61 protein-coding genes and 1 riboswitch (2 of these 62 running past the window's edge) are annotated in these 54,113 nt (G+C 72.8%); of the genes, 25 read left to right on the top strand and 36 right to left on the bottom strand.

The window, feature by feature from the left end; all coding sequences use genetic code 11:
- Positions 1-1,160, bottom strand: the 5' portion of a protein-coding gene (locus KBY47_RS06220) for an NAD(P)/FAD-dependent oxidoreductase (protein WP_210919903.1). It extends 604 nt beyond the left edge of the window; the window shows 1,160 of its 1,764 coding nt (coding positions 1-1,160); it begins with the start codon at positions 1,158-1,160; the stop codon falls past the left edge of the window.
- 47 nt (positions 1,161-1,207) lie between these two features.
- A complete protein-coding gene (locus KBY47_RS06215) occupies positions 1,208-1,834 on the bottom strand; it encodes a hypothetical protein (protein WP_210919902.1) in 627 nt (208 codons plus the stop codon).
- Positions 1,835-2,235: 401 nt separating this feature from the next.
- Here KBY47_RS06215 and KBY47_RS06210 point away from each other — a divergent pair, with 401 nt between their 5' ends.
- The gene (locus tag KBY47_RS06210) at positions 2,236-2,760 is read left to right on the top strand and encodes an SRPBCC family protein (RefSeq protein ID WP_308405061.1); all 525 of its coding nucleotides are present in this window, start codon (positions 2,236-2,238) and stop codon (positions 2,758-2,760) included.
- A gap of 115 nt (positions 2,761-2,875) precedes the next feature.
- Positions 2,876-3,748, top strand: coding sequence for an alpha/beta fold hydrolase (locus tag KBY47_RS06205; protein WP_308405060.1), 873 nt, complete (start codon positions 2,876-2,878; stop codon positions 3,746-3,748).
- Positions 3,749-3,763: 15 nt separating this feature from the next.
- On the opposite strand, the gene KBY47_RS06200 is transcribed toward KBY47_RS06205, so the two are convergent.
- A complete protein-coding gene (locus KBY47_RS06200) occupies positions 3,764-4,594 on the bottom strand; it encodes an alpha/beta fold hydrolase (protein ID WP_210919901.1) in 831 nt (276 codons plus the stop codon).
- A 273-nt stretch (positions 4,595-4,867) separates the two neighbouring features.
- Here KBY47_RS06200 and KBY47_RS06195 point away from each other — a divergent pair, with 273 nt between their 5' ends.
- Positions 4,868-5,629, top strand: coding sequence for a GntR family transcriptional regulator (locus tag KBY47_RS06195; protein ID WP_210919900.1), 762 nt, complete (start codon positions 4,868-4,870; stop codon positions 5,627-5,629).
- A 364-nt stretch (positions 5,630-5,993) separates the two neighbouring features.
- Here the strand turns inward: KBY47_RS06195 and KBY47_RS06190 are convergent, their stop codons facing one another.
- The 3 genes from KBY47_RS06190 to KBY47_RS06180 form a co-directional block, all read right to left on the bottom strand.
- The gene (locus KBY47_RS06190; protein ID WP_210919962.1) at positions 5,994-7,151 is read right to left on the bottom strand and encodes an ROK family transcriptional regulator; all 1,158 of its coding nucleotides are present in this window, start codon (positions 7,149-7,151) and stop codon (positions 5,994-5,996) included.
- An 89-nt stretch (positions 7,152-7,240) separates the two neighbouring features.
- Positions 7,241-7,903 (bottom strand): response regulator transcription factor, encoded by a 663-nt coding sequence (locus KBY47_RS06185; RefSeq protein ID WP_210919899.1) that lies wholly within the window; start codon positions 7,901-7,903, stop codon positions 7,241-7,243.
- Between the two features lie 14 nt (positions 7,904-7,917).
- Positions 7,918-9,048, bottom strand: coding sequence for a histidine kinase (locus tag KBY47_RS06180; RefSeq protein ID WP_210919898.1), 1,131 nt, complete (start codon positions 9,046-9,048; stop codon positions 7,918-7,920).
- A gap of 108 nt (positions 9,049-9,156) precedes the next feature.
- On the opposite strand from KBY47_RS06180, the gene KBY47_RS06175 reads away from it, so the two are divergent.
- The 3 genes from KBY47_RS06175 to KBY47_RS06165 are packed head-to-tail and all read left to right on the top strand — an operon-like array spanning position 9,157 to position 11,289.
- Complete coding sequence (locus KBY47_RS06175) at positions 9,157-10,077, top strand: ABC transporter ATP-binding protein (RefSeq protein WP_210919897.1); 921 nt, start codon at positions 9,157-9,159, stop codon at positions 10,075-10,077.
- Positions 10,078-10,079: 2 nt separating this feature from the next.
- Positions 10,080-10,805 carry an ABC transporter permease gene (locus tag KBY47_RS06170; protein WP_210919896.1) on the top strand — a complete coding sequence of 242 codons (726 nt, stop codon included), beginning with the start codon at positions 10,080-10,082 and terminating at the stop codon, positions 10,803-10,805.
- Between the two features lie 58 nt (positions 10,806-10,863).
- Positions 10,864-11,289 (top strand): hypothetical protein, encoded by a 426-nt coding sequence (locus tag KBY47_RS06165; RefSeq protein WP_210919895.1) that lies wholly within the window; start codon positions 10,864-10,866, stop codon positions 11,287-11,289.
- Between the two features lie 3 nt (positions 11,290-11,292).
- Here KBY47_RS06165 and mug read toward each other — a convergent pair whose 3' ends face one another.
- The 8 genes from mug to KBY47_RS06125 all read right to left on the bottom strand — a co-directional run bounded on the left by mug (position 11,293) and on the right by KBY47_RS06125 (position 20,600).
- Entirely contained in the window at positions 11,293-11,838 is a 546-nt protein-coding gene (gene mug / locus KBY47_RS06160) for a G/U mismatch-specific DNA glycosylase (RefSeq protein WP_210919894.1), read from the bottom strand.
- Between the two features lie 13 nt (positions 11,839-11,851).
- A complete protein-coding gene (purB, locus tag KBY47_RS06155) occupies positions 11,852-13,294 on the bottom strand; it encodes an adenylosuccinate lyase (protein ID WP_210919893.1) in 1,443 nt (480 codons plus the stop codon).
- An 80-nt stretch (positions 13,295-13,374) separates the two neighbouring features.
- Positions 13,375-14,160, bottom strand: coding sequence for an SGNH/GDSL hydrolase family protein (locus KBY47_RS06150; protein WP_210919892.1), 786 nt, complete (start codon positions 14,158-14,160; stop codon positions 13,375-13,377).
- Positions 14,161-14,220: 60 nt separating this feature from the next.
- The gene (locus tag KBY47_RS06145; RefSeq protein ID WP_210919891.1) at positions 14,221-15,234 is read right to left on the bottom strand and encodes a hemolysin family protein; all 1,014 of its coding nucleotides are present in this window, start codon (positions 15,232-15,234) and stop codon (positions 14,221-14,223) included.
- The gene (locus KBY47_RS06140) at positions 15,231-16,583 is read right to left on the bottom strand and encodes a hemolysin family protein (protein WP_210919890.1); all 1,353 of its coding nucleotides are present in this window, start codon (positions 16,581-16,583) and stop codon (positions 15,231-15,233) included. The genes KBY47_RS06145 and KBY47_RS06140 overlap by 4 nt, the downstream gene beginning before the upstream one ends.
- A 143-nt stretch (positions 16,584-16,726) precedes the next feature.
- Complete coding sequence (locus KBY47_RS06135; protein WP_210919889.1) at positions 16,727-17,155, bottom strand: GNAT family N-acetyltransferase; 429 nt, start codon at positions 17,153-17,155, stop codon at positions 16,727-16,729.
- Positions 17,156-17,224: 69 nt separating this feature from the next.
- A complete protein-coding gene (locus tag KBY47_RS06130) occupies positions 17,225-19,792 on the bottom strand; it encodes an ABC transporter permease (protein WP_210919888.1) in 2,568 nt (855 codons plus the stop codon).
- 4 nt (positions 19,793-19,796) lie between these two features.
- On the bottom strand, positions 19,797-20,600 hold the full coding sequence (locus KBY47_RS06125) for an ABC transporter ATP-binding protein (RefSeq protein ID WP_210919887.1): 804 nt from the start codon (positions 20,598-20,600) through the stop codon (positions 19,797-19,799).
- Positions 20,601-20,859: 259 nt separating this feature from the next.
- Between KBY47_RS06125 and KBY47_RS06120 the strand changes: the two genes are divergently transcribed.
- Both KBY47_RS06120 and KBY47_RS06115 read left to right on the top strand, forming a co-directional pair.
- Positions 20,860-21,099 (top strand): toxin-antitoxin system HicB family antitoxin, encoded by a 240-nt coding sequence (locus KBY47_RS06120; RefSeq protein WP_210919886.1) that lies wholly within the window; start codon positions 20,860-20,862, stop codon positions 21,097-21,099.
- A gap of 3 nt (positions 21,100-21,102) precedes the next feature.
- Positions 21,103-21,480 carry a fic family toxin-antitoxin system, toxin component gene (locus KBY47_RS06115; RefSeq protein ID WP_210919885.1) on the top strand — a complete coding sequence of 126 codons (378 nt, stop codon included), beginning with the start codon at positions 21,103-21,105 and terminating at the stop codon, positions 21,478-21,480.
- Between the two features lie 3 nt (positions 21,481-21,483).
- On the opposite strand, the gene KBY47_RS06110 is transcribed toward KBY47_RS06115, so the two are convergent.
- From KBY47_RS06110 to bioB, 4 genes are read right to left on the bottom strand one after another with little or no spacing between them, the layout of a single operon-like run.
- A complete protein-coding gene (locus KBY47_RS06110; protein ID WP_210919884.1) occupies positions 21,484-22,164 on the bottom strand; it encodes a class I SAM-dependent methyltransferase in 681 nt (226 codons plus the stop codon).
- A gap of 28 nt (positions 22,165-22,192) precedes the next feature.
- Positions 22,193-22,951: a dethiobiotin synthase gene (gene bioD, locus KBY47_RS06105; protein ID WP_210919883.1), complete on the bottom strand. Its 759-nt coding sequence runs from the start codon at positions 22,949-22,951 to the stop codon at positions 22,193-22,195.
- Position 22,952: 1 nt separating this feature from the next.
- Entirely contained in the window at positions 22,953-24,233 is a 1,281-nt protein-coding gene (locus KBY47_RS06100; protein ID WP_210919882.1) for an adenosylmethionine--8-amino-7-oxononanoate transaminase, read from the bottom strand.
- Positions 24,226-25,374, bottom strand: coding sequence for a biotin synthase BioB (gene bioB / locus KBY47_RS06095; RefSeq protein WP_210919881.1), 1,149 nt, complete (start codon positions 25,372-25,374; stop codon positions 24,226-24,228). The genes KBY47_RS06100 and bioB overlap by 8 nt, the downstream gene beginning before the upstream one ends.
- A gap of 147 nt (positions 25,375-25,521) precedes the next feature.
- Between bioB and KBY47_RS06090 the strand changes: the two genes are divergently transcribed.
- Positions 25,522-26,652 (top strand): 8-amino-7-oxononanoate synthase, encoded by a 1,131-nt coding sequence (locus tag KBY47_RS06090; protein WP_210919961.1) that lies wholly within the window; start codon positions 25,522-25,524, stop codon positions 26,650-26,652.
- A 36-nt stretch (positions 26,653-26,688) separates the two neighbouring features.
- On the opposite strand, the gene KBY47_RS06085 is transcribed toward KBY47_RS06090, so the two are convergent.
- Both KBY47_RS06085 and KBY47_RS06080 read right to left on the bottom strand, forming a co-directional pair.
- Entirely contained in the window at positions 26,689-26,913 is a 225-nt protein-coding gene (locus KBY47_RS06085; RefSeq protein WP_210919880.1) for a DUF397 domain-containing protein, read from the bottom strand.
- A 9-nt stretch (positions 26,914-26,922) separates the two neighbouring features.
- Entirely contained in the window at positions 26,923-27,783 is an 861-nt protein-coding gene (locus KBY47_RS06080; protein WP_210919879.1) for a helix-turn-helix transcriptional regulator, read from the bottom strand.
- A 240-nt stretch (positions 27,784-28,023) separates the two neighbouring features.
- On the opposite strand from KBY47_RS06080, the gene KBY47_RS06075 reads away from it, so the two are divergent.
- Positions 28,024-28,485: an ATP-binding protein gene (locus tag KBY47_RS06075; RefSeq protein WP_210919878.1), complete on the top strand. Its 462-nt coding sequence runs from the start codon at positions 28,024-28,026 to the stop codon at positions 28,483-28,485.
- 59 nt (positions 28,486-28,544) lie between these two features.
- Here the strand turns inward: KBY47_RS06075 and KBY47_RS06070 are convergent, their stop codons facing one another.
- The 3 genes from KBY47_RS06070 to KBY47_RS06060 form a co-directional block, all read right to left on the bottom strand.
- The gene (locus tag KBY47_RS06070) at positions 28,545-29,018 is read right to left on the bottom strand and encodes a C40 family peptidase (RefSeq protein WP_210919877.1); all 474 of its coding nucleotides are present in this window, start codon (positions 29,016-29,018) and stop codon (positions 28,545-28,547) included.
- Between the two features lie 3 nt (positions 29,019-29,021).
- A riboswitch (cyclic di-AMP (ydaO/yuaA leader) is annotated at positions 29,022-29,195 on the bottom strand.
- Between the two features lie 332 nt (positions 29,196-29,527).
- Complete coding sequence (locus KBY47_RS06065) at positions 29,528-29,836, bottom strand: hypothetical protein (protein WP_210919876.1); 309 nt, start codon at positions 29,834-29,836, stop codon at positions 29,528-29,530.
- A 7-nt stretch (positions 29,837-29,843) separates the two neighbouring features.
- Positions 29,844-30,431 (bottom strand): ATP-dependent Clp protease proteolytic subunit, encoded by a 588-nt coding sequence (locus KBY47_RS06060; protein WP_308405059.1) that lies wholly within the window; start codon positions 30,429-30,431, stop codon positions 29,844-29,846.
- Positions 30,432-30,532: 101 nt separating this feature from the next.
- Here KBY47_RS06060 and KBY47_RS06055 point away from each other — a divergent pair, with 101 nt between their 5' ends.
- A complete protein-coding gene (locus tag KBY47_RS06055; protein ID WP_210919875.1) occupies positions 30,533-30,811 on the top strand; it encodes a type II toxin-antitoxin system Phd/YefM family antitoxin in 279 nt (92 codons plus the stop codon).
- 22 nt (positions 30,812-30,833) lie between these two features.
- On the opposite strand, the gene KBY47_RS06050 is transcribed toward KBY47_RS06055, so the two are convergent.
- Positions 30,834-31,841 (bottom strand): ABC transporter permease, encoded by a 1,008-nt coding sequence (locus KBY47_RS06050; protein ID WP_210919874.1) that lies wholly within the window; start codon positions 31,839-31,841, stop codon positions 30,834-30,836.
- A 164-nt stretch (positions 31,842-32,005) separates the two neighbouring features.
- Here KBY47_RS06050 and KBY47_RS06045 point away from each other — a divergent pair, with 164 nt between their 5' ends.
- The 7 genes from KBY47_RS06045 to KBY47_RS06015 all read left to right on the top strand — a co-directional run bounded on the left by KBY47_RS06045 (position 32,006) and on the right by KBY47_RS06015 (position 37,393).
- A complete protein-coding gene (locus KBY47_RS06045) occupies positions 32,006-32,635 on the top strand; it encodes a TetR/AcrR family transcriptional regulator (RefSeq protein WP_210919873.1) in 630 nt (209 codons plus the stop codon).
- Positions 32,636-32,769: 134 nt separating this feature from the next.
- Complete coding sequence (locus KBY47_RS06040; protein WP_210919872.1) at positions 32,770-33,072, top strand: urease subunit gamma; 303 nt, start codon at positions 32,770-32,772, stop codon at positions 33,070-33,072.
- Positions 33,073-33,083: 11 nt separating this feature from the next.
- Positions 33,084-33,395 carry an urease subunit beta gene (locus tag KBY47_RS06035; RefSeq protein WP_210919871.1) on the top strand — a complete coding sequence of 104 codons (312 nt, stop codon included), beginning with the start codon at positions 33,084-33,086 and terminating at the stop codon, positions 33,393-33,395.
- The gene (locus KBY47_RS06030) at positions 33,388-35,109 is read left to right on the top strand and encodes an urease subunit alpha (RefSeq protein ID WP_210919870.1); all 1,722 of its coding nucleotides are present in this window, start codon (positions 33,388-33,390) and stop codon (positions 35,107-35,109) included. The genes KBY47_RS06035 and KBY47_RS06030 overlap by 8 nt, the downstream gene beginning before the upstream one ends.
- On the top strand, positions 35,109-35,783 hold the full coding sequence (locus tag KBY47_RS06025) for an urease accessory protein UreF (protein WP_210919869.1): 675 nt from the start codon (positions 35,109-35,111) through the stop codon (positions 35,781-35,783). Before KBY47_RS06030 ends, KBY47_RS06025 begins: the two co-directional genes overlap by 1 nt.
- Before the next feature lie 177 nt (positions 35,784-35,960).
- On the top strand, positions 35,961-36,638 hold the full coding sequence (ureG, locus tag KBY47_RS06020; RefSeq protein WP_210919868.1) for an urease accessory protein UreG: 678 nt from the start codon (positions 35,961-35,963) through the stop codon (positions 36,636-36,638).
- Positions 36,626-37,393, top strand: a complete 768-nt coding sequence (locus KBY47_RS06015) for an urease accessory protein UreD (RefSeq protein ID WP_210919867.1) — start codon at positions 36,626-36,628, stop codon at positions 37,391-37,393. The genes ureG and KBY47_RS06015 overlap by 13 nt, the downstream gene beginning before the upstream one ends.
- 1 nt (position 37,394) lies before the next feature.
- On the opposite strand, the gene KBY47_RS06010 is transcribed toward KBY47_RS06015, so the two are convergent.
- From KBY47_RS06010 to KBY47_RS05990, 5 genes are all read right to left on the bottom strand, one after another.
- The gene (locus KBY47_RS06010) at positions 37,395-38,414 is read right to left on the bottom strand and encodes an NAD(P)-dependent oxidoreductase (protein ID WP_210919959.1); all 1,020 of its coding nucleotides are present in this window, start codon (positions 38,412-38,414) and stop codon (positions 37,395-37,397) included.
- Between the two features lie 74 nt (positions 38,415-38,488).
- Positions 38,489-39,220, bottom strand: a complete 732-nt coding sequence (locus KBY47_RS06005; protein ID WP_210919866.1) for a 1-acyl-sn-glycerol-3-phosphate acyltransferase — start codon at positions 39,218-39,220, stop codon at positions 38,489-38,491.
- Positions 39,221-39,372: 152 nt separating this feature from the next.
- Entirely contained in the window at positions 39,373-40,593 is a 1,221-nt protein-coding gene (gene rocD / locus KBY47_RS06000; RefSeq protein WP_210919865.1) for an ornithine--oxo-acid transaminase, read from the bottom strand.
- Positions 40,593-41,402 carry a dimethylargininase gene (gene ddaH, locus KBY47_RS05995; protein WP_210919864.1) on the bottom strand — a complete coding sequence of 270 codons (810 nt, stop codon included), beginning with the start codon at positions 41,400-41,402 and terminating at the stop codon, positions 40,593-40,595. The genes rocD and ddaH overlap by 1 nt, the downstream gene beginning before the upstream one ends.
- Before the next feature lie 151 nt (positions 41,403-41,553).
- Positions 41,554-42,057 (bottom strand): Lrp/AsnC family transcriptional regulator, encoded by a 504-nt coding sequence (locus KBY47_RS05990; RefSeq protein ID WP_210919863.1) that lies wholly within the window; start codon positions 42,055-42,057, stop codon positions 41,554-41,556.
- Between the two features lie 78 nt (positions 42,058-42,135).
- On the opposite strand from KBY47_RS05990, the gene KBY47_RS05985 reads away from it, so the two are divergent.
- The 4 genes from KBY47_RS05985 to KBY47_RS05970 are packed head-to-tail and all read left to right on the top strand — an operon-like array spanning position 42,136 to position 46,212.
- On the top strand, positions 42,136-42,894 hold the full coding sequence (locus tag KBY47_RS05985; protein ID WP_210919862.1) for a LytTR family DNA-binding domain-containing protein: 759 nt from the start codon (positions 42,136-42,138) through the stop codon (positions 42,892-42,894).
- A gap of 16 nt (positions 42,895-42,910) precedes the next feature.
- A complete protein-coding gene (locus KBY47_RS05980) occupies positions 42,911-43,309 on the top strand; it encodes a hypothetical protein (RefSeq protein ID WP_210919861.1) in 399 nt (132 codons plus the stop codon).
- A gap of 6 nt (positions 43,310-43,315) precedes the next feature.
- A complete protein-coding gene (locus KBY47_RS05975) occupies positions 43,316-45,028 on the top strand; it encodes a cation acetate symporter (protein WP_210919860.1) in 1,713 nt (570 codons plus the stop codon).
- Positions 45,025-46,212 carry a sensor histidine kinase gene (locus tag KBY47_RS05970; protein WP_210919859.1) on the top strand — a complete coding sequence of 396 codons (1,188 nt, stop codon included), beginning with the start codon at positions 45,025-45,027 and terminating at the stop codon, positions 46,210-46,212. Before KBY47_RS05975 ends, KBY47_RS05970 begins: the two co-directional genes overlap by 4 nt.
- A gap of 11 nt (positions 46,213-46,223) precedes the next feature.
- Here KBY47_RS05970 and KBY47_RS05965 read toward each other — a convergent pair whose 3' ends face one another.
- The 5 genes from KBY47_RS05965 to KBY47_RS05945 form a co-directional block, all read right to left on the bottom strand.
- Positions 46,224-46,394 (bottom strand): hypothetical protein, encoded by a 171-nt coding sequence (locus KBY47_RS05965; protein ID WP_210919858.1) that lies wholly within the window; start codon positions 46,392-46,394, stop codon positions 46,224-46,226.
- A 58-nt stretch (positions 46,395-46,452) separates the two neighbouring features.
- The gene (locus tag KBY47_RS05960) at positions 46,453-47,403 is read right to left on the bottom strand and encodes a cytochrome c oxidase assembly protein (protein WP_210919857.1); all 951 of its coding nucleotides are present in this window, start codon (positions 47,401-47,403) and stop codon (positions 46,453-46,455) included.
- Between the two features lie 157 nt (positions 47,404-47,560).
- A complete protein-coding gene (locus tag KBY47_RS05955; RefSeq protein WP_210919856.1) occupies positions 47,561-48,586 on the bottom strand; it encodes a 6-phosphofructokinase in 1,026 nt (341 codons plus the stop codon).
- Between the two features lie 151 nt (positions 48,587-48,737).
- Entirely contained in the window at positions 48,738-49,469 is a 732-nt protein-coding gene (locus KBY47_RS05950) for a type 1 glutamine amidotransferase (RefSeq protein WP_210919855.1), read from the bottom strand.
- A 23-nt stretch (positions 49,470-49,492) separates the two neighbouring features.
- Entirely contained in the window at positions 49,493-50,731 is a 1,239-nt protein-coding gene (locus tag KBY47_RS05945) for a MurT ligase domain-containing protein (protein WP_210919854.1), read from the bottom strand.
- A 156-nt stretch (positions 50,732-50,887) separates the two neighbouring features.
- On the opposite strand from KBY47_RS05945, the gene def reads away from it, so the two are divergent.
- Positions 50,888-51,433 carry a peptide deformylase gene (gene def, locus KBY47_RS05940; RefSeq protein WP_210919853.1) on the top strand — a complete coding sequence of 182 codons (546 nt, stop codon included), beginning with the start codon at positions 50,888-50,890 and terminating at the stop codon, positions 51,431-51,433.
- 64 nt (positions 51,434-51,497) lie between these two features.
- On the opposite strand, the gene KBY47_RS05935 is transcribed toward def, so the two are convergent.
- A complete protein-coding gene (locus KBY47_RS05935; protein ID WP_210919852.1) occupies positions 51,498-52,139 on the bottom strand; it encodes a TetR family transcriptional regulator in 642 nt (213 codons plus the stop codon).
- A gap of 167 nt (positions 52,140-52,306) precedes the next feature.
- Here KBY47_RS05935 and KBY47_RS05930 point away from each other — a divergent pair, with 167 nt between their 5' ends.
- Complete coding sequence (locus KBY47_RS05930) at positions 52,307-53,533, top strand: acyl-CoA dehydrogenase family protein (RefSeq protein WP_210919851.1); 1,227 nt, start codon at positions 52,307-52,309, stop codon at positions 53,531-53,533.
- Between the two features lie 49 nt (positions 53,534-53,582).
- Here KBY47_RS05930 and KBY47_RS05925 read toward each other — a convergent pair whose 3' ends face one another.
- The gene (locus tag KBY47_RS05925) at positions 53,583-53,828 is read right to left on the bottom strand and encodes a hypothetical protein (RefSeq protein ID WP_210919850.1); all 246 of its coding nucleotides are present in this window, start codon (positions 53,826-53,828) and stop codon (positions 53,583-53,585) included.
- A gap of 139 nt (positions 53,829-53,967) precedes the next feature.
- Here KBY47_RS05925 and KBY47_RS05920 point away from each other — a divergent pair, with 139 nt between their 5' ends.
- A protein-coding gene (locus KBY47_RS05920; protein ID WP_210919849.1) for a hypothetical protein crosses the window boundary here: on the top strand, positions 53,968-54,113 show its beginning. It continues 181 nt past the right edge of the window; the window shows 146 of its 327 coding nt (coding positions 1-146); the start codon lies at positions 53,968-53,970; the stop codon falls past the right edge of the window.

Raw genomic sequence — 54,113 nt, 5'->3', positions numbered from 1 at the left:
TCGTAGAACCGGAACATCCGCTTGGTCCACTGCTCCAGGTACTCGAACCGGGCGGTGTCGAAGTCGTCCTCGCGGACCGCGTCGATGAGCCGGTGGCTCAGGGCGTTGAGTGACATCACCGTGACCGCGAGCCCGCTGGAGAAGAGCGGGTCGATGAAGTCGCTGGCGTGCGGCAGCAGACACCACCGGTCGCCGACCACCGACCGGGAGGAGAACTGCGTGCGCTCGGTGGCGACGAAGGGCCGCACCGCGCGCGCCCGCTCGAACTGCCGGGCCACGCTGGGGAACCGGTTGACGTGCTGCCAGAACTCGTCCTCGGCCGAGAGCCCATCGGGGCGCGGGTAGCGGTCGATGTCGAGGTTGACGCCGACGCTGCACAGCTCGCTGGTGCTGTCCGGGTGGTTGTCGAAGGGGATCACCCAGAACCAGCCGCCCGGGAACAGGTGGTGGAGCGTGCCCTGGCTGAACGGGCTCGGCATCCCGTGCTGCCGGCGCGGGGGTGCCACGGTGTCGAAGGGCCGCACGTTCACCATGTGCGTGAAGACGGTGCGCGACCGGGTCCGGTACGGCGGCTCCTGGCGCAGCCCGAGCCGTTCGGGCAGGACGGCCCGCATCCCGCCCGCGTCGACCAGGTACGACGCCTGGAAGGTGCCCTTCTCGCGGGTGACCAGGGTGACGCCGTCGTCATCGAACTTCACGTCGTCGACGAGGGTGTGGGTGTGCGCGGTCGCGCCGTAGGAGACGGCGACGTGGTACATGTACGCGTCCACGTCCTGGCGGAGGTAGTGCGAGTCCGGGCCGAGCGGCGGACCCCAGGTCGGGTACTGGGTGCACTCCGTGGGCCGGGTGGACTCGCCCTCCCGGTGGTAGATGAAGCTGAAGTTCCGCTTGACCCCGCAGTTCGACGACACATGGCGGCGCACCGCCCCGTGGGTCGCCAGGTGCTCGATCTCCGGGACGTCGTAGCGGCGGGCCAGTACCCGCAGTCCGAAGGTGGTCTCGGGGACGGTGGACTCGCCGATGGCGAACCGGGGGTGGCCGCTTCCCTCCAGAAGCAGCACCCGTACGCCGTGTCGGGCGAGGATCGCCCCCAGCATGGTCCCGCCGATGCCGCCTCCGACGATGGCGACATCGAACACACGCGGGTCGTCCTGGTGCATGTCTGCGGTCCTTTCGCGACGGTGAATGCCAGGTGCTGAGCCGGAGTTCAGCGGGCGGGACGCCTGGAGCGGTCCCCGGCGGGCGGCGGGCGGTTCGGCAGGACGCCGCGCAGCCCGCAGACGGCCACCCGGGCGGAGAACGAGACGGCGAACAGGGGCGTCGGCGCCAGCCGCGCCAGCCTCCGGCGCTCGGCGAGCAGCTGACGGTCGCCGCGGCCGACCACGTCCAGCCAGGCACCGAAGTGCAGCAGCCGCGCCTCGGTGCCCGCGGTCCGCGCGGGGAACGGCCGTATGTGCTCGCGCACCGCCCGGGTCAGCGCCCCGCGCCGCCCGTCGTCGACCCCGTGCCCGGCCAGGAAGCGGTCGAGCAGCACGGCCGACCGGCCCGGGAACCCGCCCGGCACCCGGGGCGCCTCGCAGGTCAGCCCGCTGTCGTGGAACGCGGCGGCGGCCAGCAGACCGGCCCGGTCGTACTCGGTTCCGTCCGCCCGCGCGCGGGCGTCGGCCAGCAGGAACGTGCGCAGCGAGTGCAGCGCGGTGCGCGGCGGCAGCAGCCGGTGCATCGCGGACAGCGCGTCGTCCACCAGCGGCCGACCGAGCAGCCGTGCCAGCGGCGGTTCCGCGAGCAGCGGCCGCCAGTCGTCCGGCAGCGCCCCCGGCGGCACAGTGGCCATGCCAACCCCCTCGCATATGCGCCTTGCTGGTTGCGTCCGTCTCATCTCTCTTTACGCTCCGGAACCGGTGCCCCCTCTCCTGGTCGGGCGCTGCCGCGACCTTGGCCGGAATCGCCCCCCCAATTTCCCCCACGGGCCGGTCGGAACGGCAACGGGAGTGCCGTACAGGGCAGTTCGCGTACCGGGGAGCGACGTATCTCGGCCATCTCGTCGGGGACGTGGGGCGCGTATCCCTGCAAAAGGGCTTACCGAGCAGGGGAGTTCGGCGGGCCGCCACGCGGGCGCGCGGTCGTGCGACGGTGGGGATCCGTGCCGTGCTCCGCGTCCGTGCGCGCCGAAGTGCGCCGCGTCGCCCCGTTCGGGGGGATTCCGGGACCGTGCGGTACGGGCAGCCAAAGAGGGTGATCGTTGTGCTGAACGTCCATGAACGCGCGCTGCCCGCCTCGCCGGAGCGGGTCGGTGCCCTGATCGACTCCCTGGGCGGCGGTGACGACCGGCTCTGGCCGCCGGACTGGCCGCCCGTCCGCTTCGAGGGGCCGCTGGCCGTGGGGGTGGCCGGTGGTCACGGGCCGGTGCGCTACCAGGTGAGCCACTATGTGCCCGGCCAGTGGGTGCGGTGCCGGTTCACCGGCCGGGGCGGCTTCGAGGGGTTCCACGAGTTCTCCGTGGAGAGCCTCGGTGCGGACCGTGCCGTGCTGCGCAACACCATGGTGCTGCGGCCGAGCGGCATCCGCGTGCTGGGCTGGCTGCTGTTCTTCCGCCCGCTGCACAACACGGCGTTCGAGCAGTGCCTGGACCGCGCGGAACTGGCGGTGACCGGCCATGTGATGAGACCGGTGCGGTGGAGCCGGTACGTACGGCTGCTGCGACGGCTGTCGGCGTGGTTCGTGCCGCGCTGGCTGAGGTCACCGTACGCGAACCCCTGAATCCCCCGCGCCCCGGCGGCGAGCCGCCGATCGGGGTGTCGGGACCCGTCCCCCGGCGCCGTAACACAGGGAAAGCGACCCGGATTCGCAGCCGAATTCGGAAGAGGAGAGTGCCGTGTCTCTGCCAGGACTGCCCAACCTTCCCGGACTCAACTCCGGCAACATCGTCACGGACGTCACCGAGGCGCCCCACCGTCTGCACGCCGTCGCCCAGGCCGGTGCCGCCCAGACCATCGCCGCCGTCGACGTGGACGGCGGCGCGGACGACTGGGACAAGCCGCTGACCGAGGAGCATCCGCGCCCCGTGGTGCTGGTGCACGGCACCTTCGGCAACCGCGGCTACACCTGGACCTCCGCCACCCCGCTGCTGCGCGACAACGGCTACCGGGTCTTCCGGCTCGACTACGGCCAGCACCTCAACCCCGTCATCTTCGGGCTCGGCGACATCAAGCGGTCCGCCCAGCAGCTCTCCGACTTCGTGGACGAGGTGCTCTCGCGCACCGGCGCAGAGAAAGTCGACCTGGTCGGCTTCTCGCAGGGCGGGATGATGCCGCGCTGGTTCATCGGCGCCCTCGGCGGTGCCGCCAAGGTGCACAACTACGTCGGGATCGCGCCCAGCCACCACGGCGTCACCGCGCAGGGCCTGATGAACCTCGCCCGCCAGGTCCCGGGCGCGAAGGAACTGGTCGAGCAGGGCGCGGTCGGGACGGTCATCCCCGCCTGGCCGCAGCTCCAGCACGACCACCCCTTCCAGCGCGAACTCGCCGCCCTCGGCGAGACGGTGGAGGGCGTGCGCTACACCGTCATCGCCACCAAGTACGACGACGTGGTCACCCCGTACGAGTCGTGCGCGCTCACCCTGACGGAGGGCCACCACATCACCAACATCGTCCTCCAGGACATCGACCCGGAGGACCACACCCCGCACGTGAGCATGCCGTACAACCAGACCGTGCTGAAGGAGGTCCTCAAGGCCCTGGCCGACTGAGGGGTGGGGCGGGGCCTAGCGGCTTCCGTCCAGCAGGACGCGGGCGACCAGCGCCGGGTCGTCGTTCATGGGGACGTGGCCGCAGCCGGGCAGGCGGATCAGCCGGGCGCGCGGGATGACGTACTTGGCGCGGACGCCCTGCCGGGGCACGAGCAGCCGGTCCCGGCTGCCCCAGGCCACGGTCACCGGTATGCCGGTGACGTCGTCGGTGAACTGGATGTCCCGTCCGGACCGCAGGGTCTCCGTGAAACGCTCCGCGCGGGCGAGCGCCCGGGTCTCGGCGACCACGGCCGCGGGGGAGCGGCGGGCCGGGCGGGCGTAGATGGTGCTGGTCAGCACCGTCCGGCCGACGGCCGTACGGGCGAGCCGCTCGACCACGGGCGCCGGCGTCCGCCGGGCGACCTGCCGCATCGACAGCAGCACCCCGAAGGCGTACCGCCGCTCCGCCTGGGACCAGAATCCGGCGGGGGACAGGGCGGTGACCGAGCGGGCGAGTCCCTCGCGGCCGAGTTCCAGGGCGAGCAGACCGCCCAGCGAGTTGCCCGCGACATGGGGGCGTTCGATGTCCAGGGCCCGGCACAGCTCGCTGAGGACGGCACTCATCGTCGGCAGGTCGTGCGGCATCAGCGCCGGCAGCGCCTCGGACTCTCCGAAGCCGGGCAGGTCCACCGCGATCACGTCCCGCTCGGCCGCCAGGGCGGATATCACCGGGTCCCACGCCTGCCGGTGGTGGCCTATGCCGTGCATCAGGAGCAGCGGTTCGCCGCCGCCGGTGCGCGAGTACGCGAGGGTGACGCTCTGCGGGCCGTGCGGCGTGGGCACCTTGAAGGTGACGGTGGCGGACATGGGGCTCCTCGGCGGGGATGGGCGACAGTTGCCTAGACAGACTGTCAGCAACTGCTACTGGCCGGTAGCCCCATGGCGTGAGTGTGTCCCCGCGCCAACGCTCCATGAACGGTCGGCGGCGGCCCGCCGCGCCGCCCGCGAAGAGCCCGCCACGCCCTGATGATTGGTCTTGACCAAGGGTGGGGGCCGCCCTATGGTCGCAGATAAGTACAACAACCTTTAATAAACAAGGGCGCTAAACGCCGCCGGATCACGGCGATTGCGGAGGACAGGGTGGGGACCACGCAGTTGGAAACGGTGCCGGAACCGAAGTACTGGCACCTCAGGACCGTGCTCAGTGAGGCATTGGACTCCGAGTTCACCGTGGGCGAGATCCTGCCCAACGAACGTGACCTCGCCGCCCGTTTCGGCGTCGCCCGCGCGACCCTCCGCCAGGCCCTGGAACAGCTGGAACTGGAAGGCAGGCTCCAGCGCCGCCGCGGCGTCGGCACGACCGTCGCACCACCGCGCGTGGGCGTCGCCGTCGGCACCGAACAGCACGCCTGGCCCGGCATGCAGGGCGACGACCGGCAGCCCGTCGACTGCACCCTCGCCACGCCGCCCGCGGCCGTCGCCGCCGCCCTTGAGACCGCCCGCGACGAGGCCGTGCACATCGTGCGCAGCACCCGGACCACCCACGGCCAGGCCGTCGCCGCCGAACTGCTCTACGTCCCCCAGGCGTCCGTGCCCGACCTGTCCGCCATCGACGCCCCCTCCGGACCGGCACGCGCGCGTGCCGTGCTGCGCGAGTTGCAGCGCCTGGAGCTGGAGGGCCGCGACAGCGCCGTCGAGCTGGGTTCGGCCCGCGCGGACGACGCCAAGGAACTCGACCGGCTCCCCGGCGCCCCCGTCCTCGTCGTCACCACCCGCTTTCTCACTGCGGGCCGCACCGCCGCCCTCTCCGTCGCCACCTACCGCGCGGACACCTGCCGACTGACCTTCGGCGCCTCGGGAGGCGTGGAGATCCAGGACGGGCCCCAGCGCCAGGCGTCCTGAGCGCTGCCGCCGACGCGTCGCCGCCGGGCACGCCGGGACGGCGCGGGCGCGCCGCCACCGGTACCGGCCACGGCGGCGCACCGCGGCCCGGGGCTTCCGCGCCGGGGTGGGCCAGTGCCCGTGTGTTGCCCCTCTGACGCGGACGGCTGGGCGGGACCTGTCAGAGGGGGGAACCCCAGGGCGCCCGGCGGGGCGCCGGGACAGGTGGCGGTGGTCCGGTGGTGCGCCGCGTCTCCCACTACCGCGCCGACCGCGTCCGGCTGGTCGCGACGGCCCCGGCGGCCCTCCCGCCCACCCGGGTGCGCGACGAAGCTCCAGCCGGCACCCGGCGAAGCCCCGACACGCGACGCCGCGCGCCGAGGCGTCAGCGGCGCGCCGTCACCGTGCCCTCCACCGCGAACAGCTGTTCCTCCACGTGGTCCAGGGCGAGGCGCAGGGCGCCGGTGGCGACCGCCGCCTCGCCGAGGAGGGAGAGGGTCACCTTGGGCGGGCGCAGGCAGTAGCGGGCGAGTTCCTGCCGCAGCGGCTCCAGGACGCCGTCCAGACCGGCCGCCCAGCCGCCGACGACCACCAGCTCCGGATCGAGGGCGAGCACCAGCGCCGCCACGTCGTGCACCAGCCGCTGGATGAAACGGTCGACGGCCGCGCGGGCCCGCAGATCGCCCTCCCGTGCCCGCGCGAACACCCGGGCCACCGCCTGCTCGTCCAGCGGGTGCAACGGCTCGTCGGTGGTCGACAGCAACGTCTCCGGCGTCGCCTCCCGGCCCAGCAGGTGCAGCGCCCCGATCTCCCCGGCCGCCCCGCCGAACCCCCGGTGCAGCCGCCCCCCGATCAGCGAACCGGCGCCGGGACTCAGCCCGGCCAGCACGAACACCATGTCGTCGGAGTCCCGCGCCGACCCCTTCCAGTGCTCGGCGACCGCCGCCGCGTTGGCGTCGTTCTCCACCAGCACCGGGCACTTGAAGGAACGGCTCAGCCGCTCGCCGAGCCGCAGCCCCGTCCACCCCGGCAGCGCGGTGCCCAGCCGCACGGTCCCATCCGCCTCGACGATCCCCGGCGTCGCGGCGCCCACCGCGCGCAGCGACCCCCGCGCCACCCCGGCCCGGCGCAACAGCTCGGCGACCGCGGTGCGCAGCCGCTCCAGCCGCTCGTCGGCCGAAGCCGTCTCGTCGACGTCCTTCGCCTGCGCGCCCATGATCCGGCCGTCGAGGTCGGAGAGGAGCGCGGCGACCCGGTGCGGCCCGATCTCCAGGCCCAGCAGATGACCGGCCTCGGCACGGAACCGGAACCGCCGAGCGGGCCGCCCCTGACGCCGGGTCTCGCCCTCCGGCGCGGCCTTCTCGACAACGAGGCCCGCCTCGATCAGCCCCTCGACGACCCCCTCGACGGTGGGCCGGGAGAGCCCCGTCACCCGGGTGATCTCCGTCAGCGTCGCGCAGTCCGTGGCACGCAGCGCGTGCAGCACCACAGCGGAGTTGATCCTTCGCAGCAGCGAGGGATCCCCGCCGGTCAGCCGCCCCAACGTCCCGTCCTCCCAGCTCGTGCGCGTGTTGGCCGGATCGTACTCGGCGCGGCCCACCCCGGCGAGTGCCGCCGGTCCGGACGGTGCGATCAGCCCGGGGAGACGAACCCGGACTCGTACGCCGCGATCACCGCCTGGGTGCGGTCGCGCGCCCCCAGCTTCGCCAGTACCGCGCTCACATGCGACTTCACCGTCTCCGTCCCCACCACCAGCCGCGCGGCGATCTCCGCGTTCGACAGGCCCCGCGCCATCAGCCGCAGCACCTCCGCCTCCCGCTCGGTCAGCCGGGCCCGTTCCAGCAGCGCCCGCGCGGCACGGTTGCCGCCGCCCGCCCCGTACTCGGCCGCCAGTTGCCGCACCGACGCCGGGAACAACAGCGACTCGCCCTCGGCGACCAGCCGTACCGCGTGCACGATCTCGGCGGGGCGGGCCCGCTTGAGCAGGAAACCGTCGGCACCGGCCCGCAGCGCCTCGTATACGTACTCGTCGTTCTCGAAGGTCGTCACGACCAGGATCTTCGGCGGGTCGTCCACCGTCCGCAGCACCGCGCGGGTGGCCTCGATGCCGTCCAGCAGCGGCATCCGCACATCCATGGCCACCACGTCCGGCCGCAGCCGCCGCACCAGCGGGATCACCGCCGCCCCGTCGGCCGCCTCACCGACCACCTCGATGTCCGGCTGCGCCTCCAGGACGGCCCGCAGCCCCGCGCGGACCAACGGCTCGTCATCCACGAGGAGTACGGTCACCGGCATCCGGCCAGCGTAGATCAGGCCAGCGGCAGCTCCACGCGCACCCTCCAGTTCCCGTCGTCGGGGCCGGTGTCCGCACGGCCGCCGAGCAGCGCGGCGCGCTCACGTATCCCGCGCAGACCGCTGCCCCGGCCGGGACCGGGTATCGCGGCGCTCAGCGGATTGCGCACGTCCAGCGCGAGACCGCCGTCCGCGACCTCGACGCGCACCCGCACAGGCACGGCACCCGCGTGCCGCAGCACGTTCGTCAGCGCCTCCTGGAGGATCCGGTAGCCCTCACGGGACACCGGTCCCGGCAGGGTCTCCACCGGGCCCGTCACCTCGGCGTCGACCTTCGCCCCCGAGGCCCGCGCCGACTCCAGCAGCCGGTCCGCGTCCGCGAGCGTCGGCCGGGCGCTCACCGGACGCCCCGACTCCCGCAGCACGCCCAGCACCCGCTCCAGATCCTCCAGCGCGGCCCGCCCGGTCTCCTCGATGGCGCCCAGCGCCCGCTCGGTGAACGCCGGGTCGCCCGCCGCGCGGGCCGCGCCCGCCTGCACGACGGCCACGGTCAGCGCGTGCCCGATGGAGTCGTGCAGCTCCCGCGCGATACGGGTGCGCTCCAGCAACCGCTCGGTGCGCTCCTCCAGGGCGGCCAGCCGCTCGGCGGGCGAGGGGCCGAGCAGCCGCCGGGCCAGCAGGGTCATCAGCGCGCCACCGCCGACCACCAGCGCCGCCAGCAGGACCAGCGGCGCGGGTGCGAGACAGACGTACCACCAGGGGCCGTCCCCGCTGAACGACAGCGCCGCCCACCGGGCGGCGGTGAGCGGGAGATGGACGCTCACGAAGGACACCGCGCAGCCGATCAGCAGCCGTGCCAGCAGCCATCCGACCATCCGGCCACGGTCGCCCCACGCCACGGCAGGCGCGGTCACGATGTCGGCGCTCCCGCCGTCCTGCCCCGTCAGCAGCAACCTCGCCTGAAGTCCCTCCACGGTCCGCATCGCGGGCACCAGACCGGCGCAGAGCAGCAGCACGGCCCCCGTCGCCGGTGCCCACCACCTGTCGTCGATGAAGATCCACAGGCTCGGCCACACGACGGCGACGAGCAGGTGCAGCCATCGTGTGTATGTCACCGCCCGGGTGAACGGGCGCAGCAGGCGGATCATGCGGCCATCGTGCCAGCCACCACTGACAGTCCACCTCCCCCGCGCGGGGGAGCCGACCGCCACCGGCGGGGGAGGCGAACCGCCCCGGGTGGCGGCCATCGTGGGGCCATGACCAGCATCGACGTACGAGACCTCAGCAAGGAGTACGGCACCGCACGGGCCGTCGACGCCCTCACGTTCAGCGTCCGGCCCGGCCGGGTCACCGGCTTCCTCGGCCCCAACGGCGCCGGAAAGTCCACCACCATGCGGCTCGTCCTGGGCCTGGACCGGCCGACCTCCGGCACCGCCACCATCGGCGGCCGCGCCTACGCCGACCTGAGCGAACCCCTGCGCACGGTGGGCGCGCTGCTCGACGCCCAGGCCGCGCACGGCTCCCGCACCGGCCGGGACCATCTGCGGACGCTGGCAGCGAGCCACCGCATCCCCGTCGGCCGCGTCGACGACGTACTGGCCGAGACGGGCCTCGCCGCCGTCGCCCGGCGCCGGGTGCGGACGTACTCCCTGGGCATGCGTCAGCGCCTCGGCATCGCCGCCGCCCTCCTCGGCGACCCGGCCTTCCTCCTGCTCGACGAGCCCTCCAACGGGCTCGACCCGGAGGGCATCATCTGGATCCGGGAGCTGCTGCGCCGCCTCGCGGCGGAGGGCCGCACCGTGCTGGTCTCCAGCCACCTGATGAACGAGACCGCGTCGTTCGCCGACCACCTCGTGGTCCTGGGCCGGGGGCGCCTGCTCGCGGACATGCCGCTGCGGGACTTCATCGACGCGCGCGTACGGCCCGGGGTGCGGGTGCGAGCCACGGACCCCGGCGCACTGCTGGAGGCGCTCGCCCGGCACGGCCACGAGGCCGCGCAGGGCGAGGACGGCGCCTGGACCGTGCGGCACGCACGCGTGGCGGACGTCGGGCGCATCGCCGCCGAGGCGGGCGTGCCCCTGCTGGAACTCGCCGCGGAGGAGGCCACCTTGGAGCAGGCCTACCTCGATCTGACCGCCACCGAGAGCGAGTTCACCGCCCAGCCCCAGGAGGCCTGACCATGCCCTTCGCACCCGTGCTGCACGCCGAACTGCTGAAGATCAGCACCCTGAGACCGCTGTACGGCTCCCTGTTCGCGCTGCTCGCCACGTCCACCGCGTTCTCCGCCGTCGCCGGCGTCTCGGAGACGTCGGACCCCGAGTTCGACCCGCTGTTCATGGCCCTCTCCGGGGTGATGCCCGGTCAGATCGCGGCCATCGTCTTCGGCACCCTCGCCGTCTCCTCGGAGTTCCGTCCGGGCGCCCTGCGGCTGTCGCTCACCGCGGTCCCGCGGCGCGGTCGCTGGTTCACGGCCAAGCTGACCGCCGTCGCCGTACCGGCGCTGCTCACCGGCCTGGTCACGGCGTGCGCCGCGCTGCTCGCCGCGCGGGCCGGACTCGGCGCGGCGGCGGACGGGCTGACCGGCGCGGAGCAGACGCGGGGCGTGGTGGGCTGCGGTGTCTACCTGATGCTGATGGCGCTGTTCGCGGCGGGGCTCACGGCCTGGCTGCGCAGCGGCGTCGCGGCGCTCGGCGTCCTCATCCCGTTCATTCTGATCGTTTCCTTCGTCATCGGTGACGCGGCGGGCCCGGCGGCCGACTTCCTGCCGGACCGGGCGGGCCAAGTGGCCCTGCACGAGACCTGGGACGGCCCCCTCGGACCGTGGACCGGCCTCGCGGTGACCGCGCTGTGGACGGCGGCGGCGATCGCGGCGGGCGCCTGGAGCGTGCGACGCCGGGACGCCTGAGCGGGCGGTGCCCCTGACGCACCGCCAATTGTCAGTGGCGGCGGGTTTACTGGACCGTATGAACATCGCACGGTGCCTGGAGACGATCGACCGGCTGTGCTCCCGTCCCTTTCCGGAGGAGCACGGCTGGTCGGACGTCGGCAGGGGAGGGCCGGGCTACTTCGTGGCGGAGCTGGGTTCCGGCGCGGGGGAGTGCGGGGAGCACACGGCGGACGACGTGGACGCGTACCGGGAGGGCATAGCCCAACGGCTCGACGACCGCTGGGGCGCGGGACCGCCGTGGGGCATGCTCACCCTGCGGGTGCGCGGCGAGCGCGGCGAGGAGATACCCGAGCCGTGGGCGACGGTCAGCGTGTTGGCGGACCAGGTACGCCTCTGGCGGGCCGTCGGCACGGACCGCTGGGTCGCCCTCGGCGTCACCGGGGAGGACGGGACACACGCGGCCCGGCTGTTCGCCGTGGTCACCGACATGGCACCCCCGTGAGCCCTACGCCTCGGCCGCCTCCCGCAGCCGCGCGAACTCCGCTGCCATCGTCGCCGCCGTCCAGTGCGCGTTCAGCCCGCTCGGATTGGGCAGCACCCACACCCGCGACTCGCCGACGAGCCGCTCCTGCGGCCCCACCCCGGCGCCGCGGTCCCCGAACGCGGCCCGGTAGGCGGTCACACCCACCACCGCCAGCCAACGCGGCCGCCGCCGCGCCACCTTCAGCGCGAGCAGCCGCCCGCCCTCCCGGTACTCCTGCGCGCTCAGCTCGTCGGCCCGCGCGGTCGCCCGCGCCACCACATTGGTGATGCCGAGCCCGTAGGACAGCAGTTCCTCCTGCTCGGCCGGCTTGAGCAGCCGCGGTGTGAAGCCGGACAGGTGCAGCACGGGCCAGAAGCGGTTGCCGGGCCGGGCGAAGTGATGGCCCGTCGCCGCGGTCATCAGCCCGGGGTTGATGCCGCAGAACAGCACCCGCAGACCGTCCGCGACCACGTCCGGTACGAGACGGTCGCGGGCGGCCTCCAGCTCAGCCGGGGTGAACCGGGCCATGGTGCGGCGCCGGTCAGAGGATCGCGCCGGGCGTGTACCCGGCGGCTTCCGGGTGCCGCTTCACGATCTCCTCGACCCGGGCGACCACGGTGGCGACCTGGTCGGCGGCGGCACCGGTGAAGGACAGCTTGTCGGCCATCAGCGCGTCCAGCTCGGCGCGGTCCAGCGGGATGCGCTCGTCGGCGGCGAGCCGGTCGAGGAGTTCGTTGCGCTCGGCACCCTGCTCCCGCATCGCCAGTGCGCACGCGACCGCGTTCTCCTTGATCGCCTCGTGGGCGATCTCCCGGCCGACCCCGGCGCGCACCGACGCCATCAGCACCTTCGTCGTCGCCAGGAACGGCAGATAGCGGTCCAGCTCGCGCGCCACGACCGCCGGGAACGCCCCGAACTCGTCGAGCACCGTCAGGAACGTCTCCAGCAGCCCGTCCAGCGCGAAGAACGCGTCGGGGAGGGCTACCCGGCGCACCACCGAGCAGGACACGTCGCCCTCGTTCCACTGGTCGCCGGCCAGCTCGCCGGTCATCGAGGCGTAGCCGCGCAGGATCACCATCAGGCCGTTGACGCGCTCGCAGGAGCGGGTGTTCATCTTGTGCGGCATCGCCGAGGAACCGACCTGGCCGGGCTTGAAGCCCTCGGTCACCAGCTCGTGCCCGGCCATCAGCCGGATCGTCTTGGCCAGCGACGAGGGCGCCGCCGCCACCTGCACCAGCGCGGTGACGACCTCGTAGTCCAGCGAGCGCGGGTAGACCTGGCCGACCGAGGTGAACGCCTGCGAGAAGCCCAGGTGCCCGGCGATCCGCCCCTCCAGGTCGGCCAGCTTCGCGGCGTCACCGCCGAGCAGGTCGAGCATGTCCTGGGCGGTGCCCACCGGGCCCTTGATGCCGCGCAGCGGGTAGCGGCCGAGCAGCTCCTCGACCCGGCCGTACGCCACCAGCAGCTCGTCGGCGGCGGTGGCGAACCGCTTGCCCAGCGTCGTGGCCTGCGCGGCGACGTTGTGCGAACGCCCCGCCATGACCAGCTCGCCGTACTCCCCGGCCAGCTTGCCGAGGCGGGCCAGCACCGCCACCGTACGGTCGCGGACCAGCTCCAGGGAGAGCCGGATCTGAAGCTGCTCGACGTTCTCCGTCAGGTCGCGGGACGTCATGCCCTTGTGCACCTGCTCGTGCCCGGCGAGGTCGTTGAACTCCTCGATCCGCGCCTTCACATCGTGCCGGGTGACCTTCTCGCGCTCCGCGATGGAGGCCAGGTCCACCTGGTCCAGCACCCGCTCGTAGTCGGCGATCGCCGCGTCCGGCACCTCGATGCCGAGGTCCTTCTGGGCCCGCAGCACGGCGAGCCAGAGCTGCCGCTCCAGCCTCACCTTCTGCTCGGGCGACCAGAGGGCGGCCAGTTCGGCGGAGGCGTACCGTCCGGCGAGGACGTTGGGGATGCGGGGCTTGGCGGGCGCAGAAGTCACGTGTACGGATTCTACTGGCGATTCGCGCAGGCCAGCGCCACCGGGTGGTTCGGAGGAACCTCCAAGGGGATGGCCGGGGCCTACGCGGGCCCCTCGTACGGCAGGAGTTCCGGGCGCTTCGGTGGCAGGCCGTCGCCCGAGGAGCGGCCGGTCAGGCGGCGGCCTATCCAGGGCAGCAGGTGCTGCCGGGCGAAGCGGGCGTCGGCGACCCGGCGGGTCATCCAGCCCGGCGGCAGGGTGGGCGGCAGGGGGACGTGCCACTCGGCGTCCTCCGCCGCGTGGCCGAGGGTCTGCCAGACGGCCTCCGCGACCCGCCGGTGGCCCTCGGCGGTGAGGTGCAGCCGGTCCACGTCCCACATGCGGGGGTCGGCGAGCGAGGGCGCGCCGTACAGGTCGACGACGAGGGCGCCGTGCCGGGCGGCCAGTTCGTCGACGGTGTTGAACAGTTCCTCCATACGCGGCCGGAACCGCTCCAGGACGGGTCCCTGACGGCCCGGGCTGCGCATCAGCACCAGCTGCTTGCAGGCCGGGGTGAGCCGTTCCACGGCCTCGGTGAGCAGGCCGCGGACGCGGCCCATGTCGCACTTGGGGCGCAGGGTGTCGTTGAGGCCGCCGACGAGGGTGATCACATCGGCGCCCATGGCGGCGGCCACGTCCACCTGCTCGTCGACGATCTGCTGGATGAGCTTGCCGCGCACCGCCAGGTTGGCGTACCGGAAGCCGGGCGTCCGGGCCGCCAGCCGGGCGGCGAGGAGGTCGGCCCAGCCGCGGTAGCTGCCGTCGGGCAGCAGGTCCGACATGCCCTCGGTGAAGGAGTCGCCCACCGCGACCAGGCTGGAGTACGGGGGAGGGGTGTTCGTCTGCATGGCGTCGGCGATGCTATCCCGACGCCATACCCGGCGGTCGGTCGCCCCCTCCCCCGGGGCTCACGCCCGCTGGCCGAACAGCTCCCGCAGCACGTCCTCCATGGTCACCAGGCCCGCCAGCCGCCCGTCCGCGCCCAGTACGGCGGCCAGGTGCGTCCTGCTGCCGCGCATCGCGGTCAGTACGTCGTCCAGCGGGGTGGTCTCACGGACCCGCGCGATGGAGCGCATGTCCCGCAGCCGGAACGGCAGGTCCTTCGGCGAGGCGTCCAGGGCGTCCTTCACATGGAGGTAGCCGATGATCCGGCGCTCCTCGTCCACCACCGGGAAGCGGGAGAACCCGGACTCGGCCGACAGCCGCTCCAGACCCTCCGGAGTGACCCCCACGCGCGCGTACACCACGCCCTCCAGCGGCAGCACCACGTCGCGCACCGGGCGGCGGCCCAGCTCCAGCGCGTCGTGCAGCCGCTCCCGGGCCCGCTCGTCGATCAGCCCCGCCTCCCCGGAGTCCTTGACCAGCCGGGCCAGCTCGGCGTCCGAGAAGGTCGCGGTGACCTCGTCCTTGGTCTCGATCCGCATCAGCTTCAGCAGGGCGTTGGCGAACGCGTTGATGGTGAAGATCACCGGCCGCAGCGCCCGGGACAGCGCCACCAGCGGCGGCCCCAGCACCAGCGCGCTGCGCACCGGCTCCGCCAGCGCGATGTTCTTCGGCACCATCTCGCCGAGCAGCATGTGCAGATACGTCGCCAGGGTCAGCGCGATCACGAAGGAGACCGCGTGCCCCGCGCCGCTCGGCACGCCCACCGCGTGGAACACCGGCTCCAGCAGGTGCGCGATCGCCGGTTCGGCGACCACACCGAGGACCAGGGTGCACAGCGTGATGCCGAGCTGTGCCGCCGCCATCAGCGCCGACACGTGCTTCAGACCCCACAGGACGCTCTTGGCGCGCCGGTCGCCCTGGTCGGCGTACGGCTCGATCTGGCTGCGGCGCACCGAGATCAGCGCGAACTCGGCGCCCACGAAGAAGGCGTTGACGACCAGCGTCGCGAAACCGATCAGCAGTTGTACGGCGGTCACCGCCCGCCCTCCTCTTCCTTGTCGTCGCGGTCGTCCGTCTCGTCGTCGAGGGGCGCGTGCAGCAGCACCCGCGCGGCCCGGCGCCCGGAGGCGTCCACCACGTCCAGCCGCCAGCCGTCGACGGCGAGACTGTCACCGGCGGCGGGGATACGGCCCAGCCGGTGCGCCACCAGACCGGCCAGCGTCTCGTACGGCCCCTCGGGGGGCCGCATGCCGACGCGGGCCAGCTGGTCCATGCGGGCGGCGCCGTCCGCCGAGTACAGGGCGTGGCCGTCGTCGTCCGTGCCGGCCGCGGCCAGGTCGGAGGTCTCGTGCGGGTCGTGCTCGTCGCGGACCTCGCCGACGACCTCCTCGACGATGTCCTCCAGCGTCGCCACGCCCGCCGTGCCGCCGTACTCGTCGATGACGACGGCCATGGTGCGCTTGCCGGACAGCCGGTCCAGCAGCCGGTCCACGGTCAGTGACTCGGGCACGAGCAGCGGCTCGCGCATCAGTTCGGCGACGGGCACCCGGGGCCGCCGCTCGGCGGGCACGGCCAGCACGTCCTTGATGTGGGCGGTGCCCACGACCGTGTCGAGGTTGCCGCGGTAGACCGGGAACCGGGACAGGCCCGTCGCCCGGGTCGCGTTCGCCACGTCCTCGCAGGTCGCCTGCGCGTCCAGGGCGATGACCTGCACGCGCGGGGTCATCACGTTCTCCGCGGTGAGGTCGGCGAGGTTCAGGGTGCGCACGAACAGCTCGGCGGTGTCCGCCTCCAGGGCGCCCTCCCGGGCGGAGTGCCGGGCCAGCGCCGCCAGCTCCTGGGGCCCGCGCGCGGACGCCAGCTCCTCGGCGGGCTCGATGCCGAACCGGCGCACCATGTGGTTGGCCGTGTTGTTCAGGTGCGAGATGAACGGGCGGAACGCGGCGCTGAAGAAGCGCTGGGCGTTGCCCACCCGCTTGGCCATGGCCAGCGGTGCCGAGATGGCCCAGTTCTTCGGCACCAGCTCGCCGACGACCATCAGGAATACCGTCGACAGCGCGGTGCCGAGCACCAGGGCGATCGAGGAGGCGGCGGACTCGGAGACGCCGATGCCGCGCAGCGGGCCCGCGATCAGCCGGGCGATCGACGGCTCGGCGAGCATGCCGACCACCAGATTGGTGACCGTGATGCCGAGCTGGGCGCCGGACAGCTGGAACGTCAGGTTCCGTACGGCCTTCAGGGCGCCCTCGGCACCCCGTTCGCCGCGCTGGGCGGCCTGCTCGAGATCGCCGCGTTCGACCGTGGTGAGGGAGAACTCCGCGGCGACGAAGGCGCCGCACGCCAGGGAGAGCAGGATCGCCACCAGCAGCAGGAGCACTTCGGTCATCGGGTCACCCCCGTCCCATGATCCGGCAGGACAGGGAGGATCGCGCGCGATCTGCTACTGGGAGGCTCGCCCATGGACGGACGCTCACACCTTTCATAGGGAGACGAGTGTTCCCCCAATGTTAAAGGATCGGCAAAGGTGGGTCAGTTCTCGGCCAGGTGCTTCACCCAGCGCCGCCACTGCTCCTCGGGCGCGTACCCCGCCGCGCGCCAGGCGTGGTGCGCGGTCTCGTTCCGCGTCAGCACCATCGCGTCGCCACGGCGCCCGCCGAGCCGTACGAACCGTTCCTCCGCCGCGGACAGCAGCGCCCCGCCGACGCCCTGCCGCCGGTGGTCCGGGTGCACCGCCAGCCGGTACAGATGGCACCGCCACCCGTCGAACCCGGCGATCACCGTGCCGGCCAGCTCACCGTCCCGCTCGGCCAGGATCAGCGCCCCGGGGTCACAGGCCACCAGACGCTCCACGCCCGCGCGGTCGTCGCTGATGCTGGTGCCCTCGGCGGCCACCTTCCAGAAGGCCAGCACGGTGTCCAGGTCGTCGGGCCCGGCGGCCCGTATCCGCAGTTCGGTCATGGCGTGATCAGATCACGCACGGTCCGCGTGGACCGCGGATTCCACCATCCGGACCGGCCGGTACCGGTCTCACTCGTGCGCGATGGCCGCCAGCACGTTCATCCGCGACGCCCGCAGCGCGGGCAGCAGCGCCGCGACGATGCCCACGACCGCCGAACCGATCACCACCGCGACGATCGTGCCCCACGGGATCGCCAGCGCCGTCATGCCCTCCAGCGCCAGCACCTGCTGGATGCACACACCCCACACCAGCCCGAGCGCGAGGCCCAGCACCCCGCCGAACACGGCGATCACCACCGACTCCAGCCGGATCATCCGCCGCAGCTGCCGTCGGCCCAGCCCGATCGCCCGCAGCAGCCCGATCTCCCGGGTGCGCTCCACCACCGACAGGGCGAGCGTGTTGACCACGCCGAGCACCGCGATCACGATCGCCAGGCCCAGCAGCGCGTACACCAGGTACAGCAGGACCGCGATCTGGTCCCGCACCAGCTGCTTGTAGTCGGCCAGGTCCCGCACCTGCACCTGCGGATAGGGGTCCAGCGTCCGTTCCAGGGCGGCCCGCAGATCGTCGTCGGAGGTCCCGTCGGCGGCGTTGACGTACACCGCCGCCTCCTGTCCGCCCGGCGCGTACCGCTCCAGCGTGGCCAGGCCGAAGTACATCCCGCCCTGGGTGCCGAACCCGTCGGCGGTCTCCTGGTCGGTCAGCGCGCCCACGGTCAGCTCCGCCGTACGGCCGCCCTGGAACTCCACCGGCAGCGCCGTCCCGACGCGGACGCCGTGGTCGCGGGCGAAGTCCCGGTCCATCGCCATCCGCCCGTCGGCGAGCGCGGCGGCGGTGTCGCCCTCGGCGTAGGGCACGTTGGCGACCTCGTCCAGCCGGGGGTCGTAGGCCGCCGCCGTCGTCTCCACCCGGTCGCCGTCCGGCAGCCGCACCCCGACCGGGGTGAACTGCGCGCGGACGACCAGGCCGACGCCCTCGGTGGCGCGCACCGCGTCGGTGACCTCCGCCGGGAAGGGCACGAAGTTGGCGTTCTGCACCACGAAGTCGGCGCCCAGCGTCCTGTCGATCTGCTGGTCGAAGGACTTGGTCATCGACGCGCTCGCCACCGACATGCCGCCGACCAGCGAGAGACCCACCATCAGCGCGGCGGCGGTGGCCCCGGTGCGGCGCGGGTTGCGCAGGGCGTTGCGCTGGCTCATCCGGCCGACGGAGCCGAACAGCGCCGGGAACGCGCCGCCCAGCACCCGGATCACCGGCCGGACCAGCAGCGGGCCCGCGACCACCGTGGCGATCAGGGTCAGTACGACGCCCAGGCCCAGCAGCGACGCCGCCGAACCGGTGTCCGACGACAGCACGCAGCCCACCAGCGCCGCGCCGCCGGCCACGCCGATCACCGCGCCCACCAGCGCGCGCACCCGCAGCGGACGGCCCACCCCGGCGATCTCGGCGTCCGCCAGCGCGGCCATCGGCGACACCCCCGCGGCGCGCCGGGCCGGGAGGTACGCGGCGACGAAGGTGACGCCCACGCCGACGGCGTACGCCGCGACGGGCGTGCCCCAGCCGATGACCATCTCGGTGGCGTCGATGTTCATGCCGAGCAGGCCCATCAGCTCCATCAGGCCGGCGGCCAGCCCGATCCCGGTCAGCAGGCCCAGGGTGGAGCCGAACAGGCCGAGCAGCAGCGCCTCGGTGAGCACCGAGCGCCGGACCTGGCGCCGGTCGGCGCCCAGCGCCCGCAGCAGGCCCAGCTCCCGGGTCCGCTGGGCGATCAGCATGGAGAAGGTGTTGACGATCAGGAACACGCCCACCAGTACGGCGATACCGGCGAATCCCAGCATCACGTACTTGATGACGTCGAGGAATCCGCCCAGTTGCTCGGCGTCGGACTCGGCCTGCTCGTCGGCGGTGCGCAGTTCGTAGTCCGCGGTGCCGAGCGCGGCGGCCACCCGCTCCTTGAGCTGCGGGTCGCTCACGCCCTCGGCGGCGTCCACGGAGATGCTGGTGGCCGCGTCGGGGTCGCCCAGCAGCCGGGCGCGCGCGGCCGGCGGGTCGAAGAAGACCAGCGCGGCACCGGGGTTGGTGGTGGTGAAGGTGACGATGCCGACGACCTCGACACGGAAGGAGCCGGGCTGGGCGATGACGGTCAGCGGGTCGCCGATCGCCACGTCCCTGCGGTCGGCGGTCTCCGAGTCCAGCAGCACCTCGCCGTCGCCGCGCGGGGCGCGTCCGGAGGTGAGTTCGACGGGGCTGCGGTCGGTGGGGTTCCAGTCGATGCCGAGGGTGGGGGCGCCGGTCGTCGGGCCCACGGACTCGTTGTCCGCGTCGGCCACCGTGATGCCCTCGACGTCGACGTCGGCCCGCGCGTCCGCCACCCCGTCGACGGCCGCGACGCGTTCGGCGAGGCCGGCCGGGAGGGTGGGGGTGATACCGGAGGGGATCGCCTCGTCGAGGTTCTGCTTGGGGGTGACGGTGACATCGGCGGCGGTGGATGCGAACAGCCGGTCGAAGGTGCGGCTGACGGTGTCCGAGAAGATCAGGCTGCCCGCGACGAACGCCACGGAAAGGATCACGGCCAGCGCGGACAGCAGCAGCCGCCCCTTGTGCGCCAGGAAGCTCCGGAACGTGGCCTTCAGCACGGGGTCAGGCCTCCTCGCCCGGGGCGCCGGAGGCGCGGATCACGTCGAACCGCTTCATCCGCTCCAGCACCGCCTCCGCCGTCGGCTGCTCCATCTCGTCCACGATCCGTCCGTCCGCCAGGAACAGCACCAGGTCGGAGTGGGCGGCGGCGCCCGGGTCGTGGGTGACCATGACGACGGTCTGCCCGAGGCTGTCGACGGCCTCGCGGAGGAAGCCGAGCACCTCCAGGCCGGCCCGGGAGTCCAGGTTGCCGGTCGGTTCGTCGGCGAAGATCAGCTCGGGCCGGGAGGCCAGCGCGCGGGCGCACGCGACGCGCTGCTGCTGCCCGCCGGAGAGCTGGGCGGGCCGGTGCCCCAGGCGGTCCCGCAGCCCGAGGGCGTCGATGACCTGGTCCAGCCACTTCGGGTCGGGCTTCTGCCCCGCGATGTCCATCGGCAGCGTGATGTTCTCCAGCGCGTTCAGCGTCGGGATCAGGTTGAACGACTGGAACATGAACCCGATCCGGTCCCGGCGCAGCCGGGTCAGCTCCCGCTCCTTCAGCCCGGTGATCTCGGTGTCGCCGAGCCATACCTGCCCGGCCGACACGGTGTCCAGGCCCGCCAGGCAGTGCATCAGCGTGGACTTCCCGGAACCCGAGGGCCCCATCACCGCGGTGAAGCGGCCGCGGGCGATGTCCACGTCCACCGAGTCGAGCGCGAGCACGGTGGTCTCCCCCGAGCCGTACGCCTTGGTCAGACCGCGTGCGCGGGCCGCTGTCCCCTCGGTCGGGGCACGGCCGGGCACGTGCCCCGCTACAGGTGTGGACAAGGCTTCCTCCTTGGTCGTTCCTGGTCCGCGGACGTCTCCGGTCCCTCGCCGCCGCCGAGGGTAGTGTGATGAGCCGCACACGCGATATCCCTCGTAGGTGCCGGGCGTCCTCCGCCCCAGGTCGGGTCCCCGGTACAGGTGTAAGGGGCACGTTGCAGGACCCGGGAGGGCCCGTCCGTCCCCCGGGAAGGCCCTTTCGTCCCTTCCCCGAGCGCGTCCGCCCTTGCCCGTGCTAGCACTCCGGCGCTAGCTTCGAGGGATGGCGAAGACTCAGCTGAACGTCCGGGTCGACGAGGACACCGCCCGCGCCGCCCGGGAACGCGCGCTGGCCCGCGGGATGAGCGTCAACCGCTACATCGAGGAACTGGTCCGACAGGACACCGGGGAGGCCGGCCACACCTTCGTGGAGGCCGCCGCCGACTTCATGAAGCAGTACGAGTCCGTCTTCGCCGAGGAGTTCGGCGACGACCGGGCGGGCACCCGCGAAGGTCGCCGCTGACCCTTGAGCGCGCTGACCATCGACCTTGCCTGGCTGCTCATGCTCGCCGAACAGAAGACCCCCGGAGACCCCCAGGTCACCGACTGGGGCGCCCTGGTCGCCGCGGTCGCCCGGCACGAGGCCGAGATATTCGACGTCCCCGTCTACGACACCCCGCACACCCGCGCCGCCGCCCTGCTCCAGTTGCTGATCCACGTCCCCGCGCTGGAACGCGCCAACGCGCTCTTCGCCTCCTCCGTGGCCTACGCCTACCTCGTCGGCAGCGGCCTGAAGGTGGTCACCTCCCCGGAGCAGGTCCGCGACCTGGCCCGGCTGGTCAAGAGCGGCGAGGCGTCCCTCGACGACATCGCGCGGGAACTGCGCCAGTGGACGACCCTGTGAGCCCTACGGCTCCGGCCGCCACGCCGTCCCCAGCGCACAGAACGACGTCGGCATCCGGGGACCCTTCTCCGGCATCAGCAGCCGCCGGTACGGCCCCAGTTCGAACCCGGCGTCGCGCAGCGCGGCCACCGGGTCGCGGTGCAGATGGCAGCCGCCGTTCAGCAGCGGCCACACCGTGCGGTCCAGCGCCCGCTGGGTGAGGTGCATCATGCCCCCGCCGCCGCGCCCGTGCTCGAAGAACCGCACCTGCCCGCCGGGCCGCAGCACCCGCCGCACCTCACCGAGGGCGCGCGGCACGTCCCGCACGCTGCACAGCACCAGCGACAGCACCACCGCGTCGTAGGCCTCGCTCTTCACCGGCAGCGCCTCCGCCGCCCCCGGCACCACGTCGACCGGCACCCCGGCGCGCAGGGCGGACTCCACCGCGAGGTGTCGCAGGCTGCGCTCCGGCTCGATCGCGACGACCTCCGACACGGCCGCCGGATAGTGCGCGAAGTTCAGGCCGTTGCCCGCGCCGATCTCGATCACCCGTCCGGAGAGCCCGGTGAGGAGCCGGTCGCGCACGCCCGCCATGCCCATCCTGCGCTCGGCGGCGACGCTGGCCCGGGCGTAGTACCGGGCGAACAGCGGATGGTGCACGGCGTCCCGCGCCACCTTCCGGGAACCGACGGTCCGTAGCGGCATGACGACCTCCTCGCCGACGAGCGTGGTCCTACGGCGATTGTCCCCCGCCCCGCTCCCGCGCACCCCCCTCAGGCGGCGCGTGCCGTGCCCGGAAGGCTTCCGCGTCCCAGGTGCCGTGCAACACGGGCGCCAGCCAGGCCGGTGCCGCCGCCCGGAAGTCCGCCGGTGCCAGGGCCGCCGCCCCGGCGGGCAGTGCGCCGAGGAGCGGGGCCGCGGCCACCTCGGGCAGGTCGGCGAGGTTGCAGCGGCAGGCGAGGTCGGCCTCGGCGGGCCAGCTGCCGACCACCACACCGGTCAGCTCCAGCCCGCGCCGGGCGAGTTCACCGGCCGTCAGCCCGGTGGTGTTGAGGGTGCCGAGCCCGGCGGCGGCGACCAGCAGCACGGGCGCCCCCAGCAGTGCCGCCACGTCGGCGAGCGTGCCGCCCTCCGGGTCGAACCGCACCAGCAGTCCGCCCGCTCCCTCCACCAGCACCAGATCGTGCCCGGTGGCGAGCTTGGCGGCGGCCTCGGCGACCTCCCCGGGCCGCACCGGCGCGCGACCGGACCGCCGGGCCGCCGTGGCGGGGGCCAACGGCTCGGGGTACCGGGCCAGTTCGGCGGCCGTCACGGCGCCCGCGAGCCGCGCCACCTCGTCGGCGTCCCCGCGCTCGTCGGGCCGTACGCCCGTCTGCGCGGGCTTGAGCACGGCCACCGAACGACCGGCCGCCAGCGCGGCGGCGGCGACCGCGGCGGTCGTCACCGTCTTGCCGACCTCGGTGCCCGTGCCCGTGATGACCAGGACCGGCATCTCATCCCTCCCGTACGGCGGCGCACACGGCGCGCGCGATCCGCGCCACGTCCGCGTCCCCGGTGACATACGGCGGCATGGTGTAGACCAGGTCGCGGAACGGCCGCAGCCACACGCCCTCCCGCACCGCCGCCCGGGTCGCCGCGCCCATGTCCACTTCACGGTCCAGCTGTACGACACCGATGGCGCCCAGCACCCGCACGTCCCGCACGCCGGGGAGGTCCGCGGCGGGAGCGAGCCCCTCCCGCAGTCCCGTCTCGACCCGCTTGACCTCCGCGAGCCAGTCCTGGCCCAGCAGCAGCTCGATCGAGGCACAGGCGACGGCGGCGGCGAGCGGGTTGCCCATGAACGTCGGGCCGTGCGCGAGCACCGGCACCTCGCCCCGGGAGATCCCCTCCGCCACCCGCGTGGTGCACAGCGTGGCCGCCATCGTCAGGTAACCGCCGGTCAGCGCCTTGCCGACACACATCACGTCCGGGGCCACGGCCGCGTGTTCCGCCGCGAACAGCGCGCCCGTGCGGCCGAACCCGGTGGCGATCTCGTCGAACACCAGCAGCACGTCGTGCGCGTCGCACGCCTCACGCAGCACCCGCAGATAGGCGGGGGAGTGGAACCGCATCCCGCCCGCGCCCTGCACCACCGGCTCGACGATCACCGCGGCCAGGTCGTCCGCGTGGCGCTCGATCAGGCTCCGCAGCCCCTCGGCGTACTCCTCCTCGTACCCGGCCGGTGGCGCCCCGGCGAACACCTGCTCGGGGAGCACTCCGCTCCACAGCCGGTGCATCCCGCCCTCGGGGTCGCACACCGACATCGGCTGCCAGGTGTCGCCGTGGTAGCCGCCGCGCCAGGTCAGCAGGCGCCGCTTGCCGGGGCGGCCCAGCGAGCGCCAGTACTGGAGGCACATCTTGACCGCGACCTCGACCGACACCGAACCCGAATCGGCGAGGAAGACATGCTCAAGACCGGGCGGTGACAGGTCGACGAGCAGCTTCGCGAGCCGTACGGCGGGCTCGTGGGTGAGCCCGCCGAACATCACGTGGCTCATCCGGCCGAGCTGGTCGCGGACCGCCTCGTTCAGCACCGGGTGGTTGTAGCCGTGGATGGCCGACCACCACGAGGACATGCCGTCGACCAGCTCGCCCGAGCCGTCCGCGAGCCGCAGCCGCACCCCGCCGGCCGACCCGACGACCAGCGGTTCCTGACGGCCCGGCATCGGCCCGTAGGGATGCCACACGTGCGCCCGGTCCAGCTCCAGCAGCTCGGGCACGCTCAGCTCAGGCATTGGGCGCGAGATCCGTACCGGCACCCCGGCGGCGTACGGCGACCAGATCGGTGCGGGCCTCGCCCGCCTCCGGCGCGGCACCGCAGGCACCCTGCCCGGAGTCGCAGGACCCCTGGCCGGAGCCGCACGCGCCGCCCGTCCGGTGCTCCGGCAGCGTCGTCTCCCCGGCGCCCTCCACCACGAACCCGGCGTCCGCGATCATCTCCAGGTCCGCCTTGCCCGCCTGGCCCTCGGTGGTCAGGTAGTCGCCGAGGAAGATCGAGTTGGCCAGGTGCAGGGCGAGCGGCTGCATCGTGCGCAGATGGACCTCACGGCCGCCCGCGATGCGCACCTCGATGTCCGGGCAGACGAACCGCACCATCGCCAGGATGCGCAGACAGCGCTGCGGCGTGAGGTGCCACTCCTTGGCCAGCGGGGTGCCCTCGACCGGGATCAGGAAGTTGACCGGGACCGAGTCCGGGTCCAGCTCACGCAGCGAGAAGACCACGTCGACCAGGTCCTCGTCGCTCTCGCCCATGCCCGCGATCAGCCCGGAGCATGCGGAGAGACCGGCCGCGTGCGCCTTGCGCACGGTGTCGACGCGGTCGGCGTAGGTGTGGGTGGTGGTGATGTCCCCGTACGTCGCCTCGGACGTGTTGAGGTTGTGGTTGTAGGCGTCCGCGCCCGCCTGGCGCAGCCGCTCGGCCTGCCCGTCGGAGAGCAGTCCGAGGCAGGCGCACACCTCGACGTCCTCGTGCTCGTCCTTGATCGCCCTGATGGTCTCGGAGACCCGGTCCACGTCACGGTCGGTAGGACCGCGTCCGCTCGCCACCAGACAGACCCGCTTGGCGCCACCGGCGAGTCCGGCCGCCGCCGCCTCGGAGGCCTGGTCCGGCTTGAGCCAGGTGTACTTGAGGATCCCGGCCTCGGAGCCCAGGCGCTGCGAGCAGTACGAGCAGTCCTCCGGACACAGTCCGGACTTCAGGTTGACGAGGTAGTTGAGCTTCACCCGACGGCCGAACCAGTGCCTGCGCACCTTCCCGGCCGCAGCCACCACATCGAGCAGTTCGTCGTCGGACGTGGCGAGGACGGCGAGCGCCTCCCCGCGGCTCGGCAGCTCGCGCCGCAGCCCCTTGTCCACCAGCGTGTTCAGCAGGTCCATGAGAGCCGATCCTGTCGTAAGGTGCGGCCCCGGGCCAAGGAGAGTTCGTACAACAGCGGCACTTCACCGTGTGGGTATTGCCACATTCTGAGCTGCGCGTCTCACGGATAGGGTCTGTTGACTGCCTACAAAATCACCGGAGGACCGATGGCGGCGTTCGGCTGGATCGACGAGCAGGCGGAGCTGCGCCGCCGGGCCGGACTGGTGCGGACGCTGAAGCCGCGCCCCGCCGACTCGCCGTTGCTGGATCTGGCGAGCAACGACTACCTGGGGCTGGCCCGGCACCCCGAGGTCACCGAGGGCGCGGCGCGGGCCGCGCGGACCTGGGGCGGCGGTTCGACCGGCTCCCGGCTGGTCACGGGTACGACCGAGCTGCACGGCGAACTCGAGCGCGAACTGGCCGGCTTCTGCGGTTTCGAGGCGGCGCTGGTCTTCTCCTCCGGCTACGCGGCCAACCTCGCCGCGGTCACCGCGCTCGCCCCGCACGGCTCGCTGGTCGTCTCCGACAGCGGCAACCACGCCTCGCTCATCGACGGCTGCCGACTGGCCCGCGGCACCACCCAGGTGGTGGGGCACGCCGACCCGGACGCCGTGCGCAAGGCGCTGCACACGCACGACGGTCCCGCCGTCGCCGTCTCCGACACCGTCTTCTCCGTCGACGGCGACGCCGCCCCGCTCGCGGAGCTGGCCGCGGCCTGCCGGGAACACGGTGCGGGCCTGGTGGTCGACGACGCCCACGGGCTCGGGGTACTGGGCGACGGCGGCCGGGGCGCGCCGCACGCGGCGGGGCTGGCGGGGGCCGAGGACGTGGTGGTCACCCTCACGCTGTCCAAGTCGCTGGGCAGCCAGGGCGGCGCGGTCCTGGGCCCGGCCAGGGTGATCGGCCATCTGGTCAACGCGGCGCGGACGTTCATCTTCGACACCGGCCTCGCTCCCGCCGCCGCGGGCGCCGCCCTGGCCGCGCTGCGGCTGCTGCGCCGCGAGCCGGAGCGGGCGGCGCGCGCCCGCGCGGTGGCGGGCGAGCTGTACGCCCGGCTGACGGCCGAGGGCCTGACGGCGGTACGTCCGGACGCCGCGGTCGTCTCGGTGCGGGTGCCGTCCCCGGAGGGGGCCGTGCGGTGGGCGGCCGACTGCCGCGCCGCCGGGCTGGCGGTGGGCTGCTTCCGCCCGCCGTCCGTGCCCGACGGCGTCTCGCGGCTGCGGCTGACCGCCCGCGCGGACCTCTCCGGGGAACAGCTGGAACGCGCTGTACGGGTCATCGGCGAAACGCGACCGTGAGTCGGCGTGACACGGCCGTGCGTCGCGCGTGGCAGGTCAGTGGAACGCCGCCGTGAACCCCGCCCAGCTCTCGGGGGAGAAGAGCAGCGCGGGCCCGGCCGGGTCCTTGGAGTCGCGTACGGCGAGCAGTCCGGCGCAGGGGCCGGTGACCGGCCTGGCCGTCTCGACGCAGTTGTTCGCCCCGGTGCTGTGGCTGCTGCGCAGCCATCGCACCCCGGGCAGGTCGCTAGTCGTGGGTACGTTCCGAGGCAGAGCTGTCATGGTGCCTCCTTACGCGCCGTCACCTATCCCGGCGATGTAGTCCAACGAGTCCTCGGGTGAAAGGGCATGGAACTGGAGGGTGGTGAAGGCCTCGGTGTAGGCCTCCAGGTCTTCTTTCCGTTCGAGATAGAGGCTACTCGTCAAGTGGTCGAGAACCACCACGTCCAGATCAGAAGTGCTCGAAAATGAGAAGATAACGAAAGGCCCCGTGATGCCGATATGCGCTCCCGAGGCGAACGGCAGCACCTGGAGCCGTACTTGGGGCAGCCGGGCCGCCTCGATCAGCCGCTCCAGCTGCCGCGCCATCACCCCGGGGCCGCCCACCTCGCGCCGCAGCACGGCCTCGTCCAGGACCGCGCTCAGCTCCAGCGGACGCTCCGCCCGCAGCACCTCCTGCCGCGCCAGCCGTACCTCCACCAGGGCGTCCAGCTGGTCCTGCGGCTGTCCGGCGACCGCCGCCCGGGTCACCGCGCGGGCGTACTCCCGGGTCTGCAACAGACCGGGCACGACGGAGGTCTCCAGGGTGCGCATCGCCCTCGCCTGGGACTCCAGGCTGATGAAGTCCCGGTAGGTGGGCGGCAGTACCCCGCGATAGGCGTGCCACCAGTGGTGCCGCCCGCCGCCCTCGTCGGAACCGGCCAGCATCAGCAGCAGTTCCCGCAGCTCCGGGTCCTCGACGCCGTAGGCATCCAGCAGTAACCGTACGTCGGTCGGTTTCACGCCGCTCGCGCCGGTCTCGATCCGGCTCACCTTCGACTGGTGCCAGCCCACCAGCCGGGCCGCCTCACCGCTGGTGAGTCCCAGCCGGGCGCGCAGCGCGCGCAGTTCGGCGCCCAGCTTCCGGCGGCGTACCGCGGGGCCGTGCTGCATGGGAGACTCCTCACTCGGGCCACTCGGCCACTCCCGACGAGACTCCGCACGGCCCAACCAAATACGGTCTGCCGTCGCAGAGTTCACCGCTTCGAGCGACAGATATATGCATATCTTGGTGGATCGCCACCGAGAACGGCCCGGTAGTGGCAGTCTGGCGACGAAGCACCAGTCCGGGACCGTACTCGAACCATCCGGTGAGTGCCCGACCGCGGTCCCGTGGGAAAGGGACGAGTCGCCATGGCAGACCACCTGGAAGCATCCGTCACTCTGCCGAGCGATCCCGCCTCGGTCTCCGCGGCCCGTGCTTTCGTGGCGGACACCCTCGCGGAGTGGGGCCTGCCGCCGGGATCGGAGGCGGCCGACAGCATCAGGCTCATCGTCTCCGAACTCACCACCAACGCCGTACAGCACACCTTCGGGCAGTCACCCACCTTCACGGTGGACCTGCGGCTGCACCATGACGAACAGCTGAGCATCGGGGTCACCGACAGCCATCCGCGGTTCCCCAAGCGGCTCCCGGCCGCCGTGCAGCAGGACAACGGCCGCGGCATGGTGATCATCCGCTGGCTCACCTCGGAGTGCGGCGGCAGACTCAGAGTCCGGCCCACCGGTGAGGGCGGCAAGACCGTCCTGATCGAACTGCCGTGGCCCTCGGCGGTCACCACGCGGCCGGTGACGGCCGCGCGGCAGGACCCCTAGGGCGGGATGCCGTGGGGCGGTGGCGGCCCGTCAGGGCGCCGCCACCGCCCCACCCCGGGTCACGCGACCCGGCCGTACCAGACGCTCTTCGTCCAGATCTTCTGGAGCCGCACCACGTCCCCGGTCTTCGGGGAGTGCCAGATCCTGCCCTTCCCGGCGTAGATGCCGACGTGGTACACGTTGGAACCGGAGTGGAAGAAGACCAGGTCACCGGCCTTGCGGCTGGACGCGGAGATGTGCTTGGTCTTGTTGTACTGCTGCGCCGCCGTCCGGGGCAGCTTCTTGCCCGCCTTCTTGAAGGCGTACAGCGTCAGTCCGGAGCAGTCGAACCTGCTCGGACCCGAGGCGCCCCACTTGTACGGCGAGCCCTTCTTCGAGGCCGCGACCTGGAGCGCCTTCTTGGCGGGCGTGGCGGCCTGGGCCTCGCCGGCGAAGCCAGGCGCCACCAGGGAGCCGCCCACGGCGGCGATGGTGAGGGCCGAGGCCGTGCCGGCCCTGGCCATGAGTGACGGGACGCGATTGTGCGTGGTCATGCGCAACCCTTCGTCAGCCGCCTGTGAAGGATGACCTGTCGGATTCGGGCTGGCGAAGTTGCCCGGCCGCGTTACCACGGCTTCACCCCAAGGACCGTCCGGAGCGGGTGCTCCGGCGGACCGTCGTGCTCGGGTCCTCCACTCCTGCCGATCCACTGCTGTCGACCGGTCATCCAGGCGGCGGCAGGACTCGGCGTCCGCCCGGATGCGCCCGCCGTTGTGGCGGGGCTTGTCGTCAGACAGGGATCTTCACCCACGCATGTCCGAAAATCCCAACGCAACCGGGGATTTGTGTTGTTACTCACCACTCGCCCGTTCGGGTGGACACGGCCGCGTTCGATCAGTTGGCAGGTCTGGTGCGCAGCCCCGGACCAGCGGCGAAACTCCGTGTTCCCTCTTCGGAGCACGCGTGTTGCGCAACCCTGACGGTCCCGCAAAACGACAAAGTTCTACTCCAACGGGGGGTACACCGTTCGGATCGTTTCACTTTCCGACCAGGTGTCATCACGTCAACTGTCCGAGCGCGTCGGAAGCGTGACGCGCGCGGTACGGCGCTCACCGTCCAGGACGCGCAGCGCCCGCTCGAGGGTCGGGGCGTGCAGCTCGGTCTCGCCCCGCTGGTGCATCAGCGCCAGCGCGTCGCGCAGCTCGGCCGCCGTGCGGATCAGCGCCTGGGCGGCGCGCAGTCCGCGGTAGGTGTCGCCGGGGCGCGCCGGGTTGATCCGGCCGAGCAGGTCGACGGCGTCGAGATAACGGTCGATCAGCTCACCCTCGGCCCGGGTGAGCGCGGGCAGCGGCGGCAGTTCGGGCGGCGGCATCGGCGGCTCACCTCGCGCCGGACGCGGGCGGCGTGTCCGGGCGGTGCGGCAGGACCCGGTCGACCAGCCCGTACGCCACGGCCCCCGGCGCGTCGAGCACCGTCTCCCGCTCGATGTCCCCGGCCACCTGCTCCGGCGTGCGCCCCGTGTGCCGTGCCAGCAGTTCCTCCATCCGGGCGCGGACGCGGGCCAACTCCGCCGCTTGGACGGCGAGGTCGGACGCCCGCCCCCCGATCCGCTCGGAGAGGGCCGGCTGCCGCAGCACCACGCGCGCGCCCGGCAGCGCGAACCGCTTGCCGGGGGTGCCCGCGGCGAGCAGCAGCGCGGCCTCGGGACCGGCCTGCCCGATGCAGTGGGTCCCCACGTCGCAACTGACGTGGCGCATCGTGTCGTAGACGGCCGACATGGCGCTCGGGGAGCCGCCGGGGGAGTTGACGTACAGCGTGATGTCCTCGTCCGGGCGGGTGTGCTCCAGACGCAGGAGCCGCGCGACCACCTCCCCCGCCGCGTCGTCGTCGAGCCGGGTCCCCAGGAGGACGATCCGGCCCTCCAGCAGCTTCGCGTACGGGTCGTGGTGGGCGGTCGGTCGGATCACGGCGGACCCCTCCTCGCGGCAGAGCTGCCTCCGCAGCCGTCTGTCAAAAATGTACAGGATGTACGTTCTCGTGAGGAGGGGTGGCCCGTAAGCTGGGAGTCATGGCCTACGAGATTCCGGTGACGCAAGCCAGGGCTGAGCTCGCCGACCTGATCAACCGGGTGGTGTACGGCGGTGAACGCGTCGTCGTGACCCGGCACGGCAAGCCCCTCGTCGCCCTCGTCTCCGCCGCCGACCTCGAACGCCTGGGGGACCAGCCGGAGCCGGCGCCCGACCAGGTCGCCGACGCCGTCTCCGAAGTCCACGACACACCCGCGCCCACCCGTGAACAGCAGCGCTTCGGCATCACGGCGGAGTACCGGGGGGCCCGTCCGGCGTAGGACCCCGGCGGCGCCGGGACGGTCAGCCGGTGAGGGCCGGTGTGCGGACCGGCTCCTCGGCGCTCGCCGTGCGGTTCTTCAGGGCGCCGCCCAGCAGAACCGCCCCCAGGCCCAGGACCGCCCACCAGGTGAGGGTGAGCGCGGGGCCCGTCGCCGCCGCGCCGTCGAAGTACGACACCGAGCGCAGCAGGGTCGCCGACGCGCCGGGCGGCAGCAGCCGGCCGATGAACCCGGCGGGCTCGGGCAGCAGCTCCGGCGCCGAGGCCGCCCCCGCGAACGGGTTGCCGAACAGCATCACCACGCCCGCGCCGAGACCGAGCCCGGCCGTGCCGATGAGCGCCGCGAGCCCGGCGACCGCGCCGCCGACGGCCAGCGTGCCCAGCCCCAGCACCGCGGCCTCCGCCCACCAGTCGCCGGTCAGCGCCTCCAGCCAGCTGTGCCCGATCGCCGCCGCGGCCAGGCCGGTCAGCGCGGAGGCACCCAGCAGCGCCGCCACCGCGCGCGTCCCGCGCAGCCCGAGCACGGTCACCACGCCACCGGCCGCGATCCCGGCCAGCGCCAGCGGCAGCACGCTGGCGTTCAGCGCCGCGCCGCGCGGGTCGCTCGCCGGGGCGGGCACCACGTCGACGGTCTCGAGCCCGGCGCCGTCGGCCGGGATCTGTCCCGCGACCGCCTGCTGGAGCAGCTGGGCGACGACCGGACTCGCCGCCGACGCGGTGAGCAGCCGGGGGCCGTCGTCGCCGACGACGACCGCGCCGTACACCGTCCGGTCCTCGATCGCCTCCCGGGCCGCCGCCTCGTCGGCGTACCGGTGGATGTCGAAGGCGCCCTCGGAGCCCGCCGCGCCCTTGAGGCGTTCCTGCACCTGCGCCGTCGCGGCCGTCGGTCCGGCCACGCCGAGCGGCAGGTCGCGCGGTGCCGTACGGGCGGCGGGCCAGGCGAAGGCCCACAGCGCGAGTGCCGCGATGACGGGGACAAGGACCGCGGCCGCGATCGCGCGGCGGGTCTGCGGTGCCGGTGTGGCGGACATGGGGTCTCCTCGTGCTCCACGTGGCCCTCGGGCGGGTGTCCGGGTGTCCGGTGGGCCGCCCGGGGCGGACGTTAAAAAGAAGGATCGTTCGTTTTAGTTCTGGCTCCACCGTGTCCCCGAAGCCGCTCCTTGTCAAGAAGGAATGTTCGTTCTACGTTTGGGCCATGGCCCGCGTATCCCAGGCGCACCTCGACGCCCGCCGCCGTCAGATCCTCGACGGCGCCGCCCTCTGCTTCGCCCGCAACGGCTTCCACGCCACGTCCATGCAGGACGTCCTCAAGGAGGTCGACCTCTCCGCGGGCGCCGTCTACCGCTACTTCAGCGGCAAGAACGAGCTGATCGCCGCGATCGTCTCGGAGGTGATGGGCGAGATCCGCGGCGCCTTCGAGGACGCCGCCCGGCAGAGCCCGCCCCCCACCCCGGACGCCCTGATCCCCGCCGTCCTCGGCAGGGTCCTGAAGACCCGCGAGTTCCTCCACGTCGACGGAGAACCCGCCTTCCCCCGGCTGGTCCTCCAGGTCTGGACGGAGACCGCGCGCAACGAGGAACTGGCGGCCGTCCTGAGCGAGGGCTACCGGGCGGTCCGCGCGGCCTGGGCCACCGTCGTCGGCGCCTACCAGGAGAGCGGGATGATGCCCGCCGACGTCCCCGCCGACGACGTGGCCCGCACGATGATCGCCACCGTCCAGGGTTTCATCGTGCAGCAGTCGCTGTTCGGGGCGGTGCCCGTCGAGGTGCTCAGCGGCGGACTGCGGGCGCTGATGAGCATGGGCGGCCCGCGCCCCGCCGGCTGATCGGCGAGCCCCGCTCGGTTAACGCGCCCGAAACCCGCGACAACTAGCCTCCCCTCCACGCCACCAGGGACTTTGCCCGGTGACCGCGGCGAGCCGGGCCCCGCACGGCCCGGAGCGAGAAGGTGAGGTGGGACGTGCAACTGACCCCGCACGAGCAGGAGAGGCTGCTGATCCATGTGGCCGCCGACGTGGCCGAGAAGCGCCGCGCCCGAGGACTCAGGCTGAACCACCCCGAGGCCGTCGCCCTCATCACCTCGCACATCCTGGAGGGCGCCCGGGACGGCCGTACCGTCGCCGAACTCATGGCCTCCGGACGGGCGATCCTCACCCGGGACGACGTCATGGAGGGCGTCCCCGAGATGATCCACGACGTCCAGGTCGAGGCGACCTTCCCGGACGGCACCAAGCTCGTCACCGTCCACGACCCGATCGTCTGAGGGGCGGGCCGATGATCCCCGGAGAGATCCTGTTCGCCGACGGGCCGATTGCCTACAACGAGGGCCGCGAGGTCACCCGTCTCACCGTCCTCAACGCCGCCGACCGCCCCGTCCAGGTCGGCTCCCACTACCACTTCGCCGAGGCCAACCCCGGCCTGGAGTTCGACCGCGGCGCCGCGCACGGCAAGCGGCTCAACGTCGCCGCCGGCACGGCCGTACGGTTCGAACCCGGTATCCCCGTCGACGTGGAACTCGTCCCGCTCGCCGGCGCCCGGATCGTGCCCGGACTGCGCGGCCGGACCGGAGGTGCCCTGGATGCCTGAGATCTCGCGAGCCGCCTACGCCGACCTGTTCGGCCCGACCACCGGCGACCGTATCCGGCTCGCCGACACCGATCTGCTGATCGAGATCGAGGAGGACCGCAGCGGCGGCCCCGGACTCGCCGGGGACGAGGCCGTGTTCGGCGGCGGCAAGGTCATCCGCGAGTCCATGGGCCAGTCGCGTGCCACGCGCGCGGAGGGCACCCCCGACACCGTCGTCACCGGCGCCGTCATCGTCGACCACTGGGGTGTCGTCAAGGCCGACATCGGCATCCGCGACGGCCGGATCACCGGCATCGGCAAGGCGGGCAACCCCGACACCATGGACGGCGTCCACCCCGATCTCGTCATCGGCCCGGAGACCGAGGTCATCGCGGGCAACGGCCGGATCGTCACCGCGGGCGCCATCGACGCCCACGTCCACTTCATCTGCCCGCAGATCGCCGACGAGGCGCTCGCCTCCGGCATCACCACCCTGCTCGGCGGCGGCACCGGCCCCGCCGAGGGCTCCAAGGCCACCACCGTCACCCCAGGCCCCTGGCACCTGGCCCGGATGCTGGAGGCGATGGAGCAGTACCCGGTCAACTTCGGGCTGCTCGGCAAGGGCAACACCGTCTCCCACGAGGCGATGCTCTCCCAGATCCGCGGCGGAGCCCTCGGCCTGAAACTCCACGAGGACTGGGGCTCCACCCCCGCCGTCATCGACGCCGCGCTCACCGTCGCCGAACGGACCGGTGTGCAGATCGCCATCCACACCGACACCCTGAATGAGGCCGGGTTCGTCGGCGATACCCTCGACGCGATCGCCGGACGCGGCATCCACGCCTACCACACCGAGGGTGCGGGCGGCGGGCACGCACCCGACATCATGACGGTGGTCTCCGAGCCGCACGTCCTGCCCAGCTCGACCAACCCGACCCGGCCGTTCACCGTCAACACCGCCGAGGAACACCTCGACATGCTGATGGTCTGCCACCACCTCAACGCGGCCGTCCCCGAGGACCTCGCCTTCGCCGAGTCCCGCATCCGGCCCTCCACCATCGGCGCCGAGGACATCCTGCACGACCTGGGCGCCATCTCGATCATCTCCTCCGACTCCCAGGCCATGGGCCGGGTCGGCGAGGTCGTCCTGCGGACCTGGCAGACGGCGCATGTGATGAAGCGACGGCGTGGCGCGCTGCCGGGGGACGGGCGGGCCGACAACCACCGGGTACGGCGTTATGTCGCCAAGTACACGATCAACCCGGCCGTCGCCCAGGGACTCGCGGGCGAGATCGGCTCGGTGGAGCGCGGGAAGCTCGCCGACCTGGTGCTCTGGGAGCCCGCGTTCTTCGGCGTCAAGCCGCACCTGGTGATCAAGGGCGGGCAGATCGCCTACGCGCAGATGGGCGACGCCAACGCCTCCATCCCGACGCCGCAGCCGATCCTGCCCCGGCCGATGTTCGGCGCCATCGGGCGGGCGCCCGCCGCGAACTCGGTCAACTTCGTCGCCCCAATGGCGGTCGAGGACGGGCTGCCCGAGCGGCTGGGGCTCGGGAAGCGGTTCGTCGCGATCGAGTCCACGCGGGCCGTGACCAAGGCGGACATGCGGGAGAACGCGGCGCGGCCCCGCGTCGACATCGACCCCGACAGCTTCGCCGTACGCATCGACGGGGAGCTGGTCGAGAGCGAACCCGCCGCCGAACTGCCGCTCGCGCAGCGGTACTTCCTCTTCTGATGTCCAGGGCGGCGCTGCTCGTCCTGGCCGACGGCCGGTTCCCCGCCGGGGGGCACGCGCACTCCGGCGGGGCCGAGGCCGCGGTGAAGGCCGGGCGGATCACGGACGCCGGGAGCCTCGCGGAGTTCTGCCGGGGGCGGCTGCACACCGCCGGGCTGGTGTCCGCCTCCCTCGCCGCGGCGGCGGCGCTCGGGGTCGACCCCGGGGAACTGGACGCCGCGGCCGACGCGCGGACGCCGTCGCCCGCGCTGCGGGGCGCCTCGCGGCGGCTCGGGCGGCAGTTGCTGCGGGCGGCGCGGGCGACGTGGCCCTCGGGCGAACTGGACGCGGTGGGACGGGACTTCCCCAAGGGGGCGCATCAGCCGGTGGTGCTGGGGGTGGTGGCGCGGGCGGCGGGGCTGGGGGAGGCCGACGCGGCGTACTGCGCGGCGTACGAGAGTGTGAGTGGGGCCGCGTCGGCGGTGGTGCGGTTGCTGAGTCTCGACCCGTTCGATGCGACGGGGGTGCTGGCGCGGGTGGCGCCCGAGGCGGACCGGGTGGTCGAGCGGGCGGTGGCGGCGGGGCGGGCTGCCGTGGGGGACGGGGTGGATTCGCTGCCCTCGGCGTCCGGGCCGTTGCTGGAGATCGGGGCGGAGGCGCATGCGCGGTGGGGTGTGCGGTTGTTCGCGTCCTAGGGTTCTCGCCCCCGCCGCCCCTTCCCTTCCCCAAGCTCTCGGCTTCGCTCGAGCAGGGGGGACCCCCATCGACCCTGGGGCTCCGCCCCCAGACCCCCGTTTTCGGCCTGGACGGCCTCGGTCTCAAGCGCCGGACGGGCTGACAGTAGTTGCCCTGCGTCATGAAGGAGCCGTCTTATGCATCTTGATCACTCATACGAAGGTTCTGTTGCCGTCAGCGCCGACGCTCGGCGGGGCGACGGGTCCCGGCGGGCGCTGCGGGTCGGGCTCGGGGGGCCCGTGGGGTCCGGGAAGACCGCGACCGTCGCCGCGCTGTGTCGGGCGTTGCGGGACGAGTTGTCGCTCGCTGTCGTGACGAACGACATCTACACCCGGGAGGACGCCGAGTTCCTGCTGCGGGAGGCCGTGTTGCCGCCCGAGCGGATCACGGCCGTCGAGACGGGCGCCTGTCCGCACACCGCGATCCGGGACGACATCTCCGCCAACCTGGAGGCCGTGGAGGACCTGGAGGACGAGGTCGGACCGCTCGATCTGATCCTGGTGGAGTCGGGTGGGGACAACCTCACCGCCACCTTCTCCAAGGGGCTGGTGGACGCGCAGATCTTCGTGATCGACGTGGCGGGTGGCGACGACATCCCGCGCAAGGGCGGGCCCGGGGTGACCACCGCCGACCTGCTCGTCGTCAACAAGACCGACCTGGCGCCGTACGTCGGCTCCGACCTGGCGCGGATGGCGGCGGACGCCAAGGCGCAGCGGGCCGGACTGCCCGTGGTCTTCCAGTCGCTCCGCGGCGAGGCCGGGGTCGCGGAGGTCGCCGCCTGGGTGCGGGAGCGGCTCGCCGCGTGGACGGCGTGACCGTGAGCGGGGTCGCCGCCACCGCCCGGATCGGAGCGCGCGGCGACGGCAGGGGCGGTACGGCGCTGCCGGTGCTGGAGGGCGACGGGCCGCTGGCCGTGCGGCGCACCCGGGGGAGCGGCGGCGAGGCGCGGGTCATGCTCGTCGGCGCGATGAGCGGGCCCCTCGGCGGTGACCGCTTCGCCGTGGAGACCGAGGTGGGCGAGGGCGCCCGGCTACGCGTCGGGTCGGCCGCCGCCACCATCGCGCTGCCGGGGCAGTCCAAGGGCGAGGCGCGCTACGACGTCCGCCTCACCGTCGCCGACGGGGGCGAACTGCACTGGCTGCCCGAGCAGTTGATCTCCGTGGCGGGCAGTGACCTGTACGTCACCACCCGCGTCGACCTCGCGGCGGGCGCCCGGCTCGTGCTGCGGGAGGAGCAGGTGCTGGGGCGGGCGGGGGAGGAGCCGGGACGGCTGACCAGCCGCCTGGTGCTGCGGATCGCCGGGCGTACGGTGCTCGACCAGGAGCTGGCCTGTGGGCCCGGCGCGCCGGGCGGCTGGGACGGGCCCGCCGGGCTCGGCGGTCATCGGGCCGTGGGGCAACTGGTCGTCGTACGCCCGGAGTTCGCGCAGGCGCCGGTCACCGCCCGGCCGGTCGGGGAGAGCGCCGCGGTGCTGCCGCTGGCCGGACCCGCGGTCCTGGTGACTGCCGTCGCACCGGACGCGCTGCTGCTGCGACGGCTGCTCGACGGGGCGCTGGCCGAGCTGGATTAGGTCAGCGTGCGTCCAGCCAGGCGTCCTCCGCCGCGTAGTCGAAGAGGTCGCCGTAGGCGGCGTGCATCCTGGGGTAGGACTCGCGCCAGTCGGGCTGGGCGGTCAGACGGCGTTCGATCCAGGCGATGGTCTCCGGGAGGGTGTCGGCGTAGGAGACCACCGGGCGGTAGCCCAGGGCGCGTTCGGCCGCGGACATGTCGCAGACGACCGGGACCGGTACCGACCACGGCGTGTCGCCGACCGTCGGCAGCGGCGGCGGGCCGTCCACGAGGACCGTCTCGGGGGCGACGCCCATCACCGCGTCGATGGCGGTGGCGATCTGAAGGACCGTGGGAGCCTCCGGGTCGCAGGCGTTGAGGGCGCGGGAACCCGGGCGGGCGGCGGCGAGGCGGATCAGTTCGGCGAGGGTGTGCACGCTGACCGGGTGGAAGCGGCTGCCGCCGCCGTAGGCGATGACGCGGCGCCTGCGGCCGTCGAGGTTGCGCTTGACGAAGTACAACTCGCGCGGGGTGCGGCAGTGCGGGCCGTGGACCGCGCCCGCGCGCAGCAGCGTGACCGGCAACGCGTCGGCGGCGGCCAGGAGTTCGCGCTCCAGGGCAGCCTTGCCCGTGCTGTACGACGCGTCGCCGGGGGCGATGGTGCGTTGCGTCTCCGGGATCGGCACCGGGTACTCGGGGAAACCGTCCGGTTCGGCCTGGGTGTCGAAGTTGCGGCCCTTGTCGTCCTCGTACACCGAGACACTGGAGACGACCACGGCCGAGCCGACCCGTCCGGCGAGGGACGTCAACTGCCGGGCGTGCGCGGTGCCGTAGGCGACGATGTCGACGACCACGTCGCAGTCGTCGCCGATCGCGGCGGACAGGGCCTCGTCGTCCGCGCGGTCCAGCCGCAGGGCCTGTACCTCCTCGGGCCAGGACGGGTCCCGGTCGCCGCCCCGGGAGGCGGCCGTCACCCGCCAGCCGTCCTCGGCGAGGGCCCGCACGGCGGAGCGCCCGATCTGGCCTGTCGCTCCGATCACCACTGCGCGTCGTGTCATGGGGCGACCGTAGGCGTCCGCAGGCGTGGACGGTATGCGGTTCGGCTGAGAGCAGAGCGTCAGCCGAGCGGGAGCCGGGGGCGTCGGCGGCCCGCCGTGCGCTCCTTCGCCGCGGCCTCCTCCTCCGCCTTCACCACGGCCGCGTACCGGTCGACGTACTCCTGCCCGGACAGCTTCAGGATCGCGTACATGATCTCGTCGGTGATGGCCCGCAGCACCGCCTTCTCGTTCTCCATCCCCGCGTAGCGCGAGAAGTCGAGGGGCTCGCCGAAGCGGATCACCACCGGGTGGAGACGGGGGACGACCTTGCCCGGGGGCTGGGCCTCGAAGGTGCCGATCATGGCGCACGGCACCACCGGGGCCTGCGCCCGCAGCGCCATCACGGCCACGCCGACCTTGCCCTTGTACAGCCGTCCGTCGTGCGAGCGGGTGCCCTCGGGGTAGATGCCGAGCAGTTCGTCCTTGGCGAGCACACCGAGGCCCTCACGGATCGCGGCCTGGCCCGCCTCCTTGCCGGAGCGGTCGACCGGGATCTGCCCCACGCTGTGGAAGAACGCGGCGGTGAGGCGGCCCTTGATGCCCGGCCCGGTGAAGTACTCCGCCTTCGCGAGGAAGGTGATGCGCCGTTTGAGGACCGCGGGCATCAGGAAGTGGTCCGAGAAGGAGAGGTGGTTGCCCGCGACGATGGCGGCGCCCGACGCCGGAATGTGCTCCAGGCCCTCGATCCGGGGCCGGAAGAGCAGTCTCAGCAGCGGTCCCAGCAGAACGTATTTGAGCACGTAATAGAACAAGGCGGTCGCCCCTCACTGCGCTGGTCCGCTGGGCCTGTCGGGTTACGGCAGGTCAACCGGCGTGTCGTGGCGCCAGTGTAGGCGCGGGCGGCGATCGCCGTAACCCGGCGGACTCCTGGGGGAGCCGCCGGGTCACGCCTCCGGGTGCTCTGTCAGGCCGCCAGGACCTTCTCCAGGGTGCCGAGCGCCGACTCCAGCTCGCCGCTCGTGATGGTCAGCGGCGGCGCCAGCCGGATCGTGGAGCCGTGGGTGTCCTTGACCAGGACGCCCTCGCGCATCAGCCGCTCGCTGACCTCGCGTCCGGTGCCGATCGCCGGGTCGACGTCGACGCCCGCCCACAGCCCGCGCGCCCGGAAACCGACGACGCCCTTGCCGACCAGGGAGGCCAGACCGCCGCGCAGCACCACGCCCAGCTCGGCCGCCCGGCGCTGGAACTCGCCGGTCTCCAGCAGTTCGACCACGGCCGTGCCGACCGCGGCGGCCAGCGGGTTGCCGCCGAACGTCGAACCGTGCTCGCCCGGCCGCAGCACGCCCAGCACCTCCCGGCGCGCCACCACCGCCGACACCGGCACGATGCCGCCGCCGAGCGCCTTGCCGAGCAGCACCACGTCCGGCTCGACGCCCTCGTGCTCGACGGCGAGGGTGCGGCCGGTGCGGCCGAGGCCCGACTGGATCTCGTCCGACACGAACAGGCAGCCCTTGCGGCGGGTCAGCTCCCGTACTCCGGTGAGGTAGCCGTCGTCGGGGACGACCACCCCGGCCTCGCCCTGGATCGGCTCGATCAGCACCGCCGCCGTGGTGTCGTCGACGGCGGCCTCCAGCGCGGCCAGGTCGTTGTACGGCACGATCCGGAAGCCCGGGGTGAAGGGGCCGAAGCCGGTGCGGGCGGTCTCGTCGGTGGAGAAGCTGACGATGGTCGTCGTACGGCCGTGGAAGTTCTCCGCCGCGACCACGATCGTGGCCTGGCCGTCCGGGACGCCCTTCACGTCGTACGCCCACTTGCGGGCCACCTTGACGGCGCTCTCCACGGCCTCGGCGCCGGTGTTCATCGGCAGCACCATGTCCAGGCCGGTCAGCCCGGCGAGCCGCTCGGCGAAGGCGGCGAGCCGGTCGTTGTGGAAGGCGCGGGAGGTGAGGGTGAGCCGGTCCAGCTGGCGGTGCGCCGCCGCGATCAGGTCCGGGTGGCGGTGGCCGAAGTTGAGGGCCGAGTAGCCGGCCAGCATGTCGAGGTAGCGACGGCCCTCGACGTCCTCGACCCAGGCGCCCTCGGCGCGGGCCACCACCACCGGCAGCGGGTGGTAGTTGTGCGCGAGGACGGGTTCCTCGGCGCGGATCAGGTCGGCGGACGTACGGGTGCGCGCGGGTGCGGTCATCAGCGGATCTCCTGGGTGCAGCACTTGATGCCGCCGCCTGCCTTGTGGAACTCCGACAGGTCGACGGGGACGGGGACGTAGCCGCGCTGTTCCAGCTGGTCGGCGAGCGCGGTCGCCTCCGGGGCGATGAAGACATGGCGGCCGTCGGAGACGGAGTTGAGGCCGAAGGCCATCGCGTCCTCCCGGGTGGCGAGCACCGCGTCCGGGTAGAGGCGGGCCAGCACCTCACGGCTGCCGGGCGAGAAGGCGTCCGGGTAGTAGGCGACGGTGTCCTCGTCCAGCACGAACAACGCCGTGTCCAGGTGGTAGAAGTACGGGTCCACCAGGGTCAGACCGATCACCGGGACGCCGAAGAACTCCTGCACCTCGCGGTGGGCCGCCACGGTGGTACGGAACCCGGTCCCGGCGAGGACGTAGCGGCCGGCGGGGACGAGGTCGCCCTCGCCCTCGCAGATGTTCTCGGGGCGGTAGACGTCGTAGCCCGCCGTCTTGAACCAGGTGTCGTAGTGCAGGGACTCCGGGCGCCGTTCGGGCGCGTGGAAGAGGGAGCCGAAGACCCGGCCGTCGAGGACGACGGCGGAGTTCGCGGCGAACACCATGTCGGGGAGCCCGGCGACCGGCTCGACGGTGTCGACGGTGTGCCCATGGGCGCGGTAGGCACGGACCAGGGCGTGCCACTGCTCCCGGGCGAGACCGACGTCGACCCGGACCTCGGGGTGCATCCAGGGGTTGATCGCGTACTGCACGGCGAAATGTCTGGGTTCACAGACCAGAAAGCGCCTGCGGCGCGGCACACGGCACTCGGACACAGAGGGGTTCCTCCGCTTCCTGCGGTGTCGAGGGTGGACGACACATGACGACACGGGACAACACGGTGACATCACCGTAGGAAGCGGGACCGACGCCCGACAAGAACAGAATCCTGCACGTCCACGCAGGATCACTGCGTCTTCGCCGTTCTCAGCGCACGTCCGTTGCGCCGTCCGGCGCCGCTTGGTTCGCTCCCGCCTCAGGACTGTCCGGGAGCAGATGGGACAGCACCATCACACTGATCGTCTTGCGGATGAACGGTTCGGTGCGGATGCGTTCCAGCACCTCCTCGAAGTGCTCCACGTCCCGGGCCCGCACGTGCAGCAGCGCGTCCGCGCCGCCCGTCACCGTCATCGCCGCGGTGATCTCGGGATGGTTGCGCACCACCTCCGCGAGGCGCCGCGGGGGCGCCGCGCCCTCGCAGTACACCTCCACGTAAGCCTCGGTCCGCCAGCCAAGCGCGGACGGCTTCACCGTCGCCGTGAACCCGGTGATCACCCCCGTCTCCCGCAGCCGGTCCACCCGGCGCTTCACCGCCGTCGACGACAGCCCGATCGCCGCGCCGATCTCGGCGAAGCTGGTACGGGCGTTCGCCATCAGGGCGGTGAGGATCTTCCGGTCCAGCTCGTCGAAGGGCGTCGGCCTGCTGTTCATGCGCCGACTGTATCCAGCCACAAAGGTCATCGTCCGACACGTGTGCAGGCGTACGGATTCCTCCTACACTCCACCTTCATGCTGCGCGCCCTGGCTGTCGACGACGAACGCCCCTCGCTGGAGGAACTCCTCTACCTGCTGCACGCCGATCCCCGCATCGGCAGCGCGGAGGGGGCGGGCGACGCGACGGAGGCGCTGCGCCGCATCAACCGCGCCCTGGAATCCGGACCGCACGGGCCGGAGGCCATCGACGTCGTCTTCCTCGACATCAACATGCCCGGCCTCGACGGCCTCGACCTGGCCCGGCTGCTCACCGGGTTCGCCCGGCCGCCACTGGTCGTGTTCGTCACCGCGCACGAGGACTTCGCCGTCCAGGCCTTCGACCTCAAGGCCGTCGACTACGTCCTCAAACCCGTCCGCAAGGAACGCCTCGCCGAGGCGATACGCCGCGCCGCCGAACTGCGCGGCAGCACCGCCCCCGCCATCCCCGTCCACGAACCCGACCCGGACCACATACCCGTCGAACTGGGCGGCGTCACCCGCTTCGTCGCCGTCGACGACATCACCCACGTCGAGGCACAGGGCGACTACGCTCGGCTGCACACCGACAAGGGCAGCCACCTCATCCGCGTACCGCTGTCCACCCTGGAGGACCGCTGGCGCTCCCGGGGCTTCGTCCGCATCCACCGCCGCCACCTGGTCGCCCTGCGCCACATCGGCGAGCTACGGCTCGACGCGGGCACCGTCAGCGTCCTGATCGGCGAGGAGGAACTCCAGGTCAGCCGCCGTCACGCGCGAGAACTGCGGGACCTGCTGATGCGCCGGACCACGAGCTAGCGAGAGGCCCGCCGCGATGCCCCAGGAACCCGCCCCCGAACGCCGCGTCGTCGTCACCGGCCCGCCCCGCCGCACCAGCAGGGCGCCCGGCTACTACCGGCCGCGCACCGAGATCGACGAGCAGACCACCCTCGGCCACACCTACGTCCGCTCCCTGATGCGCACCCAGCTGCGCGCCGCGCTCGGCGTCTGTGCCGTCCTCGTCCTGCTGGTCGCCCCGCTCCCGCTGCTGTTCGCCTCCACCCCGGAGGGCCGCAGGCTGACCTGGCTCGTGCTCGGGTTCGCCCTCTACCTGCCGCTGGTGCTCCTCGCCCGCTGGTACGTGCGCCGCGCAGAACGCAACGAACGCGACTTCGTGCGCCTCGTGGCGGACGAGCGCCTCGTGGAGGACGAGAACGAGGCACAGGACCGCTGAGCCACCATGAACGAGAACTACGCCGTCCCCGCCGTCGCCCTCGTCGTCGTCGCCACCGTCTTCGTCGGCGCCTTCGGCCTGCGCATCTCCCGCACCACCTCCGACTTCTACGTCGCCTCCCGCACCGTCGGCCCCCGCCTCAACGCCGCCGCCATCAGCGGCGAGTACCTCTCCGCCGCCTCCTTCCTCGGCATCGCCGGCCTGGTCCTCGTCCAGGGCCCCGACATGCTCTGGTACCCCGTCGGCTACACCGCCGGATACCTCGTCCTGCTCCTCTTCGTCGCCGCCCCGCTGCGCCGCTCCGGCGCCTACACGCTGCCCGACTTCGCCGAGGCCCGGCTCGCCTCCCAGTCGGTACGGCGGCTCGCGGGCGCCTTCGTCGTCGGCGTCGGCTGGCTCTACCTGCTGCCCCAGCTCCAGGGCGCCGGACTCACCCTGACCGTCCTCACCGGCGCGCCCGACTGGCTCGGCGGCATCATCGTCGCCGTCGTCGTCACCGCGACCGTCGCCGCGGGCGGCATGCGCTCCATCACCTTCGTGCAGGCCTTCCAGTACTGGCTCAAGCTCACCGCCCTGCTCGTCCCCGCCCTCTTCCTCGTCCTCGCCTGGCAGGCCGACGGCGCGCCCCGGCACGCCTTCGACGAACCCGCCACCTTCCGCGAACAGCGCGTGGTCCGCGTCGACGCCACCCTCGACCTGAAACTGGAGCGCCCGCTGACCGTCACCGTGACCGGGAAGATCGACGGCCGCCCGCACGAGGCGGAGACACTGCGGCTGCCCGCCGGGACCCACCGCGTCGACCAGGGCACCCGGCTGACCTTCGACCGCGGCGACCCCGTCCCGGAGGCCGACCGCGGCAGCAACGGCGGCATGTCCGCCTCCCTGGCCACCGGACGCGACGAACGCCCCCTGTACGCGACGTACGGGCTGATCCTCGCCACCTTCCTCGGCACCATGGGCCTGCCGCACGTCGTCGTCCGCTTCTACACCAGCCCGCACGGCGTCGCCGCCCGCCGCACCACCGTCGCCGTGCTCGCCCTGATCGGCGCCTTCTACCTGCTGCCGCCCGTCTACGGCGCCCTCGGGCGCCTCTACGCCCCCGAGCTGGTCCTCGCCGGGCACGCGGACGCCGCCGTCCTGCTGCTCCCCGAACGGGTGATCGGCGGCCTCGGCGGCGACCTGCTCGGCGCGCTGGTCGCCGGCGGGGCCTTCGCCGCGTTCCTGTCCACCGCCTCCGGGCTCACCATGGCCGTCGCCGGGGTGCTCACCCAGGACGTGCTGCCCGCGCGAGGCGTACGGCACTTCCGCCTCGGCACCGTCCTCGCCATGGCCGCGCCGCTCGCCGCGAGCGTCCTGGTCCCCGGGCTGCCGGTGGCCGACGCGGTGGGCCTCGCCTTCGCCGTCTCGGCGTCCTCGTTCTGCCCGCTGCTCGTCCTCGGCATCTGGTGGCGCCGGCTGACCCCGCCCGGCGCCGCCGCCGGCATGCTGGTCGGGGGCGGCTCCGCGTTCCTCGCCGTCACCGCCACCATGGCGGGCTTCCCCGGCACCGCCTCCCTGCACACCCTGCTCGCCTGGCCCGCCCTGTGGTCGGTGCCGCTGGGCTTCCTCACGATGATCCTGGTCTCCCTGGCGACCCCGGCCCGGGTCCCCGCCGGCACGGCGGCGATCCTGGCCCGCTTCCACCTGCCGGAGGAGCTGAGGGCGGAGGTGAAGCAGTGACCACCGGATTCCTCGCCGGGCTGTGCGTCGCCGTGCTGCCGGTGCTGGCGGCCGGGTTCTGGCTCGGGCGGCGCACCGCGCCCCGGCCCAAGAGCCACGTCGGGCTCGGCACCCCCGTCGAGCACGCCACCTTCCAGACCCTGCACACCGCCTCCCTCGCCGCGCCCCCGCTGCGGGCCGGGCTGACCGAGGAGACCGCCCGCAAGTCGGCCCGCAGACTGCGCTCACTGCTCGGCACCGACGCGCTGTGCCTGACCGACGAGCGGGAGGTGCTGGCCTGGGACGGGGTGGGCGGCCACCACCGGGCCGAGATCATGGAGAAGCTGGCGGGACCGCTGGAGAGCGGCCGGGGCGAGGCGTTCCGGCTGACCTGCGACACCCCCGACTGCCCCGTCCGCTGGGCGGTGGTCGCCCCGCTCACCGTCGACGACCGGGTGCACGGCGCACTGGTCGCCTGCGCGCCCCGGGAGTCCGCCGTGCTGGTGCGGGCCGCCGGCGAGGTCGCCCGCTGGGTCTCCGTACAGCTGGAACTCGCCGACCTCGACCGCTCCCGCACCCGGCTGATCGAGGCCGAGATCAAGGCCCTGCGCGCCCAGATCTCCCCGCACTTCATCTTCAACTCGCTCGCGGTGATCGCCTCGTTCGTCCGCACCGACCCCGAGCGCGCCCGTGAGCTGCTGCTGGAGTTCGCCGACTTCACCCGCTACTCGTTCCGCAGGCACGGCGACTTCACCACCCTCGCCGACGAGCTGCACGCCATCGACCACTACCTGGCCCTGGTCCGCGCCCGCTTCGGCACCCGGCTCTCGGTCACCCTCCAGATCGCCCCCGAGGTGCTTCCGGTCACCCTGCCCTTCCTCTGCCTCCAGCCGCTCGTGGAGAACGCCGTCAAACACGGCCTGGAGGGCAAGGCCGACAAGTGCCACATCAGCATCACGGCGCAGGACGCCGGGGCCGAGGCCCTGGTCGTCATCGAGGACGACGGCGCCGGCATGGACCCGGAGCTGCTGCGCCGCATCCTCGCGGGGGAGGAGAGCCCGTCCGGCGGCATCGGACTCTCCAACGTCGACGACCGGCTCCGCCAGGTCTACGGCGACGACTACGGCCTCGTCATCGAGACAGCGGTCGGGGCGGGCATGAAGGTCACCGCCCGGCTGCCGAAGTACCAGCCGGGCGTGCACTGAGACCGCGCCGCTCAGGTACTGCGGGTGGCGACCATCCCGAGCGTGATCAGACCCAGCACGACCCAGCCGAACCACAGCCAGCCGTTGCTGCCGAGCGCCACCGTGTAGGCCGTCACCACGACGAGTCCGCCGACGGTGAGCACCCCCATCGTCCTCGTCGAACTGTCCGTAGAACCGGGCATCGCGACACCCTCCTCATGGTTCGTCCCCCTCCATGGTGCCCTGGTTCCGCCCCGGCACTCAGCTCCCGCGTGCGTTCAGGGAGGCCAGATAGGCGTTGTACGCCTCCAGCTCCTTGTCGCCGTCGCGGTCGGCGGCCCGGTCCTGGCGCTTGGCCTGCCGCTGGTCGGAGGCGTACCACTGGAACATCAGTGCGATAAGTACCAGCACGGACGGGATCTCGCTGAACGCCCAGGCGATCCCGCCCGCCGCGTTCTGGTCGGAGAGCGCGTCGATACCGAGCGAGGCGGGCGGATGGGCGTACGTGTCCACCATCGGCGTCGAGGCCATCATCAGCGCGATGCCGAAGAACGCGTGGAACGGCATGCCCGCGAACAGCTCCAGCATCCGCATCAGGTAGCCGGGCCGGTGCGGGCCCGGGTCGATTCCCATGATCGGCCAGAAGAACACCAGACCCACGGCGAGGAAGTGCACCATCATCGCGATGTGCCCCGGCTTGGACTCCATCAGGAAGTCGAACAGCGGGGTGAAGTAGAGCGCGTAGAGGCTGGCGATGAACATCGGGATGGTGAAACCGGGGTGCGTGATCACCCGCATGTACCTGCTGTGCAGCAGGGCCAGCAGCAGCTCACGCGGCCCCTTCCGCCCCCGTCCGGCGGGCGGCAGCGCGCGCAGCGCCAGGGTGATCGGGGCACCGAGCAGGATCAGGATCGGCGACAGCATGCTGATCACCATGTGCTGCACCATGTGCACGCTGAACATGACCATGCCGTAGTCGTTCAGCTTGGTGCACATCACCAGCGCGATGGTCAGCACCCCGCCCGCGAACGCCACCGTCCGCCCCACCGGCCACTTGTCCCCCCGCCTGACCAGCCGCGCGACACCCCAGCCGTACAGGGCCAGCCCCAGCAGACACGCCACCAGGAAGAACGCGTCCGGCGACCACTGAAGTCCCCGCCCCAGCGTGAACGGCGCCAGACCGACACCCATCCCATGCCCGCTGTGGTCCATCCGCCTGGCTCCTGATTCGTGGGGGTTGTGCCCTTTGGTCCGCCCCAAGACTAGAGCGACCCCCGGCAGCACCTGCGACCGGGGGCACGGATACGTACCTCAAGGGGCGCGGGGAACTGCGCGACCAGCCACAGACCACCCGCACCCGCCGACGAACCTAAAGCACCCCTTCGGCCTCCGCGTACCGGGATTCCGGCACCCTCTTGAGGGTCTCCACCGCCTCCGCCAACGACACCATCGCGATGTCCGTCCCCCGCAGCGCGGTCATCATCCCGAACTCCCCCCGGTGCACCGCCTCCACCGCGTGCCACCCGAACCGCGTGGCCAGCACCCGGTCGTACGCCGTCGGCGTCCCCCCGCGCTGCACATGCCCGAGGATCACCGGCCGTGCCTCCTTGCCGAGCCGCCGCTCCAGCTCCACCGACAGCTGCCGGGCGATCCCGGCGAAGCGCTCATGGCCGTAGACGTCCTTGCCGCCCTCGTCGAAGGCCATGGTGCCGGGCTTCGGCTTGGCCCCCTCCGCCGCGACGACGATCGCGAACCGCTTGCCCGCCTCGAACCGCTCGCCGACCTTCGCGGTCAGCTCGTCGATGTCGAAGGGCCGCTCGGGCACGACCACGGCGTGCGCCCCGGCCGCCATCCCGGAGTGCAGGGCGATCCAGCCGGTGTGGCGCCCCATGACCTCCACGATCAGCACCCGCTGATGGGACTCGGCGGTGGTCTTGAGCCGGTCCAGCGCCTCCGTGGCGACACCCACCGCGGTGTCGAAGCCGAAGGTGACGTCGGTGACGGCGATGTCGTTGTCGATGGTCTTGGGCACGCCGACTATCGGCAGCCCGTTGTCGGAGAGCAGCCGGGCCGCCTTGAGCGTCCCCTCGCCGCCGATCGGGATGATGGCGTCGAGACCGAGTTCCCCGACGTACCCCCTGGCCCGCTCCACCCCGTCCCGCAGGTGCTCGGGCCGGACCCGGGAGGAGCCGAGGACGGTGCCGCCGCGGGCGAGGATGCCGCTCACCGCGTCGAGGTCGAGCTTGAGGTAGTCGCACTCCAGGAGGCCCTTCCAGCCGTCCCGGAAACCGATGACCTCGTCGCCGTGGTCGACGACGGCACGGTGCACGACGGACCGGATGACGGCGTTCAGACCGGGGCAGTCACCGCCGGACGTGAGGACACCAATGCGCATAGCCCGAAACACCTTCTCGAAAGGGGCCAGGCCGGACCGCGCTGTCCGGCTCGATCCCCGCCACCCTAACGTCGCAGGGGGGCGGGGACGCACCGTGCGTCCGCTTGCTGGACGACCGCGCTCACCTGTGCGGACGCCCCGTCAGACGGGCTTACGCGGTCTGCGCCTGGGCGGCCGCGATGCGCTCGTTGCGGAGCGCCTCGTACCAGCGGTCGTCGGTCGGCGGGAGCGCGTTGACGTCCAGGGCCAGCTTCAGCAGCAGGTCGGCGATCTGCGGATTGCGGGCGAGGACGGGGCCGTGCATGTAGGTGCCGAAGACCGTGTCGTTGTACGCGCCCTCGGTGCCGTCGCCGGTGCCGTTGCCGTTGCCGAACCGCACCTGGGCCAGCGGGCGCGCGGTGGGCCCGAGGTGGGTGACGCCCTGGTGGTTCTCGAAGCCGGTCAACGGCGGCAGGCCGAGCCGCGGGTCGACGTCCCCGAGCACGTCACCGACGCACCGGTCGCCCTCGCCGCGCACCGAGACCACGTCGAGCAGACCGAGGCCGGGCTCGCGCTGGCCGAGGTCGTTGACGAACTCGTGGCCGAGGATCTGGTAGCCCGCGCAGACCGAGAAGACGATCGCGCCGTTCTCCACGGCCCGGTACAGATGGCCGTCCCGGCGCAGCCGCTCCGCCGCGAGGCGCTGCGGCCGGTCCTCGCCGCCGCCGATGAGGTAGATGTCACCGGAGGTCGGGATGGGCTGGTCGCTGCGCACGTCGAGACGGGCCACGTCGAGGCCGCGCTGCCGGGCCCGGCGTTCCACGACGAGGACGTTGCCCTGGTCGCCGTAGGTGCTGAGCAGGTCGGGGTAGATCCAGACGACCCGCAGTTGGTTGTCGCTCACGAAGATTCCCTGAAGTCGTGTGGTCAGTTGCCGACGCGGCGGCGCAGGTCCTGGAAGGCGGTGTAGTTGGCGATGACCTCGATCCGGCCGGGCGGGCACATCTGCACCGCCTGGTCGAGGTTCTCGCAGACCTGGAACTGCTGGTTCGCGACCTCCAGCCGCACCGCGAGGTCCAGCTTCCGGTCGCCGATGACACAGATCGGGTGCCCGGTCAGCCGCGCGTAGTCGACGTCCCACAGCCAGGACGTGTCGGTGCCGTCGGCGCCGCGGGCGTTCACCGAAAGGATCACCGGCGTGGGCGGCGGGTCGATCAGGGAGAACGTCTCCAGCCAGCCCGCGGGGTTCTTCGCCAGCAGCAGCCTGAGGTCGCGCTGCATGAACTGCACGACGTCGTACCGCCCGGCGACCGCCTGCACCTGGTACATACGCTCCAGCGCCACCTGCGGCGGTACGCCGAACACGGCGGCGACGGCGGCCGAGGAGGCGGCGTTGGCCTTGTTGGCCCGGCCCGGCAGCTGGAGGTGGATCGGCCAGGCGGAGCCGTGCGGGTCGAGGACGTGGTCGCCGGAGAGCGCCCAGGTCGGCGTCGGACGCCGGAACCCGCACTCGCCGCAGAACCAGTCGTCGCCGGGCCGCTGCATCACACCGCCGCAGGACGGGCAGGACCAGGCGTCGTCCTTCCACATCTGGCCCGCGGCGACCCAGATCACGTTGGGGGAGGACGACGCGGCCCACACCACCAGCGGGTCGTCGCAGTTGGCGACGACGACGGCCTTGGAGCCGGCCAGGCCCTCACGCCAGTTCTCCGCGAGCATCCGGGTCTCGGCGGCGCGGTCCAGCTGGTCGCGGGAGAGGTTGAGCAGGGCGATGCACTTCGGGTCGGTGTCCCGGGCGACCCCGGCGAGGTACTTCTCGTCGACCTCGATCACGCCGTACCGGGCGTCCGAGCCGCCCGCAAGCGCCGAGGTGATACCGGCGGGCATGTTGGCGCCGAGCGCGTTGGAGACCACCGGCCCCGCGGCCCGCAGCGCCTCGGCGATCAGCCGGGTGGTCGTCGTCTTGCCGTTGGTCGCGGAGACGAGGATCACGTCCAGGTGCTGCGCGAGCCGGGCGAGCAGGTCGGGGTCGAGTTTGAGGGCGACCCGGCCGCCGATCACCGATCCGCTGCCCCGCCCCGCGGCACGGGATGCCGCCGCTACCGCCTTGCCCGCGGTCACGGCGATCTTGGCCCGCGGCGTGAGCGGGTCCGAGTTGCCTGCCATCAGTCCTCGATCCTCCTTGCGTACGCGCCGCGCATCTGCCAAACGGCAACGTGGTGGTGGTCAGCCTATCGAGATCCATTCGCACTCCCGAATTGCGGCACCGTCACGATCCGGCAGCGCGGCGGACGCGACGCGGAGAACCGTACCCTTGCGGCCATGCGACAAAGCTCCATCCCGGGCGCCCGTGGCCGCGTCCGCCCCCTGACCCTGCTGGGCGACCCGGCCCTGGTCACCCCCTGCGCCGAGGTCACCGACTTCGGCCCGGAACTGGCCCGGCTCGTGGAGGACTTGTTCGCCACGATGTACGCCGCGCGGGGCGTGGGCCTCGCGGCCAACCAGGTGGGGGAGGGGGCGCGGGTCTTCGTCTACGACTGCCCCGACGACGAGGACGTCCGGCATCTCGGACATGTGGTCAACCCGCGCCTGGTGCGGGCGGACGGCATCCGGCTGCGCGGGCCGGAGGGGTGCCTGTCCCTGCCGGGCCTTGAGGCGGGCACGGAGCGCTACGACCACGCGGTGGTCGAGGGGTTCACGGTGACCGGTGAGCCGGTCACGGTGCACGGCACGGGGTTCTTCGCGCGGTGCCTCCAGCACGAGTGCGACCACCTGGAGGGCCGCCTCTACGTCGACCACCTGACGGGGTGGCGCAGGCGCCGGGTGCTGCGACAGGCTGCGCGGGCTTCGTGGCGCCGGGAGCGATGACCCGCCCAGGGGCGCGGGGAACTGCGCGAGCAACCACGAACAACCCGCACCCGAAAGACAACGGTCAGAAACCCGGACCTCCTACGCGATCCCCGGCGGCAGCCAACCGGCCCCACAGCAGGTCGGCCAGACTCCGCACCAACTCCGCCCGGGTGCAGGGCCGTTCGCCCAGCCACCAGTCCCCGGCGGCGTGCATCATCCCGACGATCCCGTGTCCCCACACCCGCGCCAGCTGCTGGCTGCCCGGTCCGAGGTCCACCCGCTCCTCGATCACCTGGGCCAGCTCCTCGCCCATGCGCCGGAGCAAGGGCGCGCTGTGCTTGCCGACGTCGAACTCCTGGTCGCTCTGCGACCCCTCGGCCGGATGCATCAGGAACCGGTAGACCTGGGGGCGGGCCTCGATCGCCGCGAGGTAGGTGTCGAGGGTGGACTCCACGCGCTCCCGGCGCTCCGCCGGGGCGTCCAGCGCGGCCCGCAGGGAGGCGAGCAGCGCGTCCGTGTGCCGCTTGGCCAGCGCGGCGTACAGGCCGCCCTTGTCGCCGAAGTGCCGGTAGAGGATCGGCTTGGTGATGCCCGCCTCCGCGGCGATGGCGTTCATGGAGGCCTGCGGTCCGTCGCGCAGCACGACCCGGTCGGCGGCCTCCAACAGCTCGCGTCGGCGGCGGTCGGCGGACCGCTGCTGCCCGGTCCGCTGTGTGGTGTCCATCGGTTCTCCCCACCCGTGCTGGTTCGGTGACGCCTGCGCAAACTAACACCCGACACGTCTCGGCGATCGAACGGGCTGCCGAGGGGTAGTCGTGAGTTGACTTTTCTTACCCACGGGTAACACACTGCTGTTACCGCTAGTAACACCATTGCGCCGCTGGAGGGGACATGGCCGAGTTCACCATGGAGCTCAACGACGAACAGAAGGAGGTCCGGAGCTGGCTGCACGGCTTCGCCGCCGATGTCATCCGGCCCGCGGCCGCCGAATGGGACGAGCGTGAGGAGACTCCCTGGCCGGTCATCCAGGAGGCCGCCAAGGTCGGCATCTACTCCCTCGACTTCTACGCGCAGCAGTACTTCGACCCCACCGGCCTCGGCATCCCCATGGCCATGGAGGAACTGTTCTGGGGCGACGCGGGCATCGCCCTGTCCATCGTAGGCACCGGCCTCGCCGCCGTGGGCGTCCTCGCCAACGGCACCGAGGAGCAGATCGGCACCTGGATCCCCCAGATGTACGGCGATGCCAACGATGTCAAGGTCGCCGCCTTCTGCTCCTCCGAGCCCGACGCGGGCTCCGACGTCGCCTCCATGCGCACCCGGGCGGTGTACGACGAGGCCAAGGACGAGTGGGTGCTCAACGGCACCAAGACCTGGGCGACCAACGGCGGCATCGCCAACGTCCACGTCGTCGTCGCGGTCGTCGACCCCGACCTCGGCTCCAAGGGGCACGCCTCCTTCATCGTCCCGCCGAACACGCCCGGTCTGTCCCAGGGCCAGAAGTTCAAGAAGCACGGCATCCGCGCCTCGCACACCGCCGAGGTCGTCCTCGACGACGTACGCGTGCCCGGTTCCTGTCTGCTCGGCGGCAAGGAGAAGCTGGACGAGCGGCTGGCCCGGGCCCGCGAGCGGGCCAAGCAGAACGGTGAGCGCGTCAAGAACGCGGCGATGGCGACCTTCGAGGCGTCGCGCCCCGCCGTCGGCGCCATGGCCGTGGGAACCGCCCGCGCCGCGTACGAGGTGGCCCTCGACTACGCGACCACCCGTGAGCAGTTCGGCCGCCCGATCATCGACAACCAGGGCGTCGCCTTCCAGCTCGCGGACATGCGCACCCAGATCGACGCCGCGCGGCTGCTGGTCTGGCGCGCCTCCTGGATGGCCGTCAACGGCAAGCCGTTCACCGCGGCCGAGGGCTCGATGTCGAAGCTGTTCGCCAGCGAGACCGCCAAGAAGGTCACCGCCCAGGCGATCCAGATCCTCGGCGGCAACGGCTACACCCGCGAGTACCCGGTGGAGCGGATGCACCGCGACGCGGCCATCTACACCATCTTCGAGGGCACCAGCGAGATCCAGCGCCTGGTCATCGCCCGCACCCTGTCGGGGATGCCGATCCGCTAGGCCGGGTCCGGCGGGCCGCCCATCCGTGCGGCCCGCCCCGGTGTCCGGCCTACGCGGTCTCCTCCTCCACCGCTGGCCCCCGCCCGTTCAGCACCTTGCGCACCCAGCCCTCCGTCAGGCCGAGACCGGCCGCGAGCCTCGGCACCGGGACGCCCCGGCGGTGGGCCGCCCGCACCATGGCGTTGCGGCGGGCCTGTATCCGCTCGGTGGCCCGCTTGCTCGCCACCGTCCGGTGCAGCACCACGGCCAGCCCCAGCAGCAGCAACCCGGCCATGTCGTCCCGCCCACGCCCCATCGGACCCCCTGTCGTCGAAGCGGCCTCACACCCAACGACCACGGTCACCGGGGGGACAGGACGCCCACAAGGGCGTGAACCGGGCGCACGGACTCCCGCGCGCTCCCCGTCGGACACCCGCCGGGTACCGTTCCGCCCCATGAACCGAGGACGGTCACGGGCGCACCTCACCAGCGGCGGCCCCACCTGGGAGCAGCGACGGGCGGCGGCCGGGCGGACGGGCTTCACCCGATCCCAGCAGACCGCACGCGCGCCGCTGCTGAAGGCCCTGGCCCAGCTCGCCGC

This window comes from Streptomyces sp. B93, from assembly GCF_018070565.1.
Taxonomy (GTDB): domain Bacteria; phylum Actinomycetota; class Actinomycetes; order Streptomycetales; family Streptomycetaceae; genus Streptomyces.
This window is presented reverse-complemented; position numbering and strand designations above follow the sequence as displayed.

What these genes read in the sequence shown, in the direction of transcription:
- KBY47_RS06140 (WP_210919890.1), bottom strand. Translation starts at nt 16,583, where the DNA reads ATGACCGAAGTGCTCCTGCTGCTGGTGGCGATCCTGCTCTCCCTGGCG.
- mug (WP_210919894.1), bottom strand. Translation starts at nt 11,838, where the DNA reads ATGGCCCGGTTCACCCCGGCTGAGCTGGAGGCCGCCCGCGACCGTCTC.
- KBY47_RS06180 (WP_210919898.1), bottom strand. Translation starts at nt 9,048, where the DNA reads ATGATCCGCCTGCTGCGCCCGTTCACCCGGGCGGTGACATACACACGA.
- KBY47_RS06055 (WP_210919875.1), top strand. Translation starts at nt 30,533, where the DNA reads ATGGCCTACGAGATTCCGGTGACGCAAGCCAGGGCTGAGCTCGCCGAC.
- def (WP_210919853.1), top strand. Translation starts at nt 50,888, where the DNA reads ATGCGACAAAGCTCCATCCCGGGCGCCCGTGGCCGCGTCCGCCCCCTG.
- KBY47_RS05930 (WP_210919851.1), top strand. Translation starts at nt 52,307, where the DNA reads ATGGCCGAGTTCACCATGGAGCTCAACGACGAACAGAAGGAGGTCCGG.
- KBY47_RS06150 (WP_210919892.1), bottom strand. Translation starts at nt 14,160, where the DNA reads ATGCAGACGAACACCCCTCCCCCGTACTCCAGCCTGGTCGCGGTGGGC.
- ureG (WP_210919868.1), top strand. Translation starts at nt 35,961, where the DNA reads ATGCATCTTGATCACTCATACGAAGGTTCTGTTGCCGTCAGCGCCGAC.
- KBY47_RS05990 (WP_210919863.1), bottom strand. Translation starts at nt 42,057, where the DNA reads ATGAACAGCAGGCCGACGCCCTTCGACGAGCTGGACCGGAAGATCCTC.
- KBY47_RS06085 (WP_210919880.1), bottom strand. Translation starts at nt 26,913, where the DNA reads ATGACAGCTCTGCCTCGGAACGTACCCACGACTAGCGACCTGCCCGGG.
- KBY47_RS06170 (WP_210919896.1), top strand. Translation starts at nt 10,080, where the DNA reads ATGCCCTTCGCACCCGTGCTGCACGCCGAACTGCTGAAGATCAGCACC.
- KBY47_RS06075 (WP_210919878.1), top strand. Translation starts at nt 28,024, where the DNA reads ATGGCAGACCACCTGGAAGCATCCGTCACTCTGCCGAGCGATCCCGCC.
- KBY47_RS06215 (WP_210919902.1), bottom strand. Translation starts at nt 1,834, where the DNA reads ATGGCCACTGTGCCGCCGGGGGCGCTGCCGGACGACTGGCGGCCGCTG.
- KBY47_RS06080 (WP_210919879.1), bottom strand. Translation starts at nt 27,783, where the DNA reads ATGCAGCACGGCCCCGCGGTACGCCGCCGGAAGCTGGGCGCCGAACTG.
- KBY47_RS06035 (WP_210919871.1), top strand. Translation starts at nt 33,084, where the DNA reads ATGATCCCCGGAGAGATCCTGTTCGCCGACGGGCCGATTGCCTACAAC.
- KBY47_RS05980 (WP_210919861.1), top strand. Translation starts at nt 42,911, where the DNA reads ATGCCCCAGGAACCCGCCCCCGAACGCCGCGTCGTCGTCACCGGCCCG.
- KBY47_RS05960 (WP_210919857.1), bottom strand. Translation starts at nt 47,403, where the DNA reads ATGGACCACAGCGGGCATGGGATGGGTGTCGGTCTGGCGCCGTTCACG.
- KBY47_RS06175 (WP_210919897.1), top strand. Translation starts at nt 9,157, where the DNA reads ATGACCAGCATCGACGTACGAGACCTCAGCAAGGAGTACGGCACCGCA.
- KBY47_RS06025 (WP_210919869.1), top strand. Translation starts at nt 35,109, where the DNA reads ATGTCCAGGGCGGCGCTGCTCGTCCTGGCCGACGGCCGGTTCCCCGCC.
- KBY47_RS05975 (WP_210919860.1), top strand. Translation starts at nt 43,316, where the DNA reads ATGAACGAGAACTACGCCGTCCCCGCCGTCGCCCTCGTCGTCGTCGCC.
- KBY47_RS05935 (WP_210919852.1), bottom strand. Translation starts at nt 52,139, where the DNA reads ATGGACACCACACAGCGGACCGGGCAGCAGCGGTCCGCCGACCGCCGC.
- KBY47_RS05965 (WP_210919858.1), bottom strand. Translation starts at nt 46,394, where the DNA reads ATGCCCGGTTCTACGGACAGTTCGACGAGGACGATGGGGGTGCTCACC.
- bioB (WP_210919881.1), bottom strand. Translation starts at nt 25,374, where the DNA reads ATGGACCTGCTGAACACGCTGGTGGACAAGGGGCTGCGGCGCGAGCTG.
- KBY47_RS05955 (WP_210919856.1), bottom strand. Translation starts at nt 48,586, where the DNA reads ATGCGCATTGGTGTCCTCACGTCCGGCGGTGACTGCCCCGGTCTGAAC.
- KBY47_RS06100 (WP_210919882.1), bottom strand. Translation starts at nt 24,233, where the DNA reads ATGCCTGAGCTGAGCGTGCCCGAGCTGCTGGAGCTGGACCGGGCGCAC.
- KBY47_RS06120 (WP_210919886.1), top strand. Translation starts at nt 20,860, where the DNA reads ATGGCGAAGACTCAGCTGAACGTCCGGGTCGACGAGGACACCGCCCGC.
- KBY47_RS06165 (WP_210919895.1), top strand. Translation starts at nt 10,864, where the DNA reads ATGAACATCGCACGGTGCCTGGAGACGATCGACCGGCTGTGCTCCCGT.
- KBY47_RS05945 (WP_210919854.1), bottom strand. Translation starts at nt 50,731, where the DNA reads ATGGCAGGCAACTCGGACCCGCTCACGCCGCGGGCCAAGATCGCCGTG.
- KBY47_RS06200 (WP_210919901.1), bottom strand. Translation starts at nt 4,594, where the DNA reads ATGTCCGCCACCGTCACCTTCAAGGTGCCCACGCCGCACGGCCCGCAG.
- bioD (WP_210919883.1), bottom strand. Translation starts at nt 22,951, where the DNA reads ATGCCGGTCCTGGTCATCACGGGCACGGGCACCGAGGTCGGCAAGACG.
- KBY47_RS06090 (WP_210919961.1), top strand. Translation starts at nt 25,522, where the DNA reads ATGGCGGCGTTCGGCTGGATCGACGAGCAGGCGGAGCTGCGCCGCCGG.
- KBY47_RS06110 (WP_210919884.1), bottom strand. Translation starts at nt 22,164, where the DNA reads ATGCCGCTACGGACCGTCGGTTCCCGGAAGGTGGCGCGGGACGCCGTG.
- KBY47_RS06065 (WP_210919876.1), bottom strand. Translation starts at nt 29,836, where the DNA reads ATGCCGCCGCCCGAACTGCCGCCGCTGCCCGCGCTCACCCGGGCCGAG.
- KBY47_RS06030 (WP_210919870.1), top strand. Translation starts at nt 33,388, where the DNA reads ATGCCTGAGATCTCGCGAGCCGCCTACGCCGACCTGTTCGGCCCGACC.
- KBY47_RS06045 (WP_210919873.1), top strand. Translation starts at nt 32,006, where the DNA reads ATGGCCCGCGTATCCCAGGCGCACCTCGACGCCCGCCGCCGTCAGATC.
- KBY47_RS05925 (WP_210919850.1), bottom strand. Translation starts at nt 53,828, where the DNA reads ATGGGGCGTGGGCGGGACGACATGGCCGGGTTGCTGCTGCTGGGGCTG.
- KBY47_RS05985 (WP_210919862.1), top strand. Translation starts at nt 42,136, where the DNA reads ATGCTGCGCGCCCTGGCTGTCGACGACGAACGCCCCTCGCTGGAGGAA.
- KBY47_RS06050 (WP_210919874.1), bottom strand. Translation starts at nt 31,841, where the DNA reads ATGTCCGCCACACCGGCACCGCAGACCCGCCGCGCGATCGCGGCCGCG.
- KBY47_RS06070 (WP_210919877.1), bottom strand. Translation starts at nt 29,018, where the DNA reads ATGACCACGCACAATCGCGTCCCGTCACTCATGGCCAGGGCCGGCACG.
- KBY47_RS06185 (WP_210919899.1), bottom strand. Translation starts at nt 7,903, where the DNA reads ATGCCGGTGACCGTACTCCTCGTGGATGACGAGCCGTTGGTCCGCGCG.
- KBY47_RS06135 (WP_210919889.1), bottom strand. Translation starts at nt 17,155, where the DNA reads ATGACCGAACTGCGGATACGGGCCGCCGGGCCCGACGACCTGGACACC.
- rocD (WP_210919865.1), bottom strand. Translation starts at nt 40,593, where the DNA reads ATGACCGCACCCGCGCGCACCCGTACGTCCGCCGACCTGATCCGCGCC.